Genomic DNA, 57,671 nt, shown 5'->3' with positions numbered 1-57,671 from the left:
AAATGAAGAAAAACAGTGTTGGCCATGACCCAGTCGATATCCCAAATGCCATTGCTGCGTGCTTGGTACAAACGACTGTATCTTGCATCAAAATTATAAATCTCGTCAGAAACAGCAAGGACACGATCGGCATAGAGACCATTCAAAACATCTTGATCGGGTAGAATCAGTTTGAGGCGGTTCTTAGCAATATAATCCAAGATATCTTGACGTTCAACCGTCCGCCGAATCTGGTCCAGATTCATCAAAAGGACTCCCGTATTGAAATAAGAAGAGTCCATCTCGTAGTTTTGCAGGCGCAACTTGTTGACCAGCTCCATAATAGAGCCATCAGCATTGTGGCTGGCAGCCGCATAAAGCTTGTCACCTAAGTCCTGCTGGTAAAAGTCCATAAAACCGTTGAGACAGAGGATATCAGCATCTAAGTAGAGGATTCTGTCCAAGTCTTGAGGCAGAAATTCGTGAGCCAAAAGGCGGTAGTAAATGGTATCAGGATAACGATCAGTCGTTGGTGCATCCTTAAATAAATCCTCACCGATTGTGATCGGATGATAGGTACAATCTAGCTTTTGGCAGAATTGCTCCAATTCATCACTCTTTTTCAGAACTGTCTTTTGCAGGAGATAAATATGAATAGACGACCCAGACATTTGCTGCCTAACCGAATACAGTGTAACCTTGAGCTGATCAACATAGCCATCGTCAACAACAAACATAAGATTAAGGGATTCCATGATAGCACAGTCACTTTCTAATGATTCTAGTTATTATAAATAATAGCAAAAGCTTATAAAAAAACCAAGCCTAGAACAATTTCTTCAGGCTTGGTTCTTGCTAAGGCAGTCACATCCTTAGTCTTATGGTTTTAATTTCTCAAATTTGGCCTTAACATTTGATTTAAATTGTTCAACTTTGGCCTTGCGTTCAGCCTTGCGCTCGGCTTTCATTTGTGCCCGCGCTTGATTATAGAGATCAGCTTCCACTTTAATAGCCGCTTCTACTTCAGCTGTAACAGTGTCAACATCCCAGCGCAAAACTTCTGTGTCATATTTTGTGAAATAGCCATTGATGACAGCTTCATTATCTTCTTGAACAAGGGCTACAATCGCAGTTTCACCAGCAACCAACTTTCTTGATACGACATCAATCAAACCAGTTTCAGTTGTATCGACTGTATCTCCAGCAGCAAGTCCATAAAGACCACCTGCTGCAGCTCCGTAAAGAACACCTACGGGACCGCCGATAAGACCGATAACACCGCCAAGCAGACCACCTGCTAAGCTAGCATTTGCTGTTGAATCTTCAAAATCAAAACGCTCCTGCTCCAGAATGTGACCATTTTCGTTTTTAACTAATACGATTTGCGCCACTTTTGTAGCGGTTGTTTGTTTGAAAGCCTTGAGCTCTGCAAAAGCTTGATAAGCTTGGCTTTCTGTCCTAAAAATTGATACAACTAGATTTTCCATAAAATGCACCTCTTTCATTTTCACATAAGGTAAACTGTAACTACTTACCTTTAGGATTTAGTATTGACTGGTAAGACAATACTAGTGAATATCAACTATCAACAAGTTTCTAATTTACTCATTGATTAAGGTCATTTTAACGTGTTATCTTTTGATGAGCAATAAAAATAAGGCGACAGATTTCTATTTGTGTCGCAAATGTGTGTTAAAATCATCGTGGATATGCTGGTAAATACAGGACATATCAGCTGAAAAAGAATCAATATCAAGACTAGAATTAGTAAAAAATAAATCGACCAAGCCAATAAAACCAGTAGTATAAAAATGAATAAGAATTTGATGTGAAAGAACATCCTCTTCCTCAAAGCTCTGCTTGATATAGGCTTGAACGAAATCAAGCTTAATATCCCGAATGATAGAATGGTATTTCGTTTCTTGGATATTCAAAGCAATTTCTTTCAAGTCATAGCATGACTTAAAAAATGATTTGAAACTGGACACCGAACCCTTATCATCAATAATATGATTGAGACTGTCTGATAACTCTTTTTTTAGACCGTATTCCAACAAGGCAAGGATATCGCTGAAATAGCGATAAAAAGTCGCGCGATGAATCTTAGCCTCTGTGCAAAGATTCTTTACGGTAACCCTATCTAGGTCAGTATCTTGCAAGAGTTTCTTAAGCATTAACCATAATTTATCGGGTAAAAAGTTGACCTGCTCAGACATTCCAGTTCTCCTTTTTTTCTATCTTTAACCTTTATCATTCCATTTTCAGGGTCATCGCATTAATCGCCACAATAACCGTGGATAATGACATGAGAATAGCATCAACAGCTGGATTTAAGTTAAATCCGATTGGGGCTAATATTCCAGCAGCTAGCGAAATAGCTAGAATATTATAGCCAGCTCCCCAAATCAAGTTTTGTACTACTTTTCTCTTTTTACTTATACATGAAAGACAAGTTAAGAATTGAGAATTCCGCTTCAATTCACTTATAAGTTTAGGGTACTGTGATAACACTCAAATAGTTATTTGGGAACCACCGAATACTGCCAAGCCTATAACTGCTTAGCAAAATCATCTTGGGTATAAAATTATGTTTAATTCATTTTTAGCCCAAGGATACTCCCTTACACTTGAAAACTTTCACCATCTTCAGGAATTTCAATACGATTTCTAAATCCTTTTTCACTGGCGTACTGATCCAAATCGTCGCGTGTCTGGGTATAGTGATTAACAGCACCATAATGGACTGCAATGATACGGGCCAACGGAGCCTTTAGAGCAACCTGCTCAATATCTGAAACAGTCATGGTTAGCGCATCGCCTTCAATCATACGAGCTGCACTCCCATTGACAATAATAACCTCTGGCTTGTAACTGGCAATGGTCTTGGCTAGGCCATCATACCAAACGGTATCTCCCGCTAGATATAATGTTTTCTCATCAGTGTGTTTGAAAATAACCCCCATGACCTGATCAATAGCTAGTTGTAACCCTAATTTTACACCCAACTCGCGTAAAACTTGATCCTGAGTTCCATGGTGACCTGGTGTTTTAAACATCGATAGATTCCCAAATGCTGCTGGCTCATTTTCTGAAAGGACCCGGACATCTTGAAATCCTTGACTTTGAATCAACTTTTGATCATCAGATGATTGGACGAAAATAGGAAGAGATTTATCGAGAGCTTGAGCAGCAAAGCGATCCCAATGATCTGGATGGGTGTGGGTAACGATAACTGCGTCTATACCAGCCATGATCTCCTCTACCGGCACAGGAAGATCTACTAGAGGGGTGATGTCAGTATTCCCTGTGAAGGCAGGTGCTGACAGCAGACCGTGTTTTGGGGCAAACATCGGATCAATTAAGAGGCGCTTATCGGCATAGTCTAGCAGAGCTGTGGCATTACGAATATGTTGAAATTTCATGATTTTCTCCTTTTATGTAAGAGATCAAGCCCTTAAACGACTCGAAGGAAACTTCATCATTTTCACAGAGCCGTAGGCAGTCCAGTTAGTGTTCTGCATTTAATTCTTTGGCAAGATGGATATAGTTATGGGCTTGGGGCTTTCTCAGATAATGGGCATCAAAATACTGCTCGCCCAGCCGGAAACGATCCAAACCGTCGGCATCTTTAAAAGTTTGAAACAAGAGTTTGCCATGCTCATCATTTGAAAAATGCTTTAACCCTTCATCATCCGCTAAATCATGATAGTAGATAATCCAGTAAATCAGCCTATCTGCTTCGGCTCCTCGCTCTTGACAGTGAGAGCGATAGGCCTCAGCCCCTCTTTGCCCGTGACCAGTATCAAAGCCATCATCATAGCGCTGACTGTCATGGAAAACGGCCGCTAAGGCTAGACGTTCTTTGTCTTGTAATTCTAAGCCCTGATCATCTGCCAGCAAGAGAGCGTAGAGCAAGACACGCTGACAATGTTGACGCCCATGAATCTGACTTTCACGATAAAAGTTGACATTTTTGTATAAGAAATCAGACCACTTGACCAATAGATCTTCAAGCCCTGCTTTTCTGTCTTCTAAATAAGAGTTTAACTCAAGCATACAGAACCATCCTAACACTTTTATAGAACTGCAAATCCTAGCAGACCTACTGCTTCATCGTTTATCTCATCATTGACTTTATTGATAAGATTCATTCAAAAACGGTAGTTGCAGTGATAAAACAAAACCTGTTATTTCTTATATAACAAGTGTTTGTGGTACAATAGTACCATGCCAAAAATTGATTGTCAAAGAGAAAGGATTTAAGATGAGAAAATCCACTAAGTTAGCAGATGCTATGCACATCCTAGCCTATATTCATATCATGCAGGGAGAAAAAATTACTAGTCAGTCCATTGCAACCAGCCTCATGACCCATCCTGCCTTTGTCAGACAGATTATGTCTAAACTTAAAAAAGCTGGGATTATTAGCTCTACTCAGGGAGCCGCCAAGCCTGAGATTGCCAAACCGCTAGATCAAATAAGCCTCTATGATATCTATCAAATTGTCGAGCCTAATAATCGCTTGATTCCGCTGGATGCCCAGACTAACATGACTTGTGAGATAGCTCCATCTATCCATAGTCATCTGCAAGACTACTACAACCAGATTCAAAAACAAGCTGAAGAAGAGATGAAGACCATTACTCTAGATCAGTTGATCCAACAAGTCAAGCAAGATAAGAAAACTATCTGAGACCCTACTTATAAAGTTAGGGCTTCTTTTTATGACTTATTGTGTGCAATCTTCCTTAATGGTAAAGCTTTTCAAGTCTTAAGCGAAAAAGTTGTTATCTCATAACTAACATTAGTTGACATTTAGAGTTGGTTTCGTTAGACTTGTTTTAGTTGTTATTTGTACAATAACAAATTACTTTATTATATTACTAGTTTAAAAGATGCAACCTTTACGATCTAAAGCAATGAGAGGTAGGATATGTCAACGATTACGACACTATTAGAGAAAATCCAACAAGCTGATGCTATTCTAGTCGGAACCGGCTCAGGGATGTCTGCTGCTACTGGTCTTAATTTTTGGTATGAGGACAGCGACCTCTACAACGCTACCATGCGTTACTATGCCGATAAATACGGCTTTAATGGGATGTTTGAAGGATTTTACACCCATTATCATACTGAGGAAGAACAATGGGGTTATTATCTAGGAGCCTTGGACATGATTCTCAACTTAAAGGCACCTAAGCCAACCTATGCTTATCTCAAACATCTCTTGGGGGATAAACCTTTCCATATTGTTACAACCAATCAGGATACCGTCGCCTTTCGCTATTTTCCTGAAGCAGTCATCAGCGAGATCCAAGGATCTTGGCACTATTTTCAGAGTCAGCATACGTACAGCGATGAGACCCTCTACAGCACAAAAATCCTTTTACAGGAACTTTTGCCCAAGCTAGAAGCCCACAAACTCCCTAGCCAATACATTCCAAAAAGTAAGGTGGATGGTAGTCCTTTGATTCCTTGGGCGCGTGGTCCTGAGTTTTTAGAAGGGGACCGCTATTTTAAAGAGCATCAAAAGATTAGTTGCTTTCTGGGTAAGCACCGCGGTCAGAAAATCTTATTTATCGAGCTGGGTGTTGGGCGTATGACCCCAATGTTTATCCAAGAACCCTTCTGGGAGATGACCAACTATATGCCAGACAGCTTTTATGTCAATATCAATCCCAAGGATGCCTTGACCCACCCACAGATTGCTGAACGCTCCCTCCTTATTCACGATGATATCAATACTATTTTAGAGGAAGCCGTAAGCCAAATGGAGGACAGCAAATGACCCAGACAGCCCTAGAACTAGCAAAAAAGTGGATAAAAGACAGTGATGCCCTGCTCATCACAGCCAGCAATGGTTTTGCCATTAGCGAAGGACTCAACCTCTTTACCGATAACCCAAATATGCGAAAAGCCCTAAAAGGTACTTTCGACCGTTATCATTTTCAAAACCTGTTGTCAGCTTTTGCCTACCCCTACGACAGTCCTTTAGAGCGCTGGTCTGTCTTGGCACCCGTTATCAACTACTTCTCCTATGGTTATCAGGATTCTGCCGTGATGAAGCAGTTAAAAGCACTGATTGCCGATAAAGATTACTACATCTGGACCTCGAATACTGATCATCATTTCGTTCAGGCTGGTTTGAAAAACGTTTTTGAAATCGAAGGAAATTGGCTAGAAGGGATTTGTTCTAACGGACATAGCCAAGACTTGAGTATAAAAATTCACGAATTAGCCAAAAAAACAAGAGCAGGCAGCCTCCAAGATCGGGATCTCCCCGTTTGTCAGGTTTGCGGTGAGTCACTAGAATTGAATCTACCAGGAGACCATTTTCAAATCAACCAGAAAAAATTAACCGAGATACAAGATTTTATCTCTAACTACCAAGGGAAAAGCCTTCTGGTGATTGAACTTGGTATTGGCGCCAGCAATCAGCTGATCAAGGCTCCCAGTATGGAACTCGTAGCCAGTCATCCCAACCACCGCTATATTACTATTAATAAGGGGGAAGTTTATATTGCACCATCGGTCACCGATCAAGCTATTGGTATCGATGGACTCCTAATCACTGCCCTAGAGGAACTCTTGACTGGTAAGGAAGCTGGCAGCCAATTTAGGGCTCCTAAAATTGATAAAAAGCAACAAACTCAGGAAACACAGCTCTTTAAGCAAGTTTATCCATCTATGACACAGACTCAGGGGAGTCGCTACGGCGGTGTCCCAAGATATGTCACACTTGATGCAGAACATGTGTCGCATTTTCACTCTGTCCAATATGGCCAGTCTCTCCTCTATGCTATCGGGGATACAGCTACTGTCCACTGTATCTCTCCTGGTGGAGAGTACAAACATATCCGCATTGGTTTGGATAAATCAAAGGGAGATGTCCACGGTGCCTACATTGAGGCAGGTAGCTTGATGGCTATTGAACATGATCCAGATGGTTTAGCTGGTTTCTCACAGATTTCGATCAACAGTCCATTTGCATCCAAAGGGATTATCCAAATCCCCAATAAAAGTGATCTGATAATTGCCTTTCCTGAGTATCAAGAGCTGATTGATAGGCTAGCGCTTGATGGGAATTGGTCGTAATACAAAGCATTAAACTGCACTCATAAATCAGGTATAAAAAAACACTTCTGCTACAATCTAGTAAACTAGAATCAGAAGTGTTTTTTAGTTTCCGTCTTTGCTATGTTCAATCCTGCAAGGATTTCTTCTGATGGCCGTTGGCATCGAAGTTATCAGGCGAAAGCCACCGCTCAAAGCTCATTTTCTGAGCAGGCCATTCCTTGTCGAGAATCGAAAACCAGCTAGTATCACGGCTGCGTCCCTTATAAACAGTGTGCTGACGAAATGTCCCCTCAAAGGTGAAACCCAAACGAAGGGCAGCTTGATGCGAACGCTGATTAAGGGCATCGCACTTCCATTCATAGCGGCGATACTGCAACTCTTCAAAGACATAGGACATAGCCAGATACTGGGCTTCTGTCGCTGCAATAGAATGCTGTAAAGTCGGAGAATAAATGACCCATCCCATTTCAATGGTTCGGCTGGCAGGATTGATACGCATCAGAGAAAAGAGGCCGACGACTCTATCTCTTGCTTTATCCCGAATAGCAAAGAAATAGGCATCTGTTTTGTGCGATAAACTCACTAACCAATCAGACACTTCCTGACGCGTTTCAAAGGGACCGACAGGTAGATAGGTCCAATCTTGCACTTGTCTATTGGTAACAGCAAAGTCGTAAATATCCTCCAAATGTTTCTCAACATCCAGATGCTCCAAGACAACTGTCCTTCCAGTAAGCACCGCAACATCTGGAAAGGCACCGGGAGTGAAGTCAGGAAGAGGTTCTCCAATTTTTTGCTGAAATTCATTATAGGGCATAGCAGTCCTCCTTATACTAAGATACAAAGAAGCGATTCGCTTAGCGAAAATCTCTGACCGAAAAATAGGCGACAGACGCCGTGTCCTTGGACACAAGGAAGTCGGTCTTTTTTCCGAAGAGATTAGCTTCATGTTCAGTTAATTAAGATACAAAGCCGTTAAGTACTCCAAAGAAAAATAGGGAACCTGACGATGAATCACTAAAGATTCAAGGAAGGTGAGTCTTTTTCGCAGAAGTGTAGGCATGTTCAATTAACAAGATACTAAGGGCGTCCGTGGACACAGCTAAAAATAGAAGATTCGACGCAGAGTCCAAAAGACTCTAGGAGAAGCTATCTTTTTAGCCAAGTCCACAGCCCGTGTTCAATTAACAAGATACAAAGAAGCGATTCGCTTAGCGAAAATCTCTGACCGAAAAATAGGCGACAGACGCCGTGTCCTTGGACACAAAAAAGTCGGTCTTTTTTCCGAAGAGATTATCTTTGTGTTCAATTAATAAGATACGGCAGAGGCTTGTTATCTAAGCGCTTCGCACTTGATACCAAACGAGTCTGGAACAAAAGTCCTTCCTCCTTTCATTATTTAAGATATAGCAGTTTGACGCAGTGGTTGATTGGAGGTCCTTATCCCTTGCTAGGCAAGTGATAGCGGCCATCCTAATCAACTGTGCGGAGGTGGGACAACAAAATCAAAATCGTGATTTTGCCACGATTTACTGATTTTTGTCCCACTCTCTACCTCTCCCACTAACTTCGTTTGGTTAGTAAAATCGACTAACCAAACGTCATGTCGCTAAGCCGTTAAGCGACTCAAAGAAAATAGGAAATCGGCAGAAAATCCTTAATTTTCTACGATTTATCTTTTTTACACAGCCTTTAGAGCGTATTCGATTTGCTCATCATTATAGCACCCGACAATAGAAAAAACAAGTGAGCCTGCTAAAAACGCTGCACTTGTCTTTTATTAAGCAAACCAAACTTTTAAGGCAGGCAATACAGATGAGATTGGGGAGGAAATGACTTTTAAGTTCTTAGTCGGTGAGGTACCTTTTAGCCGTTATCAAATGGTATTTTAGCCCTTTCCTACGACCACCGCTATAATAAGTTCTACAAAGGAAAAGCAACCTGAACGAGAACCGCTTCTTTCTATTCCCCAAAATTTGTCGAATGACTGGCTTTCCAGTCTTTAATAGAGTTCAGACGCCGCTTAATCCTACTTTCGTGCCCCTCATCTGTCGGCTTATAATAAATGTGATCATTGATGCTTTCAGGCCTAGTCGGCATGGTTGTCAATTTTTCATCGTAAAAATGTGCTAACTGGTAGCCCTTCCCATAGCCGAGCTCCTTCATGAGCTTGGTTGTTCCGTTTCGTAGATGAAGCGGAACTGGTTGGTCAATTGTCTGTTTGATGTCCTTTTGAACCGCTTGCCTTGCCTTATAGACTGCATTGGACTTTGGCGCGAGAGACAGATAAATGACACATTGGGTAAGATGCACGTCACATTCTGGAAGGCCAATATAACGACAAGCCTGAAAGGTATTGATAGCAAGATTAAGAGCTCCATTATCCGCTAAACCAATATCTTCGCTGGCGAATCGTATTAAGCGTCTGGCAATATAGATTGGATCTTCCCCTCCTTCGATCATCCGGCCCAGCCAGTAAATGGCCGAGTCGGCATCACTGTTACGCATGGATTTGTGGAGGGCAGAAATAATATTGTAGTGCTCTTCGCCATCCTTGTCATAATAAGCGGTCTTATTGCCCAGCAGGGTATCTAAAATCTCGTCAGAGACGGTCACTTTGTTCCCTTCTAAATCACTATTGAGGACAACCATCTCCAAGGTATTGAGCGCTGATCTGGCATCTCCATTGGCATAAATAGCCATCCGCCTGAGCGCTTCCTGAGAAACAGACACACTGATATTAGGAAAAGCCAAGGGAGAGGCCAACACTTTCTCAAGAAGCCCTAAGAGATCTTCTTGCCCTAGCTGATTGAGCACAAAAACCCGACAGCGAGACAAAAGCGCTGCATTAACCTCAAAAGAAGGATTTTCCGTTGTTGCTCCAATCAGGATAATACTTCCTCTTTCAACATAGGGCAGAAAAGCATCCTGCTGAGCCTTATTAAAACGATGAATCTCATCAATAAAAACGATGGTGCGCTCACCGAGCTGACGCAGTTCCTGCGCTTCAGCCATAATCTGCCGAATTTCTTTAATGCCATTCATGACTGCACTAAAGGTGATAAAACGTGATTTGGTACTCTTAGCAATGATTTCTGCCAAGGTTGTCTTACCAACACCAGGCGGCCCCCAGAAGATCATCGACGCAATCTGATCGCTATCGATCATCTGGCGTAAAAATTTACCTTCTCCTACCAAGTGTGTCTGGCCGATAAAATCATCTAAGGTCTTTGGGCGCACACGACTGGCTAAGGGGGCAGTCGCCTCCATATCTTGATCAAATAGAGAGGTTTGTGTCATTTTGGGCCTCCTCTAATAAAACAACATGTTTTCCAAGATTGCGGCTATCTTCCATTTGACGATGAACATCTGGTAATTCCTCAAATATATGAACCTTGGCTGGTTTAGCAGGAACTTGGTAAGTCTCAATAAAGTCAAAGAGCTCCTTGACTTCCGATTCTTCGACGACACCAGAATAGGCTGTCGAGAGATACTTGTGATGCTGGAGTTCCATGATTGGATCAAAGTCTTCCAAGAACCACTTGCCTCCTAGCTGACCCGCACTGCAGACAATTCCATAAGCCTTTAAGTGAGTTAGACTATCCTTAATGGTAGCTGGCCCAATTAATTCCAAAATCTTATCATACTGGTCAGTCGTGTGCAGCTGGCCGTCTGCTTCTTGGACAGCACTTGTGAAGCCAAGGTCCATTAGACTAGACGATTTTTTTAGATTCCTTGTCGTTCCCGCAATATTAAGCTGAGGAAATTTGGCTCTGGCGAGTTGCATGAAAGCAATACCTAGCCCACTCGTCGCTCCTCTGACTAGGACCTTATCACCATCTTTTAGCTGAAGATTCTTATAAGCTAAAAAAGCCGTATAATACGTCTCGGGGATCGTTGCCAAGGTTGCCCAATCAAGATGCGTCTCAATCGGATAGATCTGATGATTGGGAACTAGGACATACTCAGCATAGCTGCCATCAAAGTCACGTCCCATTTCTCCCATTAGAGAGACAACTGTCTGCCCAATGGGAAGCCGCTGATTATCTGTCGTTTCTTCAATAACACCGACAACTTCAATTCCCAGAATCCTAGGAAAATGGACACTGGGTGATAAACCTTGTCTGGTAAAGATTTCCGAGCGATTGACACCAAATCCCTTGACCTTAATCAGGGACCAGCCCTGTTTTAGTTCTGGCCTTGGGATTTCTTTTAATTCTAAAACTTCAGGTCCTCCAGGCCTACTCACAACAAATGCTTTCATAATAAGAGGAACCTCCTTTCACTTATCAATGACTGAATCGTCTAGTATAGACAACACGATCCCCCTGAGTATTGGTGGAATCCCTTTCTTGGCAGCTTCCTGACTCAGGGGCCTTCCCAAAACCACAGCAGGTATAGAGAGACCAGAATTTTCATAAAAGATCCTCTGCTATCATGCTGAGGCTTTCAATCTTTACAGGGCTCCCACGATTTTGTGCGGTTTATAGAGAGCATCCAGATAATCCATATCTTCCTGACTCAATTCAAAGCCAAAGGCACCCATGAAATCATCCAAGTACTTCTCCTTAGTCACACCGACAATCGGACTATGAATGCCTTTTTGCCAAAGCCAAGCTAGGGCTACTTGTGAGCGGGATTTGTCGTATTTATCAGCAATCTCAGCCACACGCTCAACAATCTTGATATCTTCTTTTTCTGTCGAATCGTATTTAGCCTTGGCGGTTTCATCGGTCTTGCTTCTAGCCGTATCTGCTGTCCAATCGCGAACCACTCGGCCTGCAGCTAGTGGACTGTACGGTGCTAAACCGACACCTGAATCCTGACAGAAAGGAATCATTTCACGTTCATCCTCACGATAGAGAAGATTATAGTGATTTTGCATCACGGAAAATTTAGTCCAACCATTCTTTTCAGCCGTATATTGCGCCTTTTGAAACTGCCAAGCATACATAGCAGAGGCTCCTAGATAGTGAATCTTACCTGCTCGAACCAGATCATTGAGGGCGGACATGGTTTCTTCGATTGGGGTATCATAGTCCCAACGGTGAATGTAAAGGATATCGATATAGTCAGTTCCCAAACGCTCCAGGCTGGCTTCTACCTGATGGAAAATCGCCTTGCGAGACAGTTTAGTTGTGTTCGGCGCATCGCTGCGACCATCCCCAAAGAAAACCTTAGTCGCAATCACAACCTCATCGCGCTTAGTAAAATCTTTGATAGCACGGCCTAGAATCTCTTCACTGGTTCCATGACCGTAAATATTAGCCGTATCAAAGAAATTAATGCCCTGATCTAGAGCTTTCTTAATGATAACACGGCTTTTATCCTCGTCTAAGACCCAGCCAGAGTGGAAGCCTGCTTTAGGATCCCCAAAACTCATGCAGCCTAAGCAGAGCTTTGAAACCTCAAGACCAGTATCGCCTAATTTGATGTATTCCATATAGATGCCTCTTTTCTAGAAAGATTATTCATTTGACACTGTTATTATACTACTTCAAATTCTAGTATTAAAATACCAATTGATGATCTGGGTATACATTTCAGAATCCTTAATCCAAAAGTTCCAAACCGATACGATAAGGCAAGAAAATCGCTACCATAAGTTAAAAACTACTGCTTCTTTGAATGAAGTCAGTAGTGCTTTCGTTATTCTTATTTCACAGCCTTAAAAATTACCGTCATCTTGGTTCCCTTGCCTTCATGGCTGTCAACTAAAATCTGGGCTTCATGAATTTGGACGGCGTGTTTGACGATGGAGAGACCTAGGCCTGTACCACCGACCTTCTTGGAGCGGCTTTTATCGATGCGGTAGAAGCGTTCAAAGATGCGAGACTTGTCCTGTTCTGACATACCAATACCGTTGTCTTCCACTTCTAGGATAACTTGATTGGCCTTGAGAGCGATACGGACGTCCACCTTACCGCCATCATGATTATAGGTAATAGCATTGTCACAGAGATTGTAAATAATAGATTCCAACAAGGCCGGATTCGCCTTAATCCTAGCTGACTGGCCGATGAGATTGAGAGAAATCCCATGCTTATCAGCCTTAGGCAGGAGAGTCTTGATAACATCTTCTGCTACTTCGTGAACATCAACTAAGGACATTTCCATTTGCTCCCGCTCATCTAAGTGGGAGAGATTGATGATGTCTTCAACCAGCTGAATCATTCGTTTAGATTCTTGATAGATTTTCTGAGCAAATTTTGGCACATCCTCTCCCGTGACCAGCCGATTCGCCATCATTTCAGAATAGCCCGAAATGACATGGAGTGGTGTTTTGAGCTCATGAGAGACATTAGCTGTAAATTCACGACGCATCCGCTCGATCTGCACCTGATCGGTAATATCAAAGAGCAAGAGGACTACGCCAGTCACCGCATCGTACTCACCAACCGGCCTAGCCAAGACACGAAAGACGGCCTGGTCCATCTCCAGATAGCCTTCCCCCTTATGGCCATTTAACCCTTTGTCAACTAAATCATTAAGCTGATAATCCCTGCTAACATCTATAATATCACGACCAATACTAGTCTCATCCGTTTCAAACAGATGCTGAGCTGCTCCATTGATACTGATAATCTGACGGTTGCTGTTGAGGAGGATCATCCCCTCTTTAATCCGCGAGGTAATGGTGTCAAACTCCTGCTGACGCTGAGCTAAAAGATTTTCACGCTGACTGATTTCTTGCTGATGATGGTCAATGCGGCGCAAGAGTGGTGATAACTCTTCATAAGCATCATTCTCAAGGGGTGCCTCAAGATTGAGCTGATTGATAGGTGCTACCAGACGATTGGCTGTCCTGCGGGCTAAAAAGACTGACAAGAATACGGCTACCAATACGACTAAAAAGATCGGTTGACTCATTCGTACCAAGAGTAAGAGGATTGTATGCTGGGTCACAGATAGACGAACCACTGTCCCATTCTCTAACCGCTTAGCTGTATAGAGAGAGCGCTGCGTTAGGGTTGATGAGTATCTGGAACTTTCTCCAGTCCCGTGCGCTAGAGCATCTTTGATTTCCTGACGGTTGGCATGATTTCCCATTTTTGCTGTATCCGTCTCGCTATCATAAAGAACTTGGCCTGACCGATCGATCCAAGTCACCCGAATCAAGGAAGTATCCAAGTGCTCAAAGTACTCCGGTCCAGATAAATCGATTCCTTGAGCTACTAAACGAGTCTCTGTACGCAATTGGTCAAACTGATTTTCAGTGAAATAGCGATAGAGCACACCTGAAATCATTAGTAAAGTCGCTAACAACACCCCTAGAGTGGCCAATAAAGTTGCGCTGAAAATCCTACGTGTCATCTTCTACCTCCATCCGATACCCGATACCTCGGACTGTCTGGATAGAGGAACCACTCTCACCCAACTTGGTACGCAGCGTTCCAATATGAACATCAACTGTCCGTGTCTCAAGAACCGCTTGCTCTCCCCAGACTGCATCTAATAGCTCCTGACGGGAAAAGACACGTTTTGGATAACGCATCATAATCTCTAGGAGGTCGAATTCCTTTCGAGTCAAGGTCAGACGCTGATCACCTACTGTTACCAAATGCTGCTCACTGTCAAGACTAATTATCCCTAGCTGGAGACTACTGTCCTTTGGTCGACTACGACGCAGCACCGCCTTGATGCGAGAAATCATTTCCATCATGCCAAAGGGTTTGACCAAGTAATCATCCGCTCCTAAATCCAGACCCTTAACTTTATCAAACTCCGTCCCTTTGGCTGTTGCCATGATAACTGGAATATCCTTGGTTGACGATTTTTCTTTTAGCTTCTTGAGAATACTAAGCCCATCCTCATCAGGCATCATGATATCTAGTAGAATGAGCTGGGGCTGCTGCAGTTTAAGAGCTGCCCAAAATGGAGCACTGCTCTCAAACCCCTTAGCATCAAATCCCGCTGTCTGCAAAGTATAAATAACCAGTTCACGAATGTCATCATCATCTTCCACGCAATAAATCATGCACTATCTCCATCTAACTGTCCTGTAATTGAGTAGAGCACCCACTTGGCAATATTCACCGTATGATCTCCGATACGCTCAACATACTTAGCCACCATTAAGAGATCTACAGCATACTCCCCATCGGCATTCGGCTGAGAAAAGTAGGTGATGAGTCTTTTCTTTATTGTATCAAATTGTTGGTTGACTTTCTCATCGTCTTGAATAACTTTTTGAGCTTTCGCCATATCCTCTTCGACAAAGGCATCGATACTAGTTGTCACCATCGTACTCACTCGCTTAGTCATATCTTCAAGGAGTTCGACTTCAGGTCCTGAAACAATGTGCTTTTGCGACATGATGGATGCCATCTCACCAGACTGAGCACCAATACGCTTCATATCGTAAACCATCTTAAGAGCAGCCGAGATACGGCGCAAGTCCTTAGCCACCGGTTGCTGCCGCAACAAGAGTTTCAGACACTGAGACTCAATATCTCGCTCTAAATGATCGATACGCCTAGCTGTCTCAGACACTTGCTCAGCTAAGTGAAACTCATCGTCTTTCAGGATGTCTAATGACAGGGTAATAGCTTCTTCACAGAGGGACCCCATGATACTAAGATCCTTATCTAAGTCATTCAACTGATGATCAAATTTACTACGCATTAACCAAACCTCCCTGTAATATAGTCTTCGGTGCGTTTATCTTTAGGGACTGAAAAAAGTTGACTGGTTTTGTCATATTCAACCAACTCACCAGATAAGAAGAAAGCTGTCTTATCTGACACCCGCACTGCCTGCTGCATATTATGAGTGACCATGACGATGGTGTAGCTCTTCTTCAACTCCAGAACCAATTCTTCAATTTTAGCAGTCGATACAGGGTCCAAAGCACTAGTCGGCTCATCCATGAGCAGAATTTCTGGTTTGATGGCAAGGGCTCTTGCAATACATAGACGTTGCTGTTGTCCACCAGAAAGGCCCAGAGCTGACTTATTAAGCCAGTCCTTGACTTCGTCCCAGATAGCTGCTTGGCGCAAAGAGCGTTCTACGATTTCATCTAACTTAGCTTTGTTATGAATCCTATGCGAACGAGGACCAAAAGCGATATTATCGTAGATGCTCTTTGGAAATGGATTCGGCTTTTGAAAGACCATACCGATCTTTTTGCGCAGAATATTCGTATCTACATCCTTATAGATATCTTGCCCATCCAAGGTTACCAAACCTTGAATCCGACAATTTCTGACTAAGTCATTCATACGGTTGAGGCTTTTGAGAAGAGTGGATTTTCCACAACCAGATGGTCCGATAAAAGCGGTAATCTCCTTCTCAGCGATAGCCAGATTAATCTCCTTAAGCGCATGATGCTCACCGTAGTAGAGGTTTAATTGGTTGATTTCTAATTTATTCCCCATTGATCTTTCTTTCTAGTTGCTTAGCAACAAATTCAGACAGCAGATTAATCACAATAACTAAAACCAGCAAAATCACAGCTGTAGCATAGGTTTGGTTGATATAAAGACCTTCCCCTGAGATAGCATACATGTGGACTGCTAAGGTACGGCTAGAACTAAAGAGGCTCTTGGCCACTTCTGCGACCGTACCGGCTGTGAAAATCAGAGCAGCTGATTCCCCGACAATACGACCAATAGCTAGGATAACGCCTGAAAAGATACCTGCCATTGCGCTAGGCAGAACAATCTGGAAAACGGTCCGAAGTTTTCCGACGCCAAGGGCAAAACTTCCCTCGCGATAGCCATCAGGTACAGATAAGAGCGCTTCTTCGGTCGTCCGCATCACTACGGGAAGAACCATGATGGCAAGTGTAACCGCTCCAGATAAGAGCGAGAGTCCCATGTGGGCATACTTAACAAAAAAGAGGGCACCGAACAAACCGTAAATAATAGATGGAATTCCCGCCAAAGTTTCCGTCGCAATTCGTATAACCGCTACAAAAGGATTGTCTCGTCTAGCATATTCTGCCAAGTAAATCGAAGCGCCAACAGCCACTGGTACGGCAAAAATGAGAGCCAAAAAAGTCATAAAGACTGTATTAATCATAGCCGGCATGAGACTGACATTTTTCGTTGTATAGGTCATGGAAAAGAGCTCGGGTGTGATATTAGGAATTCCTTTAATCAAAACATATCCTACAATGGTCAAAATAGAGAGTATCGTTAAAACGATTCCAAGATGGACCAAAACTGCTAGGATAAGAGAAATCGGATCGTCCTTATAACACAACCACTTCTCCTTCATCTTTTTTAATACTACTGGCTTCATACTCACTCCTCTTTACGCATCAGCGAGAAGCTGACATTGATCAACAATACAAACACGAACAATACCACAGCTGTCCCAATGAGAGCTTCACGATGAAGTCCAGTCGAATAGCCCATTTCCATGACGATATTAGTCGTCAATGTTCTGACCCCAGACGTGACAGAGGTCGGGATAACAGCCTGATTTCCCGCTACCATAATCACTGCCATAGTCTCACCAATAGCCCGTCCCAAACCTAAAATAATCGCAGCAAGGATACTGCGCTTAGCTGCCGGGACTACGATAAAGAAGATACTGCGCTCATGAGAAGCCCCAAGCGCTAAGCCCCCTTCATAATAGGACTCAGGTACCGCCCCTATCGCTGTCTCTGACACAGTGATAATGGTTGGTAATATCATCAATCCCAGCAAGACTGATGCTGTTAGCACGCCTGTTCCCATACTCAAGGTTTGTTCTCTGACGAAGGGAACCAAGACTACTAGGCCAAAGAAACCATAGACAACCGATGGAATCCCCGCCATGAGATTAACGGCCATCTTGAGTGGCTTATAGATCTTATCTGGACAAAACTTAGCCATATAAATAGCACTCAAGATCCCAATAGGGACTCCAAGGAGTAAGGCTCCAGCAGTCACATAGATAGAGCCGATAATCATAGGAAAAATACCATAGCTATTATTTGCTGGCTGCCAAACCTTGCCAAAGATAAAGTTTCCAAACCCAATTTTAGTGATAGCTGGAATTCCATTGGCAAAGAGGAAGATACAAATGAGTAAGACTGATAATACAGAAATGCAGGCAGTCAGAAAGAAGACCGCTTGCATCGCTTTTTCTTTTGTTTGGGCCATTTAAGACTCCTTATTTATCAAGTGCACCCCAAGTGTTTGTCTTACCTGTGTAGATAGCTTTAACTTGGTCACTTGTAATATTGTTAAGTTTGTTATTTTTATTGACGATAATAGCGATACCGTCAAGGGCAATAGCTTGTGATTTGACCCCCTTGTCAGTTTCAGACTTATCCAGTTCACGTGAGGCCATACCGATATCACAAGTTTCATCAATGGCACTGGTTACCCCTGTTGTTGAGTCGCTTTGCTGAATCTCGATGGTCACATCCGGATTTTTCTTGACATAGGCTTCCTTGAGTTTTTCCATAACTGGAGTGACCGAGCTTGAGCCAGCAATGACGATCTTACCACTCTGGGCCTGAGACTTGTAAGCACCTGTATTGGAATCCGAGATGTAGCCATTATCTTCGACAATCTTTTGCCCTTCTTCACTCAGAATATAATTGATAAAGTCCTTGGATTGGCTGCTGATATTATCTTTAGTGACGATATTAAATGGACGAGAAATCTTATAACTGCCATCTTTAACAGCCTTAGCACTAGCCTTGGTCCCATCGACTTTGAGAACCTTGACCTTGTTATTGACAGAACCAAGTGAAGCATAACCGATAGCGTTCTTATCATCGGCTACAGTGGTCAACATAACTGCTGTAGAGTTAGTAACCGTGGCTTGTTGGGTTGTATGGTCAACCTTTTTACCATCGCTGCTTTTTTCTTCAATACCGAAAAGTTCAATGAAGGCACCGCGTGTTCCTGAACCATCTTCACGGGTAATGATATTAATGGGTTGATTGCTAGAACCTGATTTAGAACCGCCACAAGCTGTCAGTATACTAAGACCAGTCAATCCAGCTAAGGCAATGAGTGAGAGACGAGTGATTTTTTTCATCTGTAAGATTCTCCTTATTTCTTATTTTGACAAGTCTTATTCTAAGTCCCAATTATCAAATCTATTCCCATAGTTTTGTAAAGTTTTTGTAAAATCAGCTGGAGTATAATTTTTCAATGATTTTACAGGAATTTGATAAGAACATTGAAATTGATTGATAGAATGTAGTCATCACAATTGAAACGAGGTTTGATATGTTTACCCTTAATCGTCACGACAAACGTTTGTTTGCCATAACTTATGTTAGTGCTATCTTTCTACTTATACTAGCTAGTCTTTTTGATCAGCAGATTTCCCAGAACTTTAGTAGCCAAGATTCCATCTTTGGAACACTTTTTCAAAACTTTGGGATGTTTCCTGAACCTTTAGTCCTCTTCTTATCAGCTAATATTTTAAGTTTTGCAGGCTACCAGCGAAGCCGATCCACAGGACTTAAACTCATCCTGACGCTGGCAGGATTACTCCTATCATTCTGGGCCATTTCCCACATGGTTGATGATTGGCTTTACTATGGCTACTCTACCATGACCAACATTGATAAAGGACTCCCAATCGCTACTGCTAACAATGATACTGGCAGTGCCATTAGCTACCCTATAAGTTTGAAATATAGTGTTAGTCTAGTCATTTGGGCATTAGGAACTTTCATTCAATTCAAATGGCTATCCAAAAAAGAGCCAAAAGCTCTTCAGTATTTAATTTCAGTCGCCATTATGGGAATTGCCTTTCATTTCCTATCTGAAAGTATCATCGATACCATGAAAGAAACGTGGGGACGCTTTCGCCCCTACGAAGTTTTCGGACAAGTTGACGGGGCTCACTTTACCAACTGGTGGCAAATCAATGGGGAAAACGGTCATCGTTCCTTCCCATCAGGGCATACCTTAGCAGGTATGAGCGCTATGTTTTTCCCATTCTTAGTAGACCGTGATAATATCAAGGGACAAAAAATCGCTACCTACACCTGCCTGACTTACGGCTTTCTCATGGCGATCTTACGTGTGCGTGTACAAGCACACTTCCTATCAGACGTCACTGTCAGCGCCATGATAACGTTCTTTGTCTGCTTTGCACTAGCTAAATTAGCGGGCTTCAGCTTTATCGAGGAGGATTAATGCTAAAAAAAGTTGGAGGTCCAAAAATCTCCAACTTTTTACATCTATAAATACACAAAATAACACCACCTCAAGCGAGATGGTGTTATTCTAGGTTTTAAACTGCACGGATACCAGACCAACGAGACAAATACAGCTGCGACAACTGCCCTAATGCATCGTGACTGGCAGAAAAACAGTCAGGCTCAGGATAAGGACGAACACTTTGACAACCACATCATGGATCATTCTCTTGTTGTATATAACAGCAAATTGTTGAGCCCGTTCAATGCTGAGGCCGGGAAAAAGTATTCCAGCCTTCTACTTTTGCAGTAATAACAGTTTACGCAGTGGTTGGGAGTAAGACTTGTTGGCTAAGCCAAGAAGTCTTACTCCTGCACAGTTCATTGGGTGCTTTAGTACCAATGAAACACTGCTGATTGAAGGTTCTGATCTGAGACGCTGTCCCACTCTCATGCATCAAGATCTTAGAAAAAATGGCTAATAACATAATAATGCATAAAAGACCTAAGCCGCGCTGCTGTTGACATTCGTGGTAACATTACTAGTCGCACACAAGAAAAGGAAAAGAAATCTAGCAAAATCAGAGCCTGCCAAAACTGTTTATTAAGACTCACCTGTCTGTTATTTTTAACTCAGGTATTTGGAATATTTTTCAAGTTAAATCGCACAGCTATAATTGCTATGAGACAAGTCACTATAGCAGCAATTACCATTAAGATAGAGCTGTTTGCTAGGAAAATATAACTTAAGACAAAGCCAACCGACCAAGTCGCTAAACAACGGATGACGAGCTTCCTAGTAAACCAATGCGTTGGTTTATTAAAGCTGTTAAACCGACTAATCCCCAATAATAACAAGAGGAATCCAAGATAAAATAACGTCATCGCATATCCATTATACGCTTCAGCATCTCCTAGAAAACCAAGGGCCACTGTTACAAAACTGAGGCCAAAGAAAATTGGATAATGCCAGTAGATCAGGCTGTTGCTTTTTTTCACTGGCTTATTGACATCAATCATGTGATCAATCTCAACGATATAGATCATAAAGAGATTGGCTACCACTGAAAAAATCAAAACGGAGTAGATAGATAAGGTCTCTGGGGTAAAATACTTAGCGATGCCAATAATCATCTCTCCAAATGTGATAATGACCAGCAAAGATAGGCGCTCTACTAGATGAGGAAAGTTAACCGGACGAATCTCTGGGCTGACCGCACTTCTGCTGGTCAAAAGGCCCGGCAAAATCCAGCTAATCAAGATACTGGCAGCCGCCACCCACAGACCAATAGACATAGGTAGGAGCACAGCCAGCAAGAGACCTGCCGTTCTTAGCCCTAAAATGTAAAAGAATTGTTTCATAAAGAGCCGATCGGCTTTCTCCTCAGCTCTTATGTACTCGACAAGGTACTGTAACAAAAGCACAAAAGAAATCCCAGCATAGGGTCCATAAAAATACTGGAAGTTTCGCTGAGTAAATTCTCCTGTCGATGAGGCTAGAGAGGTCATTAAAAGACACATCTGCACAAACATAAAAAGAATATTGGTCAACGAATTCTTCCCAAAACGATTAGTAAATACTGTCTGCACCATCCACGTATTAATCATGATGATCATCCCAATAGCAAACGAAGTAAAGTTCACCCAAGGAATCACCCCATGATGCACATGATGAATCATGGATGTCCCTTGACTCATCCCATAAACAAAGACCAAATCATAAAAGAGCTCAGTCAGCTCAACTTTTTTATGCTTAATAAGTGATGTCATAAATCCTCCAAATCATCCTATTCTACTGCAAAAAGAAAGGAGGCAGTTTCTCCTTTCTTTCTCATCTTTACTAACTAACCTGTCATATTGTGAAACGTGCTGACATGGGACCAACAACAAAGAAGGCTGCCAATACGACAGAATACATCATAGCTGGCGGGTAAATCGTCAGACTAACAGCTAAACCGATAATCTTGACAGCAATATCGTAAACCATGGCTCGATTGTGTCCGATGGCAAATAGTTTTGCTTTCGGACTGCTACTGATATGAGCCAAGCTATTATACATCCAAACGTTGGCAAAGCTGACTAAAAGCACAATCAGACCGTAAAACCCTTGGGCAACACTGCTCTCAAAATTAGTCGCAACGATACTGGTGGCATAAGGAAAGAAGGAAGCAAAAAAGAGAAGAAAAAGCGACTGCCAGACCTGCTTGTTGGTTATCTTCTCCACATCATGCCAAGACTGGTGCAGGTTGACCCACATAGCTCCCAGCCAGAAGAAAGAGACCGTATAGGCAAAAAAGTTCATCCGCAAATCCCAGAAGGCAGACCAGCTGAGAGCACTTGGCTTCTCCAATTCCAAAACCAAAATCGTCATGATAATAGCAAGAATAGCATCTGTAAAGGCGACTAACCGTTCCTTAGGCATCCTAATCCCTCTGTTCTAGTTCTAGTGTTATTAGTTAGATTGTATCACAAATCATTACCTGTCTCAACGAATATCGTCAATGGATAGAATGAGTTGATGTCACGCATAACTCATTCTACTGCTATCGTTTTTAAGATAAATAAGGACTGGAACCCATATGTTTCCAATCCTATCTTACTATTTATTAGTTAGTTAAGTTTTACAGTACCTAGTCCTTTAAAGACAAGCTGAGGGTCACTTTCCCTTGCCCCAATATCTGCTGTAACTCCTTGCCTGAGTAGCCGGAGATATGACCGAGTTTCGTATAAGACCAGCTGTTAGAACCATAGAAAATCACCAGCTTATCCCCCTGATAGAGCATGACATCACTAGCTTTCGCCGTTTGCTGGGTATCGCTCGTCGGCAGAGAAAAAGGTAAGTCTCCCACTTTTTCAAAACCGCCGTAATCTGACAGAGAGATTTTGATATCACCCTGCGATAATTTATCTACTAAGGTGCGGGTAGCTTGATTATCCTCTAATTCCAGAGAAATTGTCTGATTTTTGAGTTTCAGAGTAATGTGATTTGTCATCTTATCCCTTTTCTCTTCTTTTGCCATACGAGATTGATATCTTCTTGATTCAGGCCCTGCTTTTTTGGGCTGCTGACAGGCGCATAAGCTGACAGCTGCCAAAAAAATGAGACCTAAAATGAAAAGACGCTTGATCATAAGTTTTCCTTGACAAAATTTTCAATCTCATCAAACGGAATCTTGTCCTTTTGGTCATAGAGGTCAACATGGCTTGCCCCTTTGACAGTAATCATCTTCTTGTTATCACCTTTGAGTTTGGCAAAAGCATCTTTACCCATATAATAAGAATGGGCAGCATCCCCGTGAATAAGAAGGACGCTATTTCGGATTTCATCGCTGTAATAGAGAAAACGTGTGTTAGCAAAGCTGGTATTGGACTGCACAGCCCAGCCATCGTTTGAATTGACACTGCGGGCATGGTAACCGCGGGGTTGCTTGTAGTAGGCGTAATAGTCTTTGACAAACTGCGGTGCATCATCTGGCAAGGGATCCACAACCCCGCCGGCAAGGGCATAGCTGCCATTCTTATAATCAACTGTCCGCTGCTTAGCTAGGCTCAAACGTTGTTGGTAGCGAGCTTCTTCATTGTCACCTTGGTCAAAATAACCATTTCCAGCCACTCGCGACATATCATACATGGTAGAGACCACAGTGACTTTGATACGAGGATCAATAGCTGCTGCATTGAGGGCAATCCCGCCAAAACCACAGATCCCAATAATGCCAATCTTTTCAGCGTCAACAAGGTCACTGGTACTCAAATAGTCGACTGCTGCTTGAAAATCTTCTGTATTGATGTCCGGTGATTGCATGAAGCGCGGAAAACCACTGGATTCGCCAGTATAGGACGGATCGAAAGCCATTGTCACAAAGCCGCGCTCCGCCATTTCTTGAGCATAGAGGCCTGAAGACTGCTCTTTGACAGCCCCAAAAGGTCCAGCTACTGCAAGTCCCGGTAATTTACCATCAACATTTTTGGGAACATATAAATCCGCAGCCAGGGTGATACCAAAATGGTTTTGGAAGGTCACCTTTTGGTGAGTCACTCGATTGCTTTTTGGAAAAACCTTATCCCATTCCTGTGTCAGGTTAAAACGTTGTTCAGTCATAATCATTCTCCTTAAATTCTTTGTTGGTAACTATAGTATAAGTCAACATGTGCATCATTACAAATAATTATATTGTATTTATAAAATGCCTATTAAGCATATATTGTAGTTTCATGGTATACTTAGCTTAGAAAGGACTATGACTAACTATGGATATCCGTGTTTTACAATACTTTGTGAGCATTGCTGAAGAAAAATCGATTTCCAAAGCAGCTCAAAAGCGTCACATTACTCAGCCAACCCTCTCGCGTCAAATGAAGGATTTAGAGGAAGAACTTGGCACCCAGCTCCTCCATCGCGGGAGTCGTGAAATAAGCCTGACTGAGGATGGTCACTACCTCTACAACCGAGCCTTAGAAATCCTATCTCTAGTTGATAAAACCACCAACAATCTAGTCGATAAGGGCCCCATCTCAGGGCCGATCGCTATTGGTGCTGCTGAAGGGCGATCTATTAAAACGGTCATCGACCAAGCTAAAGCTTTCCAAGAGGAATTCCCCAATACTAGATTAGATGTGACCAGCGGCAATGCCGATGACATCATCGAAAAAATTAATGCCGGTATCCTCGATTTAGGGATTGTCGCTCGTGAGGTTAATCATGAACACTTCAAGAGCATGGCCTTGCCATCTCAGGAAGCTTGGGGGGTTCTCCTGCCAAAAGATCATCCATTGGCAAGTCAAAAGAGTCTTCAGCTGAAGGATCTTGAGCCCTACCCCCTTATTATCACCAATCAGAAGGAGGGCAGAAACTTATTTCTTGAAAGGGTTGGAAAAAAAGCAAAGCTGGCTGCTACATTTAACCTAGTCTATAATGCTAGTCTCATGGTTGAGTCCGGCATGGGAGTTGCGATTACTTGGCCAAATCTCATCAATACTGATAGTCCAACCGGCCCCCTTACCTTTATCCCATTGACTGATGATTTGCCAGATATTAACCTTCACCTGATCTGGAAGCGAAATAGCCAGCAGTCACGAGTTGTTCAAAGCTTTCTAAAATTCCTCAAAGAAAATCTTTAGATAATTGAAAAAAGGCAATCATATCTTAGTCACAGAAGATATGATTGCCTTTTGCTACACTTTTATAAATCTAACAACACAATATGCTGCACTTGGAACCGGCTCAGAAATTTTACTTGTTTCTAGAATTATGACACAATATCGAGCATTACATTATATCCATACCTTTCGACATGTGTTCTCCTTCTGACAGAAGATCTTATTTCTATGATAGATAATCAGTCTAATCAAATCATTAGGAATTTTAGATAATAGTTGGCACCGATAGCCCTTTTATTTTTTCTTTTTCTTACCAACTAATCGCTTGTATGAATCGGAACTTTTAATATCTTTTAACGTGTTGGGCGTTGGATCGCCTATGGACTCGGCCAGCTTGTCGTCAACATCCTTGAAGGCTGCTGCAACATCTCCTAGATACTTGTCAAAAGACTCCAGCATATTCTTAGTATTGGCAGCTGTCGCTTTAATAGCTGTATTGCCCGATTTAATAGCTGCAGCAGCCGTTGCATCTAAAGTGTCATCACCTATATCAGTGATTTGATCGCTCAGATCTTCGTAGGCGTTTTTTACACTAGCTAATGCATTGGTATTAATTTTTTTCGTACTGCTCATTAAGTTTTCTCCTTATATTATATTTAGTACAGTTAGCTACTGCCAAAGCCCAAGAGCTACACGTGATCTTACGGTCAAAAAACCTAAGACTCTATGGTATTGAGGGTTCCTCTCTCTTTGAATAGAACCATCACTCCATTCCTTCTGTTTTATAATACTTTTTGAATTCCTCGTAAGAGTGGACGGTATGCTCTTGCCCATCTATGGAATAGTTGGCTGGAATCTTAGTACCATCAAAGATATCTGTTCCTTTAGGCGCAAAGAGCTGCAAGATTTTAGCAGTATACTCCATATCCGTTTTGTCTTGCATGAGATATAGACTGCCACCATTTTTGAGAATCTTATAGACTTTAGGATACTTTTTAGCAATTTGCCACTGTTTGGAATTTTTCATACCCTTCTTGGTTAGATAGAGACCATTACCATGGAAAGTGACTCCTTGTTTTCGCAATTTATCTTGTAAATTAGTCTCATAGTAAAATGAACCAACTGGTGAAAAAGGTGATGGGGTACCAAGTTCTTGTTCACTTACTATTTTTTGAGTATCTAGGCTTATATTTATTTCTATTGAGTCGTAGGACCATTCCTTATCACTATTTGTTTTCTTATGTTTGTACGCAGAAATACCAAGATAGCTCTTCCCTCTTCTCTCAAATACCTGTACAAAATTAGGATAATAGTCTGGATAGTACTTTCTAACAGTTTTAGGGATATTAATTTCAACAGGATCATGAATCTGATTCTTCCCAATTTTATAAACCATAACAGACCAGTACTCTCCCTTTTCTAAAGTATTACGGGTATAATAATCATTTCCAATACCCCCAAACTGAACTTTATCACGTAAACGCTGTTTTTCCTTGACAATATAATTAGATGATGACTGATTTATTCCACTCTCATCAATCGAATCAGAAGGAATATAGTGGTCAGCCTTTGTATCTGTATTTTTCCAAGAAAGAGCTACAGTTTTAGCATCTAGAAAAGCAGAGCTATCTATTTTTTGTGGGGATATATAAGAAAGAAACTTAGAATAATAATCTTTAGTCTTATCTCTCTGATAGTCCTGGTACGCATTGTAGCCTTTATAAAGGCCAAAACTAAGAGTCACAAATAATAGTATTAATGTTAGCTTCCAGTGTCGTCTAATTATACGCATGATGATCACCTTTTTTCTCTAAATCACATACCGATTAGAGAGATCCTCTCTAAATCCACTCTCATCAATTTTATCCGAAGCATCTGGAATATCTCTATCATCTAAGAGTTCTAACGCCTGACTAACATCTTTCCAATCTAACTCTTCGTAAGTATACTGTGAGTCAGGATTAGTCAGATAATCAATTGTTTTATCATCTATTATGTTAGAGTCCCTTAACGTTTGTTCATATTTTTCGAGCTGTTGGCCATTTAGATATTCTGTCACTCCATGATCATCAAGGTATTTCTCACGCATAATGGCACCGAAGTCATTGAAGTGGTCTCTAGAGGTCGCCACAATATTAGGATCATCATCTTTGCCGTAAACATCCTTGCCATAGGCGTCCTTGCTAGAGGATTCTTCTAAGTACCAGCCTCCCTCGTTAAATAGGTTACTACTAGATTTCTCACGTAATTCTAGTTCCTTTTTATCGTACTGGGCCATCTGCTTGGTGTAATCCTTGTAGTATTCGGAAAACTCTGACTGATTGAGCAAGAGCTGGATTTCAGTAGGCGCCAGCCCCTTGACAGCCTCTGGCGTCCCCGCCAAGACAGCTGACATCAAGGGCACCATTTCAGGAGCTACAACCAAGGTCGTTGCCATAGCAGTCGTATCGACAGCCTGCTTCACAACTTTCTCAACATACTCAGCCTGAGCCTTAGCACGCTTCTGCTCGATATCATAGTAGGCCTTGCGGAGTTCCTTGTCCATCTGGGATTTATAATCACCCGTAATATCAGATCTATACTCATGCGTCTCCCAAGCGATGTCCACCTCTTTACTTCTCGGCGTATTGGGGATGTCATTGTGCCGCATAGTGGTATCTTTAATGTTAATCCCACCCGTATCGCTAAAGGAGATCTTGAACTCATGCCACTGCTCATCAACCAAATAAGGCGTCTCCTCGACGTCGTCAATACGCCAAGCTTTGTGGATATAGATGGTTTCAAAGAAACCGTTCATCTGGTTGATGGCGTTGAGATGGGACTGCATGGTGTTGAGGGTTCCCCTCTCTGCGAATCGACTCGACTCATCACTCCATTCCTTCTGTTTTATAGAATTTTTTGAATTCCTCATAAGATGTCACGGTGTGTTCCTGCCCATCTTTCGTATCGTAGGCTGGGATTTTAGTACCATCAAAGATATCTTTACCTTTCGGTGCAAAGAGCTGTAAAATCTTAACGGTATAATCCATGTCCGTTGGATTCTGCATGAGATACAATTCTCCACCATTTTTGAGAATCTTATAGGCTTCTGGATACTTTTTAGCAATTTGCCACTGTTTGGAGTTTTTAATGCCCTTTTTAGTCAGACTGATAGATCTATTATCATCGGAAAACGCAACGCCTTGCTTCGCCAATTTATTATCTAAATCAGACGTAACAAAATTGGACAATCTAAGCTCCCTTTTAGAAAATTCTATTTCACCATCAGAATCGACAGATGGTTCAGCTATGGTTTGTTTTTCTAAATCAAAATAAATAGTGGAATATTCCTTCTTATTCACTTTCAAGAATTTCTGTGTGTAGATCTCTAGATAGCTTTTACCATCTTTCTCCCTAACTTGGATGTCATAAGGAGAGTAATCTGGCTTGTATTCTCTGACAATTTTAGGAATATTGATTTCAGTCGGTGAGCTAAGCTTTTCCCCTCTTTTTTTATAAACCTTAACAGACCAGTACTCCCCTTTTTCCAAAGTGTTACGCACTCGGATGGTCGAACTTGTTTCTTTAGTCATACCAAAACTGAGTACTTTACCTTTCAAACGACGTTGCTCGGTAACGATATAGTCAGAAAGGGAGGCAGTTAGCCCATGAGAATCAATATTTTTAACTGGGATATAGCGATCTGCCTCTTTATCTGTATTTTCCCAGTCAATAGCCACTGACTGATCATCTAAAAATTCTGCACGTTTAATTTTTTGCGGAGGAACGTACGATAAAAATTTTCCATAATACTCTTTTGCCTCTTTCTCTTTATAGGCTTGATAACGTTCAGTCCCAAAATACAAACCAATAGCTAGGAGAACGATTGAGAGGGGAAGGACTACTTTCCAATAGCGTTTAAATTTGGCCATGTCACTATCCCCCAATATTGCTGGCAGGATTTTCTGGTTCAATCACATACCTACCCGATAAATCTTGTCTAAATCCTGTTTCAGATACCTTATCTCCAACCTTATCAAGATCAGTATTCTTGAGAAGTTCCAGGGCATCATCAAGTGCCTGCCAATCCAACTCTTCGTAAGTGTATTGAGAATTAGGGTTAGTCAGATAGTCCACAACTTTCGGATCAATATTATTCTTTGAAGATGTCAATACTTCTTTATATTCTTCCAGCTGCTGATCATTGAGATACTCAGTCACCCCATGATCATCCAGATATTTCTCCCGCATAATAGCACCGAAGTCATTGAAATGATCGCGTCCGGTTGCCACAACGTTAGGCGTATCACCTTTGCCATAACGGTCCTTGCCATAAGCGTCCTTGCTGGAGGATTCTTCCAAGTACCAACCTCCCTCATCAAAGAGGTTACTGCTGGATTGCTCACGCAGTTCTAGTTCCTTTTTATCATACTGGGCCATTTTCTTAGTGTAATCCTTGTAGTAATCGGAAAACTCTGACTGATTAAGTAAAAGCTGGATTTCGGTAGGCGCCAGCCCCTTGGCAGCCTCTGGTGTTCCCGCTAAGACAGCTGACATCAAGGGCACCATTTCTGGGGCCACAACCAAGGTCGTTGCCATCGCTACCGTATCTGTAGCCAATTTGAGAGTCTTCTCCACGTATTTAGCCTGAGCTTTAGCACGCTTCTGCTCGATATCATAGTAGGCCTTGCGGAGTTCCTTAGCTTCTTGTGATTTGACGTCACTCGTGATGTCAGATGTATATTCATGAACTTCCCACTCATAATCGACTTCCTTACTTCTAGGCGTATTAGGAATATCGTTGTGGCGCATAGTGGTATCTTTAATGTTAATACCACCCGTATCGCTAAAGGAGATCTTAAACTCATGCCACTGCTCATCCTGTAAATAAGGGGTATCCTTGACGTCATCAATACGCCAAGCCTTATGGATATAGATGGTTTCAAAGAGACCGTTCATCTGGTTGATGGCATTGAGATGGGACTGCATTTGTGACAAAGCTTCAGGAGAGGCGGTCTCGTACTGTGCCCCCATGATCAGGATCTGACCTGAAGCAAGGCGGTCACCCGCATATAACATCTGCTCGGTGAAGACTTTAGCCCACTCCTCGTCGGTGTCACCAATGCCATTAGCCAGTTTTTCCAAACGGCTGGCCTTTTGTTCCGCTACCATATCCGTCACTTCCGAGGCGACCACCGTATACATGCCCTCACTGATTTGATTCGGATCAACATCGGTGACCTTTCCGGGATCCTCACTCATGATAGCTTTGAGGGCTTTACCATCATCTTTGCTGGAGATGGCGTCGATGTAGTACATCTCATCGGCGGTGAAATCACCACGCTTAATTGCTGCATAAACCTCTTTAGGGCTCCACTGGCCCATGTAGCGAGCCGCGTTGATCACCTGCTCAAAAGATTGGATCGTCGCAGCCTGCGACGTCAGGTTGCTAGTGAAGCTGCTCCAGGCCGATTGGACATTACTGGCCATGGTCGTGCGCTTGTTACCGGCGCTTGAGAAATCCGAAACAGCTGTCTCCTTAACGGCACTAAGGTCAGGCGCTTCAAGGTCAGCCACCGAAGCCGCCTCCTCAAAAATCTTCTTGAGCTCATCCACCTTATCATTCAGCGCATTAATCTGACTGCCCCCTTCTGAATAGACTTTTTTCAAATCTTCTGCACCAGACTGCTTGGACCACATGCGGCTATGAAAGTCTAGACCGGTCAAGGCCTCTTCATAGGTCGCCACCGTCTGGGCATAGGCATCCAAAGCCACCGGAAACTGATCGAACAGCTGAGCCTGCATGGTGTTGAGAAGGCCTCTCTCTTTGAATAGAATCATCACTCCATTCCTTCTGTTTTATAATACTTCTTGAACTCCTCATAAGACTTCACGGTATGAGCCTGTCCATCTGTAGAGTATTCACTAGGGATTGCCACTCCGTCAAAGATATCTTTGCCTTTAGGTGCAAAAAGTTGTAAAATCTTAGCGGTATAATCCATGTCCGTTTCGTCTTGCATGAGATATAGATTGCCACCATTTTTGAGAATCTTATAGACTTTAGGATATTTTTTAGCAATTCGCCAGTGTCTAGACTGTTTGATACCTTCTTTTGTCAGACTAATATCATTATCACTAAAGTATAATCCTTGTTTTTCTACTTTCTTGTATAATTCAACACCAATAAATGGAGAAATCCTTTTTTCGGCTCTCTTTATTTCTCTTTCATCTAAAATCTCTTGTGTCTCTAAATCCATATAGATACGTGAATTATCTCCATAGTCACTCCCCCCTGCGGTAGAAATTTTGTCTATAAAAATAGTTAAGAAACTTTTACCGTCTTGTTTCAAGATATCTACCCCAGTAGGATAATAACTAGACTTATACTTTCTCACTACTTTAGGAATATCAATTTTAGTAGGCTGACCAAGTTTTTGTCCCGTTTTTTTATAAATATTAACAAACCAATATTCGCCTTTTTGTAATTTATTACGAGTAAAACTGCTGTTTACACTACCCGTTTCCCCTCGTAAACGACGCTGTTCTCTAATAATATAACAAGAAGTAGAGTCAGTCAGTCCATCAAAATCAAATATTTTTGGAATATAACGGTCTGCCTTTTTATCTGTATTTTCCCAGTCAATAGCTACAGACTGACCATCTAAAAACTCCGCCCTTTTGATTCTTTTTGGGGGTCTATATGATAAAAATTTTCCGTAGTAATTTTTCAATTGCTGCTCTTTGTAGTGCTCAATTCCTAGATATACACCAAGTGCTAACAAAATGGCCAATAAAGAAATGAGTAATTTCCAATAACGTTTAAGTTTTACCATGTCATTATCTCCCAGTTTGTTTTCTAGCTTAAAATGATCAGCTATTTTTTCCAATGCTTAATAAAATATGCTAAAACCGCAAAAACAAACCATATTTTTAAGGGAGTCCCCAACAATGAATATGGAGATTTTGGACTAGTTGGATAGGTTACATATATAAACCAAGCAAAAGTTAATAGTAAGGAAATGAAAAACAGAAATGTAATTAAAACACCCTTTTTTGTCAAAACTATTCCTCCTTTTTTCCTTCAAAACTGTCTTGATATTGATCGTCTACATAACTTATATAGCCTTCCTCGCCCATGTAAACAGTACCAGTATCTGTATCTGTATATTCATACCCATCTAATCTTTTCAAAGCCTGAGAAACTTGAGAAACCTCATCTGGGCTTAAATCAGACAGTTGAACCTCGGAATTTGGATTGGTGAGATAGTCAATGACGTCATTACTATAGGCTTTATTATTATTTTCATCTCTGGCTGTTACTAATTCATTCTTATAGTCACTCAATTCTTCTGAACTTAAAAACTCTGTGACACCATAATCATCAATATATTTTTCCTGAATCATTGATTCAAAATCATAAAAATGATCCCTTGAAAATTGTTGAGTCGTTTCACCTTTTGAGTAACTCCAACCACCTTTATTGACTAAATTTCCGACAATATTATCCCGAGAGCCTTGTTTCCCATCTTTAATCTCTATTTCTGACGTAATATAGCTTTTTACAAAATCTACCCCTTCTTTTATGGCACCAACACGATTTGCCGTTACTTCTCCTACTTGTGATTGCTCATCAGGTGAAATAAGCCCTACCGCTGTTAAAACATTAGCACCAGCCACTAACGAAAGAGATATTGTTACAAATGGAAAGGTAGCACTCCCTACTGCCAAACTTTTTACAAAGTCCTCTAATCTAGCATCTCTTTTCCTATTTAGCTCAGCTATAGCAGCTTCTTCCTGTCTGTTATTAGAAGTTGCTGCTGAATAACTTATGCCACTAGTATATTGACCGGTTTTAGATGACTCAGCATACGATATATACGGTGTAGCACCCTTTTCACCCGGAAGATCTTCCCATTGTTCAACGTTAATTACCACTGTCCCATTAAAATAACCTGCTGAACGATCAAGTTTTACATCAATAGTATAGGAAATGTGTTTATATTTACCAGAAGCGTACATGTCGCCTTGTTTTGCCCCAATTCCCAATTCTTCTAAGGTCATATAGACCCCATTTAAACTGTTGATATGGGTTAGATATTCTTGAAATTTTTCCAAGGTCTCTGGAGGATAAGAATTTGGATTCTCATATGCGTCATACATGAATGCTAATGTCGTTGCAGCTAACCTATCACCAGCATATAAAAATTGCTCCCTAAACTTTTTAGCCTTATCTAATTCTAAGCTTCCTTGACCATTTAAGAATCTACTAAGACGATTATCCTTTCCATCATAAATCCAGTCAATTTGCTCAGACATAATATTGTTATACATAGACTCGCTAATCTTGTCTGGATTAAGCTCATATAAAGTCTCTGGTGCTTCACTCATGATAGCTTTGAGGGCTTGGCCGTCCTCCTTGCTGGTGATAGCGTCGATATAGTACATCTCATCGGCGGTGAAGTCACCACGCTTGATGGCCGCATAGACCTCTTTAGGGCTCCACTGGCCCATGTAGCGAGCCGCGTTGATCACCTGCTCAAAGGCCTTAATGGCAGACGCCTGCGACGTCAGGTTGCTAGTGAAGCTGCTCCAGGCCGATTGGACATTACTGGCCATGGTCGTGCGCTTGTTACCGGCGCTTGAGAAATCCGAAACAGCTGTCTCCTTGATGGCACTGAGGTCAGGCGCTTCGAGGTCAGCCACCGAAGCCGCCTCCTCAAAAATCTTCTTGAGCTCATCCACCTTATCATTCAGCGCATTAATCTGACTGCCCCCTTCTGAATAGACTTTTTTCAAATCTTCTGCACCAGACTGCTTGGACCACATGCGGCTGTGAAAGCCTAGGCCGGTCAGGGCCTCTTCATAGGTCGCCACCGTCTGAGCATAGGCATCCAAAGCCACCGGAAACTGATCGAACAACTGAGCCTGCATGGTGTTGAGCTTGTCCATAAAAGCGGCAATCACCTGACCCTGCTGGTCGTTTTCCTCAAAGGTCGTCGTATAGGTGCGGTAAGTCTTATTAGCAGCTGACGTGTAGCTGTCTGTAAATCGATAAATTTGCTGGGCATAGTCACCCAAGCCACCGATATCTTCTACTTTTGGAAAGGTTTCCCCCATAATGTCCTCCTTTTCTTTGATATCTAACTAAAGCTGGGCCTTGAGGGAGGCGACGCGGGAGCGTGCCGCTGACGCCTTAGCGCTTGCCGCTGAATAGGCACTCTGCAAGTCCTCCAGCAGTTCCTCACGCTTCCCGTCCAAGTCCGTGCTGGCAGTATTAGCGATCTCTTCTTCATCGTCCGACATATCGGCATAGGGCTTACCGGCTAATTTATAGGTTTCTTTGATATTAGAGTGGCTCTTAGGTGTCCACTCCACCTTAGTCTCAGCACTCGCGACTAAGGCAATCGCTCGCTGAATAGCCTCTGCTTTTGCGGCAGCCATAGCCGATAACCCTTCTGCCTCACTGATTTGCGCTTTTAAAGCGGCTTTATCATGATCACTCATTATCTTCTCCTATATAAGTCACTTGTAATTTAGATGCTTTTTTGTCCTCTAAATACCATTGCTCTTGGAAACCTAGCGGCGGTTCTTGTTTGGGCTTGTTGCTTGGGGTCAAAAGACTTTGTTCCCCAAGCTTCATATCAAAGACCATTTGCTTGGTGGTCTTGACAAATTTACTAGCCACATCAATCCTAGTGGCCAGCCCCGTATCAGATAAGATCAGGCTGCTATAGCCAGCCTGACGGCCCTTATCCAAAATATAGGTCAAGTGGTGCTGGACCTTGCGATCCAGCTGGGAAATCAAATTGGCAAAATCATAAAAAACAAAGAGGTTCTCCTTTTGGGTATCTTGTGCCTTGAATTTTTCTTTTAAGCGGAACTCACTTGCCTCCAGCAGCTCGCTAATCTCTTTGATATCCGAAACCAGCTCATAGCGATCATCCTCTGGTAAAAGATGCAAAGGCGGAGCAAACACAAAAACCTGTTCATCCGCTAAGTCCAGATTATCCAAGGCATAATCCAAGAACAGTCCCTGATGTTCCTGATCATTGCTCAGATAGAGCAGATTAGACTGACGACGTTTCCAGCTGATCAGCTCTACTGTATCCTTATGCAAGCCCAAGGCCAAGTGGCCATCCTGCACGGCTTGCTGGTAGTCTTGACGTCGGCGGAATTCCTCAAGCACCAAGATATCAGGAACCATTGGAATAGCCTTGGGTAGGACACCTGACCAAGCCTGCCACATCTGCTCAGCCTCAGCCTTCAAAGTCTGCAAGAGAGCCATAGAGTTCGCCGCAGCTACAGGCAGGTAGAATTGCACCACATCGACAGCCTTTTCTCGAGCCATCAGCCCTCGACCTTTGATAGCGTCCATGTGGCGATAAGGCGTGCTGCCCACTACATTGGTCACGTCACTGGCATCATTTTGATGTAAGACTAACTGGGTGTTAATGTTGGAGTGCAAGGCAATCCGAACGTTGAGCTGGCGCCCTGCCGTCAGCATCAAATGCATCCCTAAAGCAATACCCTCACGGGCCAATACAATCAATTCATTAACCAGTGTTGTCTCAAAACTTTCATTTTTCATGGCATCATAATTATCTAACACCACCACGACATGGGACAGTTTTTCACCCGTCAGTTCCTCATAGAGGCTCAAGGTCGCAACACCCGCTCTGGCTAATAACCGTTTACGGTGACTTCGGATAGATTTCAGGCGTTGGATCAATTTCAGCAGTTTATCCGTCCGATCGAGAGAGAAACTGTCGGCAACTTGTGGGAAGCTTTGGAAGTTTGATAACCCATTGGTTCCAAAATCGACCAAATACAGTTCCAAATCCTCCGGCGAGTAATGCCGAATGAGATCAAGAATAGCGGTTTGTAAAAAGGTCGTCTTCCCCGTACTTGGGCCGCCAAAAAGGGCTACATGCCCATCACTGATAAGATCGATGCTGACCTCTTCTTGCTTTTGGGCGTAGGGCATATCCGCAAGGCCAATGGTAAATTGTAAAGCGCTCACTGCCTTTTTTGACCATGCCTTTTGGAAATCGACTTTCTCTAGGTAGATTTTTTCCTCCAACGGCGGCAGCCAAGGCTGAGATAGCTGTGCGATGTGCTTTTCTTGGGTCACCTGCTGGATATGCTGGACCACAGCCTCCAGCTCTGTCGGCACTTCACGGATATCACTCGCGTCATCAAGCCCTGAAAGGTCCTGATTGAGCGCCTCGTACTGCCCTAGCTCATTGATGGCAAAAATCGTATGATCTTCTATGCCCTGATCTTCCTTATCGGGCTGGTAATCCGCCCCTGACCAAGCACTTTGAAAGAGCTCATAAACCTCGTTATTTCCCACCTGCAAATAAGCCCGTCCCGCTTGAGTGATAGTAGCCGCATCCGGCGTGTGTAACATTTCCTGTGAGTCGGCCTTATCCGCCACCTTAAGGGCAATCCGAAAGTTGGAGTTGGACCAAATTTGGTCATTGACCACCCCGGCGGGTTTCTGGGTCGCCAGAATGAGATTGACACCCAAGGAACGCCCGACCCGAGCCGTTGATACTAACTGCGTGATGAAATCGGGCTGCTCACTTTTTAATTCCGCAAACTCATCACTGATGATGATGAGATGGGGCAGGGGTTCTGAGACGTCCCCCTGCTCGTACTTCTTCTGATAGGCGTGGATATGGTTGACCCCCGCTTCATTAAAGAGGCGCTGCCGGCGCTCATTCTCCGCTCGGATCGATGCCAAGGCCCGCATGGACTGGTTGCCATCCAAGTTGGTGATGGTTCCTAAGACATGAGGCAGGTCTTTAAAGAGATTGGCCATGCCCCCACCCTTATAGTCAATCAAGAGAAAGGCCACATCGTGCGGATGGAAATTAACCGCTAGAGAGAGGATATAGGACTGGATCAGCTCGGATTTCCCAGAACCAGTGGTCCCAGCAATCAAGCCATGCGGTCCGTGCGCCCGCTCATGCAAATCTAGCTTAACATAATCCTCACCTCCGCGCAAACCTAACGGAACAGCCAAGGAGTTGTGCGGAGAGTGAGATTGCCAGCGCTCGAAAATTCCTAACTCCTCAACCCTGTCGACTTGGTACATCTCCAGAAAAGTAACCGAGTTTGGAATAGCAGATTTAAGGGTTTCGAGGTGATTGAGGGGGGCCAGCCGGCGGCTGATCCGCTCTTTGTCGTACCCTTCTGGAAAATGATCCAGCGTAAAAGTCTGCTCCTTGACACGCCTCTCTGCCATGACCAGCTCGCCAGTCGCTTGGTCTTTCAGGTGGATGACCGTCTGGACATTCTCCGGCAGGGAACGGATGGTAGCCTGCACAAAGATCAAGCTGCAGCCCAAGGCGGTCGGGTCTTTGGCGAAGAACTCCATGATGACATGATCCCTGATTAAGCTGGCATCCGTCACCAGCACCACATAGTGGGGCAGGTGGAGCAACTCTTGATTGGCCCCAGCTTCTTTTTGTTGGAGCTCACGCTGCCTTAAGATCTCCATCAGCCGGTTGAGGATTTGATCGCGGGTGCGTTCATTATAGATAAAACCGCGGACGTTGATGTCCTGCAAGGTGGCGTGGGGCAGCCAACGCAGCCACTGCCACTGGTCTTTTTCGGCCTCAGGCATAATCGTGATAAACTGAACATCATGGTAAGACTGAAAGACAGCTAACTGGTAAACGAGGAGCTGGAGCTGCTCCAGTACGAGCGAACGCTCACCAACATAGCCGACTGGGCCGTTTTTGAGCGTGGCCAGAACCGGCATATCTGTCAAGGTTTTGTGGGCCTCATAGAGGGCAAACCCTTCTTCTTCCAGAGGATCCTTAACCCCCGATCGCTCTTGTTGAGAGTAGTCTAACCGATAGCTGGTCGGTACCTCTCCCAAGCCTAAACGGTAGGAGAGAAAGTCTTCGTCTTGGGGAATCTTTTCATAAATACGGCGGGAGAACTCCTGCACTAAGCTATCCAATTCCTGAATCGTCGGATAGTGATAAGACTGCCAGCGGCGCTGGGTATTTGAAAGCTGGGTCAGCTGAATGGACTTGTCAGAGAGGTAGGCCCGGTAAGCCGAGATCCGATCCGCCAAGCTCTGCTTGTACTCCCGCTTATTGCGAAAGTAGTTCTGAACAGAGAAGACAGCGGTCACGATGCTCATGGCCACGGACATGAGGATATAGAGCCCCCGCGGCTGAAAGACGGTAATCAGGATAACCACCCCGATCATGACCAGAGGCGGCACCAGCATCCGAAGCAGCTCATTGCGTGGTTTATGGGGCTCTTGTGGCGGCGCGGTGACCGTTAGCCGATCGTCATTAAAATGGTAGATTAAGCGTGGCGAGCGGTGGTAATCTGGGTAGCCATCGTAGTAGTGATAAGCAGAATCAGCGACCTCCAGTAAGGTCTCATTTTTGACAGCACCGGAAACCCAAATTTCCTTGGGAAAGACTTTGAGCAGGCTGTTGCCAAAGGCCACCTCTGCCCCGAAGGGCAGGGCTTGGTGTTGGCTAGTGAGATGGTTATTGAGGTAGATGGGCGCCCCGAAATTGCGAAGCTGCCAGCTGCCTTTATCAGCCTTGGTTAGCAGCAGGCTAATGACCTGACTTCCCGACGAAAGGTTACTGCCTGGCTGCATGCTTACAGCCACACGGGACAGGCCAACGATGCTGTAACGGCGTCGGTTATTCGGCTGGGGATAAACGACGAGATCCCCTAGACGAATGGCTGTCGTTAGGGGAGCCGTTTTTTCTTTCGTGTGATAGGCCACCCCCTCACTGGTCTGTGAGAGACTGAGCTGATCACTGAGGCGCAGGGCACCTGTTTTAGGGACCGTCAAGACCTGACGGTAGGTCTTACGAAGGACGATGATCTCCATGGTTGTTGGTACATTCCTTTTCTATTCAAAGATAGAGAGCGTTTCGCTGGCATGATAAAAGCAGGAAGGGGGACTGTCCCTTCCTGCTCCCTTCAAGCCCGCTATGATTTTGTTTCTGACTGACGAGGCCATACGACTTGGTACTCGTCAAGCTAATGAGTCGGCAGCCAATGCCGGTATCTCACCAGACTTCATTTTTTCTTTCCTAAAGACACTTATATAGTATCTTATTGAAAAAAAAAAATCAAGGGGTTTTTGATGACAAATAATTACAATTTTGTTTCAGAGGTTGACTGAAAAATGTCATTACCCCAAAAGACCGCTAGAACGCTGCGATGTATCATCACCATATTAGGATTTCAGGCATCATAAAAAGAAGATAATAACCTCTCACATAAAGTCAAAACGTGGATTGAATAAAGTGGCAGGGTAAAAACTCAAAGGAGTTAGACTCATTATCCACTACTGCTTTAAGAGTTTATTTGAATTTTGGTTTTAAGATTTAACTTTTATATCTTGACATCTAAGAAAGAAATTGCTAAGCTATAAATGTTCAACGTTGAATAAACAAAGGAGGTTATTGAGTGATTAAGCTTTTAGTTCTGGCTATTTTAAATGTAAAACCCATGTCTGGTTACGATATTAAATCACTATTAGAGATCAGCGATACACAGAGGTGGGCGGGGGTGTTACCTGGATCCATTTACAATGCCCTGCGGAAACTCGAAAGAGATGGCTACATTGAAATCGAGAGTCTCGAAGCTAACGGAAACAGACAAAAGGCCATTTACAAAATAACAGAATCAGGGAGAAAGTACCAAATCGAACTCGTCAAAGAATGTCTAACAGCTGACAAAATTCACTACCCTACGCAGCTTTACACCGGCCTCTCTTTTGTCGACCAGCTTCCTCTGCAAGAAGCAATGGACGACCTGAAAAAAAACAAGGAGCAGCTTGAAATGGAATATGATATGTTAAGTAAGGGGATGGACAGTAAGAAAAAATCAATGGGCAATCATATTCCAGAACTCACGCAAATTATTTTTGAACATATGTTTGAGACGGTCAGGTCTCAAATCGAGCTAATCGATAAAACTCTGACTATCTTGAGTCGGCAAAAAGACGAGTCTTAGACCGACTTTCTTTTTACCAATATAGTCAAAGTTGATTATACAAAGGAGAATACTATGAATCTAATTGAATTTCATCATGTTTACAAGCAGTTTAGAGATCGCAAAATCATCAAGGATATGAACTTTACCATCAAAGAAAATGAGATCCTTGCCCTACTAGGAAAAAACGGAGCTGGGAAAACAACCACCATTCGGCTCCTGCTTGGAATTATTAATCCTGACAAGGGGCAGATCAGCTCTGGAATGCCAGACTTTAATAAAAAGGTTGGCGCCCAGCTGCAGACAACACCCTTCTTTGAAGCGCTGAATATTATTGATAACCTCAAATTATTTGCAACCTTTTACGCTGTTTCTTTGTCTGAAGATGAGATTGAGCAGTTACTAAAAGAACACAATCTCTATGAAGCAAGGAAAACCAAGGCTGCCAAATTGTCACTGGGGCAGCAAAAAAGACTGGCAATTATCATTACCACGATTCACCAGCCAGACTTGGTGATACTGGATGAACCCTCGGCCGGTCTTGACCCAAGCGGACAAAGAGAGGTTCAGCAGATGATTCAACGGTTAAAACAAGATGGAAAGACTGTACTTTTTGCTTCCCATGATATGACTGAAATTAAGAATATAGCCGATCGCGTAATGTTTCTTCACGAAGGAACCATCTTAGAAAGCGGGGATCCCGATGAACTAATTAGAAACTATCAGGTCACGAACCTAGAAGAATTATTCTACGAATTAACAGCCAATAAGGAGGACACTCATGTTTAATGTATTCACCATTTCATTAAAAAACAGCTTAAAGGACATTGTCCTCTTATTCTGGTCGATTTGCCTGCCCTTGGCCTTTATTATCGGACTTCACTATTTTAAAGTCACGCTAGGCGCAGACACTCTCTTTGGTATCATAACCTTTAGTATTTTTTGTCAGGCCTGCATTACACAGTCCTTCTCCATCTTTTCGCAAAGAAAGCGGGGCGTATTTGAATTGCTGTCTGTCACCCCCTTTTCTATCTGGAAGTATCTAAGTGGCATTGTTCTCAGTCAGGCATTGCTGGCCAGTATCATTGCTCTGCTGCTCTTAAGCATTGAGGTTAAATTGTTTTCACTAGCAATAACCTTTGGGGGAATATTGTCCTTCGTTCCTCTATTTTTGACAGAAGCTGTCCTGTTTAGTTTATTTAGCTTTGTCTTGTCACGGTTTCCAAAAGACGAAGCGCACTTAAGTACCTTTACTAACTTAACCATGTTTGCTTTGCTTTTACCAAGTAGTATTTTCTGGTCCTTGGATCATGCTCCCCGATTCGTTCAGGCAATCTCATGGATTAACCCCTTTGAATGGCTCCAAAAAGGTTACCGAGCTATTTTCAGTCATGAAATTTCAGCTTATATGCTCGCCTTTGGTCTACTGGTCACATCTGTTCTCTTAGCGTCATGGCTTGCACAGAAGACATTTCGGTTAAAAGAAAGGTAAGGGGCATGACCATGACTGATTAGCAGAAAAAATTAGAGGCGATAGACGGCAAGGGATGGGGCGCATATAAGCAAATCAGTGGGATTTACGCCTATCATGAATTTACCTTCTGCATTGAGCTGGGGCAAATTATCCCTATGCTCAGCCCTCAACCATTGCTGAGGGCTGATTGTACGAGTCTCAGTGGCTATTTGCTGACTGTCATTTTTTAGATCCAAAAAAGCGCCATTCACTTTTTTCCAATGTCATTAAGTTAAGCTAAGACTAGTTTCTATTAACCAACTGAGAGTCTGCGATGTCACCGTTTCGGCCCTCGGCTGGTTATTTTTGTGTACACTAAAGAAGAGATTATCCCCTAAGTCGTTGAAATTATGGTACTCTATAGGTGAAGCTTACGGAAGATTGCGCTCGTAGTCGTCGGTCAAATGAGCGATTCGGTCGGATGACAGAAACATGCCGTCTCAGAAAAGCTTCCAACTGGAAGGAAGACAAGATTCCCCTAAAGAATTGGCGACAGCCATAAGCGGCATCAGAGAAACAGATCTTATAGCTGTATTGGCCGCGAGACGGTTTGATGGGGATAGCCGATACCAGCCATTGACAAAAATTATAGTTGATAACTCTGGTCAACAGTTCTTGGAGAATCCCTTCCTTCTTTTTAGCGTGAAAGTTAACCAGGCCGATACTGTATTTTAGGTCACAAAAACTGGTCTCTATGCCCCATCTGCTGGCATAGAGCTTTTTAAGTTGGTCAGGGGGATAGTCCGTATTGGTGAGTAATGTTTCATAATGACCAGAAGAAATCTTAAGCCGGACGACCCGAAACGCTAGCTCATAGACCTGTGCAGGATTCTTTTTTCGATTTTTAGCTGGTAAGAAATCAAAGGTTGCCGAATAAGGAATATAGCGATACTGATTGGGATAAGCTTTGTAATCATGTTTCCATTCTTTGGTTTGTTTCCGACAGAGTTTAAGCCGACAGTCTACATCAAAAGAAGACGACTGAGGCAAGTCTAGCCCTGACTTTATCCCCATTTTTCCATCTTTGATCCGCATGATGTAAAACCAGTTCTTTTCCTGACAATGAGCCATAAGGTTATGGCTCTCATAACCGCGATCCATGATCAAGAGGGCTGTCTGGAAAGGGAGAGGCCTGCATCATGTGAATCAAGCCAGACTTGCTCATAGCCTGTCGTTTATCCTGAGAGCAGACATCGACATAAATGCCGCGATGGAGATCAAATAGGGCATTAAGGTGGATGACATTATAGGATCGGCCAGATTTATGAGTCCGTATGATCGTTGAGCCATCATTGGGATTTCTGGGAATACAGACATCACTGCTATCTACAGCTAAAACCGGTATCGTATCGGCTTGAGGAATTTTAACTGTAAAGTCACGAAAGAGTTCATAGAAAGTCCTAGAGTTTATAGCATAGCGTCTCTGGACGAAGGCGGCATTAGAAACCGATAGATGAGTGTCGAGCAATTCTTTGGCCAATGACTGACCTCCCATACTTAGAATGGTGCGAAGAAACGTGTCGAAAGTTAAGGCTCTGTTGCGAGTAAGGGTCTTGTCAGGATGAGTGACAAATTGATGGCGTTGGTCACTGATGGTTTGAATACTGTCCAACAGGTTGTTTTTGATTGTGGTCAACATCATCCCCCCCTTTGACCTTAGTTTAGCACAGAAAAAAAAGGGACGCTATCCTTAAAACGAAATAGTGTCTCTTAACTTAATGACATTGGACTTTTGTCTCAGCCTCTTTTTGCTCCTTTATCCCCTTGTCACATCACAGGCCTTGTCATAGCCATTGCAGATAATCCGAATGCCACATTCTTGGCATCTATCTTTGAAAGTTGGTTTATGTAACTCTTCCTCTGCTAAAGGCAAGCCTAGACTGTCAAATAGCTTAAACTGAATCGGCTTTCCTTTATGACTGAGGTTGGACTTGAAAGCCATCTGACTTTGGAGGCGTTTATTTGGTAGGTGATAGGTTTTCCCATCTTTGACAAAGTTTGTCCCAGTTTCAACGAAAGCAAAGAGGACATCAAAAGCACGGCACTCCTCACTTAGTTGTTTGACCCATTCATAGTGACAGGGTCTGGCTCCTCCATAGTTTTCGCCTCCACAATTGACTTGTTCTAATTGCCCGGTGGCAAGATACTCCTTGATGTCTATGGGACCTAAGAGTGGGGCGCACATGATTCCCTTATGCTTGAAGGGTAAATCGAGTAAAAGAGGGATTCGTTCATCAGCCCGCTTTTGATTTTCACAGGAGACATTGAGCATGACATTTTCCCAACCATCTCCCCAATCTTTGGGTAAACAGTCACGTACGCGCTCAGGACGTTTGGTTAAAAGCCAAAATTTGACATCTGGTCGCTGCCAGATTATATTCCAAACTTCCTCTCTCCACTCATCTGCCTCTTCTAAGAAAAAGTCAGAGGTCATACAGACACGGAGCATCTCTCCCGACTTAACCTTATAGTTTCCCTGCCTATCTTTCTGCAAGGGATAGGTAAAATCCAGTTTGGTTCGGTAAATCTGTCTGCCGTCTTTCCCTCTTAGATGGTCCAAATAATACATGTAGCAATTGTTACAACCCTCACTGACTTTACGACAGCCGTGCCAAGGGTTCCAAGTGTCATGCATGGCATCCTCCTTATCTCATCTGAACTTCTATTCCTACTCTCCTGGGTCAAAATGGGTTGTATGACCGGCTTTCCAGTCTTTTATATACTGTAGTCTTGCTTTGATTTTGCTTTCATTGCCTTCTTCTGTTGGCTGATAATAAACATGGTCCGCTATGCTATCTGGTCGGGTTGGCATAGTGGTGAGTTTGTCTTCATAAAAGTGCGCCAACTGATACCCTTTGCCATAGCCAACTTCTTTCATGAGTTTGGTTGTCGCATTGCGTAAGTGCAAAGGAACAGGTTCATTGATGGTTTGTTTGATATCCCTTTGAACAGCTGTTCTCGCCTTATAAGTTGCATTGGACTTAGGTGCTAAGGATAAATAAATCACACATTGGGTTAGATGGACATCACATTCGGGCAAGCCGATATAGCGGCAGGCTTGAAAGACATTGATGGCTAAATTCAGAGCATTGTTGTCCGCCAAGCCAATATCCTCACTAGCAAATCGAATCAAACGTCTGGCAATATAGATGGGGTCTTCTCCACCATCAATCATCCGTCCCAACCAATAAATAGCTGAATCAACATCACTATTTCGCATGGATTTATGAAGAGCAGAGATAATATTATAGTGCTCTTCACCATCCTTGTCATAGTAGAGAGTCTTTTTGCCCAGCAAATCTTCCAGAAAGTCCTGCGTTAAGATGACCGTCTGGTCTTGGGCTTCACTATTGATAATCAGCATTTCCAAGGTATTGAGAGCCGAGCGGGCATCGCCATTGGCATAAATAGCAATTTGCTCTAAAATATCCCTTGAGGCTTGAACAGTTAAATCAGGAAAAGCTTGGGGACTGGCTAAGGTTTGCTGTAACAAATCAACCAAATCTTCCTTGGTTAATTGTTTCAAGACAAAAACTCTAGTCCGTGATAAGAGAGCAGAATTCACCTCAAAAGAAGGATTTTCGGTTGTGGCCCCAATGAGAATAATACTGCCCTTTTCAACATAAGGTAAAAAGGCATCTTGTTGTGCTTTATTGAAGCGATGGATTTCATCGATAAAAACAATGGTCCGCTCCCCCAATTTCCGGTTTTCTTCGGCTTGGTTCATAATGGTGCGGATTTCCTTAATTCCATTCATAACCGCAGAAAAGGTTACAAACTTAGAATGAGTTGTTTTCGCAATAATCTCAGCCAAGGTTGTCTTACCGACCCCGGGTGGTCCCCAGAAAATCATGGAGGAAATGGTATCCCGCTCAATCATGTCCCGCAGGAACTTCCCCTCCCCTACCAAGTGCTTTTGTCCAATAAAATGATCCAAATCAGTGGGACGCATGCGACTGGCAAGAGGGGCAGTTTGCTCCATAACTTGTTCAAAAAGCGATGCCTGTGTCATTTTTTCTCCTTTTTAGGTTCTCTGAACCCCCTCAAATAAATTTAAAATCTCAGGGATATAGGTATTGCTCTCAAAAGGACGTTGACCAATGTCTTTGACTTCTACCAGCTCCGTAACAGGTGTCCATAATTGATCAAATTGTCCTAACGCCATATTGAGAACAGTTTGGCTAACAAATTGATCGCGTTCCTTTTGTTCCTGACTGGCATTGGGAGCTTCTTGCCCAACGATTCCATACATTTCTGTTCCATGGACAGCTAGAGCCCCTTGAGCTGGACCAATATTTAATTGGTAAGCACGGCCTCCTGCCTTGGCATGGTTTAACAGACTACGTGTTGCTGGCAAAGTAAAACTGAAGCTCGTATAAATGAGAGCGCGCAATTCATCAAACGGCATACCTTCCTGATAGTGGAACTGAACAATCTTTTCCGCCTGCAAGCGTGGAACATGGAAGTACTCAACCAATTCATCGACCAAAGCGTCTAGGCCACCAATGGAAAGGTCTTTTCCACCATAAAGCACATACCAACCAACTTCGTAGGTGGTTGAACTAATCAAAATGTCAATATCACTGCGCTCACCTGAAGCGATCACTTCATAAGGATTCCTAGCGAAGACGCCATTTGGTAAATCCCAATCTGCCACCATACCAATATTGCGATTATCCAAAGCATGTAGCCGAATGGGATCCTTATCAAGACAGCTCATGGTTGCATTAAGCAAGGTTTCTGCATCAACACTCAATAACTCTTCTGGGTTATCTAGCTGCAATTTTTTCAGTGTCCTATCCGCTAATTCTTCCGCAAACCATCTTGGAACATAACGAGATGGGAAACCAGAAAAAGCGACAATCCGATGGAAAAGTCCCTGGGTTCCTTTGACACCTAGTAAAGCGAGAGAATTGTAAGCACCCGCACTATGCCCAGTTAAGGTGACTTGCTTGGGATCTCCACCAAATTGTGCAATATTTTCTTGGATCCATTGAAGGGCCACGACAATATCTTGCAAGCCTAAATTCGTTGCATCTTTCAAAGCTCCACCGTATTGGGAAAGGGAAAGCCAACCAAGAGCTCCTAAACGATAGTTGATGGCTACTCCAATGACTTTACCGCTGGAAACCAAACCAGATAAATCAGAGGTATCTTGGGTATTGGAACCAATGGTCCAGCCACCACCATGAGTGTAGACCACAACTGGTAGGGGTTCTGTCACCCTTTCCGGTGCCCAGATACTCAAATTCAGACAGTCTTCACTAAGCCCTTTATCTGTGGTAAGCCAGTTCACGCTAACCGTTTGCATGGCTGCTGGACCACTTTGATCATAAGCCTGTGAAGCATCATAAGGGAGAAGAGTTGGCTTTTTGAAACGCTCCGCACGCGCATAAGGCACTCCTAACCACTCTCTGACATTTGGAAATTTTTTATTTTGTTTAGACATTCTTTTTCCTTTCTACTTATAAAACAACCACATGTTTACCGATAAATTGATGGGATTCTAAATTGATATGGGCTTGTCCAACTTCCTCCAAACCGTGATAAACCTGAGCAATTGGCACTTTGATGGCTTGGTTCTCTACTTTTTGAAGAATGTCATTAAAGACGTGACTTGGTAAATCATGTACGCCTCCACCATAACTGGTCAAATAGGTACCTGATGGAATGACATAAGGAGAGAAATCTTGTAAGGTCCATTGGCCTCCTAATGCTCCTGTAAAGCAAGCATAACCTCCTTTGCGTAAAAAACTCATATCTTGGAAGAGGGTGGTGAAACCAACTAATTCCAGAACCTTATCGACTCCATTTGGCGCAATCTTTGCGATTTCATCAGATAAGGTTTCATTATCCAAAACAGGATAATCCGCTCCAAACTCACTCAACAAGGACAATTTATCCGCTTTCCGGCTGGTTGCAATAGCAGTTGCCCCCATTTCCTTGGCTAGACTAGCAGCCATCAAGCCAACAGTTGATGAACCTCCACGAATCAATAAGACATCACCTTCTTGGAGTTGCAAACCTTTGTTCAAGGAACCGTAGGCAGTTTGTAGCATTTCAGGCAAAGCCCCCACAAGATCCCAAGACAGGTCTGTATCTATGCCAATCAAGTTTTCTTCCTTGACCAGCATATACTCTGCATAAGAACCATCAATGGCACGGCCTAAGCCTTGCATCATGGTAGCGACCTTTTGCCCCACCTTTAGAGAGCTAGTAGGAGCTACTTCTTCAATGACTCCTACTCCTTCAATCCCTAAAATACGAGGGAAAGAAAATTCACTATCGGATTCTCCTTTGCGACTGGTCACTTCCGATTCATTAACGCCAAAGGCTTTGACACGAATCAAGGCATAACCTTCCTTGACCTGCGGTTTCTCAACTTCTACTGGTTTCATGTCATCCGGTTCACATTTTCCGGTTAATTTAATAGCTTTCATGATTTTTCCTCAACTTTCTTATTTTTATTAGTAACATAACACCTTATTTCGTTATCTGCTTTGCCAAGACTTCATAAACCTGTTGGGTTAACAAGCAATCATTAAGCGCGCGGTGCTTGTCTCGTTTGGCAAAACCATAATAATCAATCAAATCATCCAAACGATTTCGGCTTAAATCAAGATATTTCCGAGATAAACGCAAGGTGTCCACAAAATCATTGGTCAGATACTCCTTGCGATAATGGAGAAAATTGTCATACAAAAAATTTACATCAAAATGCACATTGTGTCCAACAATCACATCCTGACCGAGAAAATCTTTGAACTGTGCCAAGACCTCCTCTATCTCAGGTGCCCTATCAAGCATAGCATCGGTAATACCAGTCAGTTGCTTAATAAAATAGGTCAATTTTTGATGTGGATTAATGAGCATGGAAAATTCTGCGACCGGCTGATGCTGTCGAACCTGGATAGCTGAAATTTCAATGATTTTTGCCGCAGCTCCAGACATGCCCGTTGTCTCAATATCCACTACTGTATAATCAGCTAGACCAAGCAATAAACTCTGTCCCTTATGCGGTCGTTTCAGTTGCTTTACCAAGGTGATTCTCCCTACTTCTTTTTTCTAGGTCAAACTGAACTTACTTCCCAAGCACCAACCGCCGACTATAAACAGCTTGACCAGAATGCATGATAGTGTCATCAATGCTGGACACCAAACGGACGCCTCGGGTTACTGCAGGTGTCCAAGAGCGATCGATAATATCCTCTAAATCTGCTTCCTTGACACTTGCCAAATAAGTCTTGGCTCGCTCAACACTTTCTACTAAATAGTCCACTAGAACTTGCTTATCTTCCACAACAACTTTCTTAGCTTCTTCTGGAGTGTAATGCCAATCCTCTGTATTATCTGGCAAATCAAGGTTAAAGCGTTCCTTATAGCCTTTGGATTCATAAAGTTCTGGTAAACCAGCTAAAGGAGAAATCTGGTAATCCAACATACGACTACTATGCCAAATCAGCCAAGTCACCGACTTGATTAAATCGTTTGGCATGGCATTGGCTTCCTGAACAGTCATTATTTCCAATGTTTCCAAAAAACGCTCTTGTGCACGATCTAAGGTATCGATTGCTAGTTCAATTGTTTTCATGTTTTTCCTCTTTTCTATATAATAAGACAAGATAACCTACACAAGTTCCTATCGCACATTTCCCTCTTCTTATTCTACAATTTGATACTGCAAAACACCTTCTTTTGAACTCCCATTTTTAATCAACTGGGGATCCGTATTAATTTGCCAAAGTTTATCGGACAAAGTCAGTTGGTGTTCAATCGCATAGCCTTTCAACAGCTCCAGTCCCTTAGTGATACCTTCAAGTGTATTCTCCACTTTAACAGAAAGGTAATGCCCCGCTTTGCGTTCCAGTTTGGTCACAAAACCTTTGACTTGATACGAACTAGTCTCTTTGATAAAGCGGAAAGGAGCATCCATATAAGCTTCTGGAGTCTCGGACGATAGATAGGTCATAAAACCACTCCTTCCCGTTGCCATGGCAGATAAGTCTCCCAACTCATGAACAAAATCAGCATAAAGAATGGCAAGTTCCTCAGGAGTACAGTCCACCTCACGGTCCGTACACCAGAATTCTTCAGATTTTTGAATAAGCTTTTCTACGGAATATAAAGGCAGCGTTTCAAACGGATCATAGTTTTGTGTTTTTCGTTCCTCTAACAAATTATCCAATACCTGCAACTGTTTGATTTCCTGTTGCAATTTAAGTTGATAATCTGCCAAGTATACATTCAAGATGTCTTTATCTTTTTCAGACAAAACCTTTTTGATTTCTTCAATCGAAAGACCGAGTTGACGCAAACCGTTGATAAAATCAAACTCATAGAGCTGATCATAGTCATAATAACGATAGCCATTCTCCTTATCAATAAAGGCCGGCTTAAATAAACCCTCTCGGTCATAAAAAATAAGAGTCCTTCGAGTGGTTCCAGCTAGCTTGGCAAAATTGGTAATCTTAAGCATCCATTCTCCTTTCAACTATATGTTAAACCATACCCTTACGTTATAGTCAAGTGGTGAGTTAATTGAAAATGATACTAAAAATTTCCGTTTTGATTCTATCCATGGAAACTGGCGACTGTTATGCAGTATCTTCATCAGGCTGTTCATGATTTGAAAAATTTCAACTTAAGAAAACTCACTTTTTCAAACAACATCATCACCAAGTTTTTGTCCTCATCAAACCGATTGGTAGAAAACAAGATTATTTGCCATTGACAAGCAGAAATGAATATCTCTTCTATTTTTACACCTATAAACAAATCACTTGTCAAACTCCCAGTTGCTTTTTATAATTGAAGCAATAGTACTTTAAAAAGCTTCTTTTATATCATGACTAAAAAACTTTTTTGGAATTTATAAAGAAACAATTAAAGGAATTATTAAAAGAAGTGTAACCGCCCAATAATCAGGTATCTAGGCAGAAAGTGCTATTCTGTTTTGTTTATTTGGCTTTGCCTTGTCACAGTTTCCAAAAGACGAAGCGCATTTAAGTACCTTTTCCAATTTAATCATGTTTGCTTTGCTTTTACCCAGCAGTATTTTCTGGTCCTTGGATCATGCTCCCCGATTCGTTCAGGCAATCTCATGGATCAACTCCTTTGAATGGCTCCAAAAAGGTTACCGAGCTATTTTCAGTCATGAAATTTCAGCTTATATGCTCGCCTTTGGTCTACTGGTCATATCTATCCTGTTAACAGCATGGCTTGCACAGAAGACATTTCGGTTAAAAGAAAGGTAAGGGGCATGACCATGACTGATTAGCAGAAAAAATTAGAGGCGATAGACGGCAAGGGATGGGGCGCATATAAGCAAATCAGTGGGATTTACGCCTATCATGAATTTACCTTCTGCATTGAGCTGGGGCAAATTGATCCCTATGCTCAGCCCTCAACCGTTGGCTGAGCGTACGAGTCTTAGTGGCTATTTGCTGACTGTCATTTTTTAGATCCAAAAAAGCGCCATTCACTCTTTTCAATGGCGCTTTTTTCGTTTTATAGTTTTTTAAAATACCTTGCAACCGGCCAAGGTTCAAAGCCAAAAGCTTCGTAAGTTTGGCGGGCGGGTAAGTGTCCCGGATCTCCGCCAGTTTCCACCATAACCATCTTCATGCCAGCTTGAGTGATTTTCTGACAAGCAGTTTCCAGCAACCTTGTAGCAATGCCCCTACCTTGGTGTTTTGGTGAAACGGCCACAACATAGATTTCCCCCATCCTATCTTCTGGGTGTATGCGATAAGCAAGCCAGCCTGCTAGTTCGTCATCTGAAAAGGCCAGCAGAGTCTGACTGCTTGCTTCATCCAAGACCTGCGACAAATCTGCTGTTTGACGGGATTCCCACCCTTGAGGATAAAAATTATCATAGACAAAAGCCGGTACAGCAGAGCGCATTTGGTAAAAGACCGTTGCCCAGCTTTCAATTGACAGAGATAAGATTGCGTCTTTGTAGCGATGTTGGTAAGGCTTGATGGTAATGGTCATCATATCATCCTCCTCTTTTTTGACGTAAATATGTGCTGGTATTCTATAAAACTTAAGCCGATGAGTTATGAAAAAATGAGACTTTGTCTTCAAACTCAAAAGGCCTACTGGCCTTTTCTATTCTTCCCCCCAGATTTCCTTAGCCAAGTTGAAGACAGCCCAAGCTTTTGGCCAGCCGACATAGAAGGCTAGATGGGTGATGATGGCTGAGATTTCTTCCTGCGTGACACCATTTTTCTTGGCATTTTCCAGGTGATAAAGCAGTGAAGAATCTGTGATGCCCGAACTCATCAGAGCTGTCACTGTAATGATACAGCGGGTTTTCAGGTCGATGGACTCATTGTTCCAGTTTTCGCCAAAGAGAACATCGTCATTAAAATGGGCAAATTCGGGAGCGAATTCTCCCAGCTGGTCACGGCCAGCCGTTTGTTTGATAGTCATCCTAGTCTCCTTCCTGATTGGCATTGAGGTAGTCCTCATCGCTGACTGGTTCATAAAATTCACCGGGTCCGGCCGTAATAGCGATATGGCTGAACCAAGAATCCTTAGTAGCACCATGCCAGTGCCGAACACCCTTATCAGTCACTACGACATCACCGGCTTTTAAGTGACGCGCAGGCTTGCCTTCTTCTTGGTAAAGTCCTTCCCCACCTGTCACTAGTAGGATTTGATAGCCATCCAAGTGGACGTGCCAGTTGTTGCGGCAGCCCGGTTCAAAGGTTACATTTCCAACATTAGTATAACCATCTGGTGCTTGAGCTAACATAGCTAGGTAAGATTGTCCTGTAAAACTAGCACCATAAGGGTTTTCTTCACCAAAGGCAAACAAAGGATTTGTTTTCACGTCTTCATGTTTAACCATGACTCATCACTTCTTTCTCTAAATGTATATTTTTTCGCTATTAGTATAGCTCTGCAAGGAAAAATCTACAAATACCAATAATGACTAATTACTATGCTTAAAAGGCATATCTGTTAAAATTTAATGTCCCTACTCGATCAGAGGCTTGAACACTAGCCTCTATTAACCAGCATATCGGCTGTCAGGGGTTGCAGGCTCTTATCTAAAACAAAAGCGGAACTGCGATCGATATAGTCTTTAAAATGAGGAGTCTCATAATGCGTCTCATAGGCAGCCTCATCTTTATAGACCTCAAAGAAATACCAAGTATCTGGATTGTCGACATCAGTCCCTGCATACATGACAAGGACACCTGCTTCCTTGTCCATACTGGCCCTCATCTCTGGTAGGACGATAGCTGCAAAAGCCTGACTGTCACTCACTGTCACTCTTGCTAGACGCACTGAAAAATCGTTTGGCTCCAAAACTCTCAATGCTGTTGGTTTTTGGAGAAAAATCTCAGGCGTCAGTGTAACTACCTCACGACTGGTGATGGCCTTTTGCGCCAAACTGGCAAAGGCTTTAAAATGCGGCGAATCTACATGTCTCTGATAGGCCTCATCACTGGCATAACGCTCAAGGACAACCTGCTGACTCTTGTCACCGGGGACATGACTGCCATACATGGCCAAGGTTCCTGGCTCCAGCTCCATTGACTGGGTAAAGTTATTATAGCCGATTTGATTAAAGTCAGTCTCATAGGACAAATCAAGTCCCAATCTAAACAATCTAAAAATCTCTGTCATCTTAATCATCCAATCCGTATAATTTCTGGGCATTGCCTATGAAAATCTGCCCCTTCTCCTCATCACTGAGCGCAAGAGTTTCAATCGCTTGAGCAATGACCTCTGTCGCACCCGCCGGCAAAATCCCTAGTGGTGCATCTGTACCAAAGAGGACATGGTCAACACCATAATAGTCTACACAGAGCTCAAGGGCCTTTGGATTGCCCAAAAGAGCGGTATCCACATAAAACTTCTTAAAATCAGCCGCCTGCTCTTCCGGCAGAATCCGCTCAATACGACCGGCAAAGTAGGGAACCATGGCACCACCGTGGTGGACCAAAATTTTCAAATTTGGTATTGCCTGAAAATAACCAGCCTGCACAAGCTCAAGCATGGCTTGGGTCAGCTCATATTCCCAGCTGAAAATAATATTGTTGTCTGGTTTACGGGCATCAAAAACAGGATGAAGCCAGATGGGCACATGGTGCTTAGCCGCAGCTTCAAAGACCGGTTTAAATTCCTCATCAGCCACAGACTTTCCTAGATGACGGGTAAAGAGCTGAATGCCTAGTATCTCAGGATGAGCAGGGACAAATTCTTCCACCACGCGCACGGCCTCTGGGATATTATTCATAGCGACCATAGCAACACCGCCAGCAAAAATATCCTGATTGTCTTGTGCCGTTTTCAAGAGCTCTTTATTAGCCTGTTCCACAAGTTTAGCGGCCTCATTAGCTTCCAAGTAATCCTCTGGGTTGGCATTAACATAGCTGATAATCTGCTTGGTGTTCGCTGGCATGGTCGCACGGCGCTTGTCCATATCGCTCAAGACTGGATTTTGGATAAAGGGCATCTTCTGCACTAACACCTCATCCAGCGTGAGCATTTCTTTATAAAAATCAGGCAAAAGTACATGGGCAAAGGCATCAATTTTCAAAGTCATCCAAGCGCTCCTTCCAGCTGCCATTTTCGTCAAAGATGATTCCGTATTCCTCATAATAGGTGTCTTTATTGAGAATTTCCCCAGACTCGTAGAGTCCTATCTTATGGGTCAGACGATCAATCGAGCGCTGGAGATTCTTTTTCTTGGTCTCAAGGAGAGCTAACTGCTCACGAAGGAGCTCCTCACGCGCCTCGACGGTCTTATCCCCCTGCATGAGCAACTGGCAGTAATCAATTAACACCTCGATAGAAACACCTGAATGACGCAGACAAATGACCATCTCTAACCACTTGTTGAGATCATCTGTAAAATAGCGATTGCCATTCGCCTGACGGGGGATCTCAGGCAGGAGCCCAATGCGCTCGTAATAACGCAGGGTATTGGGTTTAATATCATACATTTGAGACACCTGAGTAATGGTGTAAGTTCCTTCTTTTGGCATATTCGATCACCTTTCAATACAGATATGTAAGTTTGATTCTCTCTTCAGTATACACAATTTTAAAGGCCTTGACTATGATTCTTGTAAACGGCTAGCATAATCAGCTGCCTCTTGAGCCAGCTCCTCATCTGACAGATTGAGTACGCCAGATACGACAAAGGGTTCTTCAAAGACGAGACCTGTATGGTACTGGATGGTCTCTATGGGTTTGAGCAATTCCTGTGTGGTCACATGGAATCGGCCATCAGCTGTGTAGTCATCCGCACCCGCACCTTGAGTGACAGCGAGAAGGACTTTCTTGCCTTGAAGGGCATTACCAGATGAACCGTAAGCCCAGCCATATTCTAGTACCTGGTCCAGCCACTCCTTCATCAAGGATGGCATGGAATACCAGTACATTGGAAACTGCAAGACAATGCGATCTGTAGCTGTAAGCGCAGCCTGTTCTTTTTTGACATCAACCTTACCGTCAGGATAAAGGGCATAGAGATTACGGACCTCAATCCCCGCACCTTGGGCAGCCTTAGCCAAGGCTTTATTAGCCCTAGAAGATGCTAAATTGGGATGGAATAGAAAAATGTTTGTTGTCATCTCAATCTCCTTCGATATCATCTGCTACCAGATTGGCTTTAAATTCTGCTACATCATAAGTCGCAAGATTTGGATAGTAGGCGTCTTTTGCAATCATAGCATCAAGTTCCTGACGGGAATCCGCCTTAGCAATGACAATCCCTGCCATACCACGATCTTTGAGAGGGCCGACAATCTTGAAGTTACCGGCATCAAATTCTGACTTGAACCAAGCTCGGTGCTTAGCCAAAAGCTCTTCTGCTTGATCTTTAGGCACTTGATCTGATTTGATGGTAATAGTGATTAAAAACATAAGAACCTCCTTAAGCTTGACCTTCCCAGCCACCACGTGTATCGACACCTGATTGAGTCGCTAGATTTTCAAGATTAGCCATTTCTCCATTTGTAAGATGCACATGACTAGCCTTAGCAGCATCGTCGACTTGCTCTACCTTTGTCACACCAAGGATTGGTGTTGTGCCGCGTCCAATAGCCCAGGCGGTCGCAATTTGAGCTGGACTGACCTTGTAATGGTCTGCCAAACGTTTCAGCTCAGCCAGTAAATCACTCAAAGCTGGGAACAGTGGATTATAGGTTTTACCACGGTTAGAGTCAGCAGGCATTGGATGTTGGCTATCATACTTACCAGACAAAGCCCCTTGTTCCAAGACCATATAGGAGAAGAATTGGATATGATTTTCTTTACAGTAGTCAAGAAGACCATCATCAATAGAGTTGCGGTAAAGCAGGCTAAAGTGATTTTGGACAGCTGAGATTTGAACACCAGCAGGTTTCAAAATGTCTTGGACACGTTTGACTTGTGCAAGACTGTGGTTAGATACCCCGATACGCTTAACACGGCCTGATTTGACCAAGTCAGCCAAGAATGGTGTCCAGCGTTCAACATCTGCTGAATTGTGAATCCAATAAATATCAATGTAATCAGTACCGAGACGTTTGAGGCTGCCTTCCAGCATATCTTCTACAGGATTGTCCTTCGTGTCATCCTGCATACCAGGGGTAAACTTGTCTGATAGGATCACTTTTGAGCGATCGTATTGACCAGCAAGTTCACCCAAGATACGTTCGGATTCACCATTAGCATAGGCGAAAGCCGTATCAAAGGTGTTGAGCCCTCCATCCATAGCTGTTTTGAAAACATCCTTGAGGTCTGCGGTGTCAAGATTATTTCCAAAGACCACGTTTCCACCGGCAAATCCGCCCGTTCCCCAAGACCATGTTCCAAGTACGATTGGTGCTGTATTTTCTGTCATCTTAATGACCTCCTTTTTGTGATATAAAGCCCTTAAGCAAGGCAAAGCAAAACAGATAAACTGATGAAGACGCTAAGCTAACATATTTAGAAAGGCTTCATCTTTTTGCAAAGCGTTGTAGGCCTATTCAAATAAAATGATATAAGTCCTCAATCATTATTGTTCCAACTTCTATCATTTATAAGGATACTTTATCACTTATAGTTCACTGTAAGTCAAGCCTTTTTTATTATTTTTTTGAAACAGATAAAGAAGCTAGGGACTTTATTAACCAGATCAAAGATAAACACCACCTATTTCTGTAAACAAGTGGCGTTTATTATGCCTTTAGTTGTTCATTTAGGATGCGCTTCTTCCTTATCCATTGATTCACATATTTCTTTACAACTTAGTGAAAGCTTCAGAAATAGGAAGCGTTCCCGGATGAATTTCAATCACTTTTAAGCTCATTGCCGGAGAATCCGCAAGGGTGGCTAAAACGGCACCGACATCAGCGATTGGAATACTGGTAAGTCCTTCATCTCCTAACGAGATTCGACCAGTCCCTTTTTCCTCTAACAGTCGCCCTGGTTGAACAATAGTATAGTCTAAGTCAGTCTGGTGAACCAAGTAATTATCCGCAAAATACTTGGCGATATAGTAATCTTTTAAACGGTCGCCCCATTTCTCTGGGGTCAGACTATAGAGCGCACTGAGCATGATGAAGCGCTTCAGACCTGCAGTTTCAGCCGCCTGCATGAGTTTAACCGCACCGTAAGCGTCGGTCTGCAAAAGATCCCTGCCCCGTGATCCTGCTGCAAAAATTACAGCATCACAACCCTTGACCAGTTCCACCAGAGATTCGACAGGGGCATGCAAATCCATAGTGACCGGCGTTACGCCATCCATAAGGGCAATCCTTCCAGACTGTCTGGCTCCTGCTATAACCTTATGCCCCTTTGCTACCAAAGCTTTAAGAGCTTCTGTAGCGACACGCCCAGTCGCTCCAGCTAAAAATACTTTCATTTTCTTTCTTCTCCTTTATTGTCCTTTTATGACCGCATACCCATCTCGTCAATTTTTTTATTGGGCTTTATTAAGCTAAGCTC

At 43.0% G+C, this 57,671-nt stretch carries 55 protein-coding genes and 3 pseudogenes (1 of these 58 cut by a window edge); 10 read left to right on the top strand and 48 right to left on the bottom strand.

The window, feature by feature from the left end:
- The 6 genes and pseudogenes from STRCR_RS07295 to STRCR_RS07275 form a co-directional block, all read right to left on the bottom strand.
- Positions 1-734, bottom strand: the 5' portion of a protein-coding gene (locus STRCR_RS07295) for a glycosyltransferase family 8 protein (protein ID WP_004228942.1). 91 nt of this gene lie to the left of the window's left edge; the window shows 734 of its 825 coding nt (coding positions 1-734); its start codon is at positions 732-734; the stop codon falls past the left edge of the window.
- Between the two features lie 123 nt (positions 735-857).
- On the bottom strand, positions 858-1,466 hold the full coding sequence (locus STRCR_RS07290; RefSeq protein ID WP_004229975.1) for a DUF1269 domain-containing protein: 609 nt from the start codon (positions 1,464-1,466) through the stop codon (positions 858-860).
- Between the two features lie 183 nt (positions 1,467-1,649).
- Complete coding sequence (locus STRCR_RS11375) at positions 1,650-2,195, bottom strand: TetR/AcrR family transcriptional regulator (protein ID WP_004228660.1); 546 nt, start codon at positions 2,193-2,195, stop codon at positions 1,650-1,652.
- A gap of 34 nt (positions 2,196-2,229) precedes the next feature.
- Positions 2,230-2,409 (bottom strand): annotated as a pseudogene (locus STRCR_RS11760) (copper-translocating P-type ATPase); the annotation flags it as partial.
- Between the two features lie 191 nt (positions 2,410-2,600).
- Positions 2,601-3,401 (bottom strand): MBL fold metallo-hydrolase, encoded by an 801-nt coding sequence (locus STRCR_RS07280; RefSeq protein WP_004226625.1) that lies wholly within the window; start codon positions 3,399-3,401, stop codon positions 2,601-2,603.
- Between the two features lie 85 nt (positions 3,402-3,486).
- A complete protein-coding gene (locus tag STRCR_RS07275; RefSeq protein ID WP_004229480.1) occupies positions 3,487-4,035 on the bottom strand; it encodes a hypothetical protein in 549 nt (182 codons plus the stop codon).
- Between the two features lie 208 nt (positions 4,036-4,243).
- Between STRCR_RS07275 and STRCR_RS07270 the strand changes: the two genes are divergently transcribed.
- The 3 genes from STRCR_RS07270 to STRCR_RS07260 all read left to right on the top strand — a co-directional run bounded on the left by STRCR_RS07270 (position 4,244) and on the right by STRCR_RS07260 (position 7,074).
- Positions 4,244-4,672 (top strand): RrF2 family transcriptional regulator, encoded by a 429-nt coding sequence (locus STRCR_RS07270; RefSeq protein ID WP_004228060.1) that lies wholly within the window; start codon positions 4,244-4,246, stop codon positions 4,670-4,672.
- Between the two features lie 240 nt (positions 4,673-4,912).
- Positions 4,913-5,767, top strand: coding sequence for an SIR2 family NAD-dependent protein deacylase (locus STRCR_RS07265; protein WP_004229500.1), 855 nt, complete (start codon positions 4,913-4,915; stop codon positions 5,765-5,767).
- Positions 5,764-7,074: a cupin domain-containing protein gene (locus STRCR_RS07260; RefSeq protein ID WP_004225796.1), complete on the top strand. Its 1,311-nt coding sequence runs from the start codon at positions 5,764-5,766 to the stop codon at positions 7,072-7,074. Before STRCR_RS07265 ends, STRCR_RS07260 begins: the two co-directional genes overlap by 4 nt.
- A 106-nt stretch (positions 7,075-7,180) precedes the next feature.
- On the opposite strand, the gene STRCR_RS07255 is transcribed toward STRCR_RS07260, so the two are convergent.
- The 11 genes from STRCR_RS07255 to STRCR_RS07205 form a co-directional block, all read right to left on the bottom strand.
- Positions 7,181-7,873, bottom strand: coding sequence for a GNAT family N-acetyltransferase (locus tag STRCR_RS07255; RefSeq protein ID WP_004227108.1), 693 nt, complete (start codon positions 7,871-7,873; stop codon positions 7,181-7,183).
- A gap of 1,145 nt (positions 7,874-9,018) precedes the next feature.
- Positions 9,019-10,356 carry a replication-associated recombination protein A gene (locus STRCR_RS07250; RefSeq protein WP_004228711.1) on the bottom strand — a complete coding sequence of 446 codons (1,338 nt, stop codon included), beginning with the start codon at positions 10,354-10,356 and terminating at the stop codon, positions 9,019-9,021.
- A complete protein-coding gene (locus tag STRCR_RS07245) occupies positions 10,334-11,320 on the bottom strand; it encodes an alcohol dehydrogenase catalytic domain-containing protein (protein WP_004230055.1) in 987 nt (328 codons plus the stop codon). The genes STRCR_RS07250 and STRCR_RS07245 overlap by 23 nt, the downstream gene beginning before the upstream one ends.
- Positions 11,321-11,512: 192 nt before the next feature.
- A complete protein-coding gene (locus STRCR_RS07240; RefSeq protein ID WP_004229205.1) occupies positions 11,513-12,499 on the bottom strand; it encodes an aldo/keto reductase in 987 nt (328 codons plus the stop codon).
- A gap of 212 nt (positions 12,500-12,711) precedes the next feature.
- Positions 12,712-14,370, bottom strand: coding sequence for a sensor histidine kinase (locus tag STRCR_RS07235; protein ID WP_004225416.1), 1,659 nt, complete (start codon positions 14,368-14,370; stop codon positions 12,712-12,714).
- A complete protein-coding gene (locus tag STRCR_RS07230) occupies positions 14,360-15,034 on the bottom strand; it encodes a winged helix-turn-helix domain-containing protein (protein WP_004229647.1) in 675 nt (224 codons plus the stop codon). Before STRCR_RS07230 ends, STRCR_RS07235 begins: the two co-directional genes overlap by 11 nt.
- Positions 15,031-15,681 (bottom strand): phosphate signaling complex protein PhoU, encoded by a 651-nt coding sequence (gene phoU, locus STRCR_RS07225; protein WP_004226231.1) that lies wholly within the window; start codon positions 15,679-15,681, stop codon positions 15,031-15,033. Before phoU ends, STRCR_RS07230 begins: the two co-directional genes overlap by 4 nt.
- Entirely contained in the window at positions 15,681-16,433 is a 753-nt protein-coding gene (gene pstB / locus STRCR_RS07220; RefSeq protein WP_004229259.1) for a phosphate ABC transporter ATP-binding protein PstB, read from the bottom strand. Before pstB ends, phoU begins: the two co-directional genes overlap by 1 nt.
- On the bottom strand, positions 16,423-17,301 hold the full coding sequence (gene pstA, locus STRCR_RS07215) for a phosphate ABC transporter permease PstA (protein WP_004228077.1): 879 nt from the start codon (positions 17,299-17,301) through the stop codon (positions 16,423-16,425). The genes pstB and pstA overlap by 11 nt, the downstream gene beginning before the upstream one ends.
- Before the next feature lie 2 nt (positions 17,302-17,303).
- Positions 17,304-18,149: a phosphate ABC transporter permease subunit PstC gene (gene pstC / locus STRCR_RS07210; protein ID WP_004229353.1), complete on the bottom strand. Its 846-nt coding sequence runs from the start codon at positions 18,147-18,149 to the stop codon at positions 17,304-17,306.
- Positions 18,150-18,159: 10 nt separating this feature from the next.
- Positions 18,160-19,038: a substrate-binding domain-containing protein gene (locus tag STRCR_RS07205; protein ID WP_004228158.1), complete on the bottom strand. Its 879-nt coding sequence runs from the start codon at positions 19,036-19,038 to the stop codon at positions 18,160-18,162.
- Between the two features lie 194 nt (positions 19,039-19,232).
- Here STRCR_RS07205 and STRCR_RS07200 point away from each other — a divergent pair, with 194 nt between their 5' ends.
- The gene (locus tag STRCR_RS07200) at positions 19,233-20,153 is read left to right on the top strand and encodes a phosphatase PAP2 family protein (RefSeq protein ID WP_004226412.1); all 921 of its coding nucleotides are present in this window, start codon (positions 19,233-19,235) and stop codon (positions 20,151-20,153) included.
- A gap of 635 nt (positions 20,154-20,788) precedes the next feature.
- Here the strand turns inward: STRCR_RS07200 and STRCR_RS07195 are convergent.
- The 4 genes from STRCR_RS07195 to STRCR_RS07180 form a co-directional block, all read right to left on the bottom strand.
- Positions 20,789-21,925: a low temperature requirement protein A gene (locus tag STRCR_RS07195; protein ID WP_004225924.1), complete on the bottom strand. Its 1,137-nt coding sequence runs from the start codon at positions 21,923-21,925 to the stop codon at positions 20,789-20,791.
- 82 nt (positions 21,926-22,007) lie between these two features.
- The gene (locus tag STRCR_RS07190) at positions 22,008-22,577 is read right to left on the bottom strand and encodes a TMEM175 family protein (protein WP_004230135.1); all 570 of its coding nucleotides are present in this window, start codon (positions 22,575-22,577) and stop codon (positions 22,008-22,010) included.
- Positions 22,578-22,785: 208 nt separating this feature from the next.
- Positions 22,786-23,148, bottom strand: a complete 363-nt coding sequence (locus STRCR_RS07185) for a cyclophilin-like fold protein (protein WP_040804963.1) — start codon at positions 23,146-23,148, stop codon at positions 22,786-22,788.
- Between the two features lie 134 nt (positions 23,149-23,282).
- The gene (locus STRCR_RS07180) at positions 23,283-24,257 is read right to left on the bottom strand and encodes an alpha/beta hydrolase (protein ID WP_004229553.1); all 975 of its coding nucleotides are present in this window, start codon (positions 24,255-24,257) and stop codon (positions 23,283-23,285) included.
- A 149-nt stretch (positions 24,258-24,406) separates the two neighbouring features.
- Between STRCR_RS07180 and STRCR_RS07175 the strand changes: the two genes are divergently transcribed.
- A complete protein-coding gene (locus STRCR_RS07175) occupies positions 24,407-25,276 on the top strand; it encodes a LysR family transcriptional regulator (RefSeq protein ID WP_004225770.1) in 870 nt (289 codons plus the stop codon).
- A gap of 273 nt (positions 25,277-25,549) precedes the next feature.
- Here the strand turns inward: STRCR_RS07175 and STRCR_RS07170 are convergent, their stop codons facing one another.
- The 9 genes from STRCR_RS07170 to essC all read right to left on the bottom strand — a co-directional run bounded on the left by STRCR_RS07170 (position 25,550) and on the right by essC (position 39,110).
- The gene (locus STRCR_RS07170; protein ID WP_004227323.1) at positions 25,550-25,888 is read right to left on the bottom strand and encodes a hypothetical protein; all 339 of its coding nucleotides are present in this window, start codon (positions 25,886-25,888) and stop codon (positions 25,550-25,552) included.
- 130 nt (positions 25,889-26,018) lie between these two features.
- Positions 26,019-27,047 carry a hypothetical protein gene (locus STRCR_RS07165; protein WP_004227973.1) on the bottom strand — a complete coding sequence of 343 codons (1,029 nt, stop codon included), beginning with the start codon at positions 27,045-27,047 and terminating at the stop codon, positions 26,019-26,021.
- A gap of 18 nt (positions 27,048-27,065) precedes the next feature.
- A complete protein-coding gene (locus STRCR_RS07160) occupies positions 27,066-28,166 on the bottom strand; it encodes a hypothetical protein (RefSeq protein ID WP_142743710.1) in 1,101 nt (366 codons plus the stop codon).
- A complete protein-coding gene (locus tag STRCR_RS07155) occupies positions 28,123-29,166 on the bottom strand; it encodes a hypothetical protein (protein WP_004226760.1) in 1,044 nt (347 codons plus the stop codon). Before STRCR_RS07155 ends, STRCR_RS07160 begins: the two co-directional genes overlap by 44 nt.
- 4 nt (positions 29,167-29,170) lie before the next feature.
- Positions 29,171-31,075 carry a hypothetical protein gene (locus tag STRCR_RS07150; protein ID WP_004228289.1) on the bottom strand — a complete coding sequence of 635 codons (1,905 nt, stop codon included), beginning with the start codon at positions 31,073-31,075 and terminating at the stop codon, positions 29,171-29,173.
- Entirely contained in the window at positions 31,075-32,067 is a 993-nt protein-coding gene (locus tag STRCR_RS07145; protein ID WP_004225772.1) for a hypothetical protein, read from the bottom strand. The genes STRCR_RS07150 and STRCR_RS07145 overlap by 1 nt, the downstream gene beginning before the upstream one ends.
- A gap of 229 nt (positions 32,068-32,296) precedes the next feature.
- Positions 32,297-34,351: a hypothetical protein gene (locus STRCR_RS07135; protein ID WP_004227140.1), complete on the bottom strand. Its 2,055-nt coding sequence runs from the start codon at positions 34,349-34,351 to the stop codon at positions 32,297-32,299.
- A 27-nt stretch (positions 34,352-34,378) separates the two neighbouring features.
- Complete coding sequence (locus STRCR_RS07130) at positions 34,379-34,738, bottom strand: hypothetical protein (protein ID WP_004227068.1); 360 nt, start codon at positions 34,736-34,738, stop codon at positions 34,379-34,381.
- Positions 34,731-39,110 carry a type VII secretion protein EssC gene (gene essC, locus STRCR_RS07125; protein ID WP_004230063.1) on the bottom strand — a complete coding sequence of 1,460 codons (4,380 nt, stop codon included), beginning with the start codon at positions 39,108-39,110 and terminating at the stop codon, positions 34,731-34,733. The genes STRCR_RS07130 and essC overlap by 8 nt, the downstream gene beginning before the upstream one ends.
- Positions 39,111-39,694: 584 nt before the next feature.
- Here essC and STRCR_RS07120 point away from each other — a divergent pair.
- Genes STRCR_RS07120 through STRCR_RS07110 form a run of 3 tightly spaced genes read left to right on the top strand, consistent with a single transcriptional unit; the run spans position 39,695 to position 41,714 of the window.
- Positions 39,695-40,243: a PadR family transcriptional regulator gene (locus tag STRCR_RS07120; RefSeq protein WP_004225856.1), complete on the top strand. Its 549-nt coding sequence runs from the start codon at positions 39,695-39,697 to the stop codon at positions 40,241-40,243.
- 54 nt (positions 40,244-40,297) lie between these two features.
- The gene (locus STRCR_RS07115; protein WP_004227132.1) at positions 40,298-41,011 is read left to right on the top strand and encodes an ABC transporter ATP-binding protein; all 714 of its coding nucleotides are present in this window, start codon (positions 40,298-40,300) and stop codon (positions 41,009-41,011) included.
- A complete protein-coding gene (locus STRCR_RS07110; RefSeq protein WP_004228172.1) occupies positions 41,004-41,714 on the top strand; it encodes an ABC transporter permease in 711 nt (236 codons plus the stop codon). Before STRCR_RS07115 ends, STRCR_RS07110 begins: the two co-directional genes overlap by 8 nt.
- Before the next feature lie 369 nt (positions 41,715-42,083).
- Here STRCR_RS07110 and STRCR_RS11750 read toward each other — a convergent pair.
- The 8 genes and pseudogenes from STRCR_RS11750 to STRCR_RS07060 form a co-directional block, all read right to left on the bottom strand.
- Positions 42,084-43,374 (bottom strand): annotated as a pseudogene (locus STRCR_RS11750) (IS4 family transposase).
- A gap of 117 nt (positions 43,375-43,491) precedes the next feature.
- Positions 43,492-44,370, bottom strand: coding sequence for a DUF5131 family protein (locus STRCR_RS07090; protein ID WP_004226432.1), 879 nt, complete (start codon positions 44,368-44,370; stop codon positions 43,492-43,494).
- A gap of 33 nt (positions 44,371-44,403) precedes the next feature.
- Positions 44,404-45,747, bottom strand: a complete 1,344-nt coding sequence (locus STRCR_RS07085) for a replication-associated recombination protein A (RefSeq protein WP_004229342.1) — start codon at positions 45,745-45,747, stop codon at positions 44,404-44,406.
- Positions 45,748-45,759: 12 nt separating this feature from the next.
- The gene (locus STRCR_RS07080; RefSeq protein WP_004225718.1) at positions 45,760-47,184 is read right to left on the bottom strand and encodes a carboxylesterase family protein; all 1,425 of its coding nucleotides are present in this window, start codon (positions 47,182-47,184) and stop codon (positions 45,760-45,762) included.
- 16 nt (positions 47,185-47,200) lie between these two features.
- Complete coding sequence (locus tag STRCR_RS07075) at positions 47,201-48,175, bottom strand: zinc-binding dehydrogenase (RefSeq protein WP_004227081.1); 975 nt, start codon at positions 48,173-48,175, stop codon at positions 47,201-47,203.
- Positions 48,176-48,218: 43 nt separating this feature from the next.
- Positions 48,219-48,776 carry a 3'-5' exonuclease gene (locus STRCR_RS07070; RefSeq protein ID WP_004226405.1) on the bottom strand — a complete coding sequence of 186 codons (558 nt, stop codon included), beginning with the start codon at positions 48,774-48,776 and terminating at the stop codon, positions 48,219-48,221.
- Positions 48,777-48,816: 40 nt separating this feature from the next.
- Entirely contained in the window at positions 48,817-49,326 is a 510-nt protein-coding gene (locus STRCR_RS07065; RefSeq protein ID WP_004228926.1) for a DinB family protein, read from the bottom strand.
- 69 nt (positions 49,327-49,395) lie between these two features.
- Positions 49,396-50,211, bottom strand: a complete 816-nt coding sequence (locus STRCR_RS07060; protein ID WP_004229947.1) for a MerR family transcriptional regulator — start codon at positions 50,209-50,211, stop codon at positions 49,396-49,398.
- A gap of 469 nt (positions 50,212-50,680) precedes the next feature.
- On the opposite strand from STRCR_RS07060, the gene STRCR_RS11745 reads away from it, so the two are divergent.
- On the top strand, positions 50,681-50,989 hold the full coding sequence (locus tag STRCR_RS11745; protein ID WP_338062896.1) for an ABC transporter permease: 309 nt from the start codon (positions 50,681-50,683) through the stop codon (positions 50,987-50,989).
- 38 nt (positions 50,990-51,027) lie between these two features.
- Positions 51,028-51,153: pseudogene (locus STRCR_RS12425) on the top strand (ABC-ATPase domain-containing protein); the annotation flags it as partial.
- Between the two features lie 89 nt (positions 51,154-51,242).
- Here STRCR_RS12425 and STRCR_RS07055 read toward each other — a convergent pair.
- The 10 genes from STRCR_RS07055 to STRCR_RS07010 form a co-directional block, all read right to left on the bottom strand.
- Positions 51,243-51,731 carry a GNAT family N-acetyltransferase gene (locus STRCR_RS07055; RefSeq protein ID WP_004225781.1) on the bottom strand — a complete coding sequence of 163 codons (489 nt, stop codon included), beginning with the start codon at positions 51,729-51,731 and terminating at the stop codon, positions 51,243-51,245.
- 114 nt (positions 51,732-51,845) lie between these two features.
- Positions 51,846-52,169 carry a carboxymuconolactone decarboxylase family protein gene (locus STRCR_RS07050; protein ID WP_004227130.1) on the bottom strand — a complete coding sequence of 108 codons (324 nt, stop codon included), beginning with the start codon at positions 52,167-52,169 and terminating at the stop codon, positions 51,846-51,848.
- Position 52,170: 1 nt separating this feature from the next.
- Positions 52,171-52,590 carry a cupin domain-containing protein gene (locus tag STRCR_RS07045; RefSeq protein ID WP_004229244.1) on the bottom strand — a complete coding sequence of 140 codons (420 nt, stop codon included), beginning with the start codon at positions 52,588-52,590 and terminating at the stop codon, positions 52,171-52,173.
- A gap of 152 nt (positions 52,591-52,742) precedes the next feature.
- Positions 52,743-53,375: a putative quinol monooxygenase gene (locus STRCR_RS07040; protein ID WP_040804955.1), complete on the bottom strand. Its 633-nt coding sequence runs from the start codon at positions 53,373-53,375 to the stop codon at positions 52,743-52,745.
- Position 53,376: 1 nt separating this feature from the next.
- Positions 53,377-54,297, bottom strand: coding sequence for an amidohydrolase family protein (locus STRCR_RS07035; protein ID WP_004227278.1), 921 nt, complete (start codon positions 54,295-54,297; stop codon positions 53,377-53,379).
- The gene (locus STRCR_RS07030; RefSeq protein WP_004227800.1) at positions 54,281-54,739 is read right to left on the bottom strand and encodes a MerR family transcriptional regulator; all 459 of its coding nucleotides are present in this window, start codon (positions 54,737-54,739) and stop codon (positions 54,281-54,283) included. The genes STRCR_RS07035 and STRCR_RS07030 overlap by 17 nt, the downstream gene beginning before the upstream one ends.
- Before the next feature lie 72 nt (positions 54,740-54,811).
- Positions 54,812-55,330: an NAD(P)H-dependent oxidoreductase gene (locus STRCR_RS07025; RefSeq protein WP_004229785.1), complete on the bottom strand. Its 519-nt coding sequence runs from the start codon at positions 55,328-55,330 to the stop codon at positions 54,812-54,814.
- A gap of 1 nt (position 55,331) precedes the next feature.
- Positions 55,332-55,622: a YciI family protein gene (locus tag STRCR_RS07020; RefSeq protein WP_004226190.1), complete on the bottom strand. Its 291-nt coding sequence runs from the start codon at positions 55,620-55,622 to the stop codon at positions 55,332-55,334.
- 10 nt (positions 55,623-55,632) lie between these two features.
- Entirely contained in the window at positions 55,633-56,583 is a 951-nt protein-coding gene (locus tag STRCR_RS07015; protein WP_004229630.1) for an aldo/keto reductase, read from the bottom strand.
- Positions 56,584-56,964: 381 nt separating this feature from the next.
- A complete protein-coding gene (locus tag STRCR_RS07010; RefSeq protein ID WP_004228552.1) occupies positions 56,965-57,588 on the bottom strand; it encodes an SDR family oxidoreductase in 624 nt (207 codons plus the stop codon).
- Positions 57,589-57,671: the final 83 nt, after the last annotated feature.

Source organism: Streptococcus criceti HS-6 (assembly GCF_000187975.2).
GTDB lineage: Bacteria > Bacillota > Bacilli > Lactobacillales > Streptococcaceae > Streptococcus > Streptococcus criceti.
This window is presented reverse-complemented; position numbering and strand designations above follow the sequence as displayed.

Bases quoted from the DNA above. Each gene is read 5' to 3' on its own strand.
- STRCR_RS07290 (WP_004229975.1), bottom strand. From the start codon at position 1,466: ATGGAAAATCTAGTTGTATCAATTTTTAGGACAGAAAGCCAAGCTTAT.
- STRCR_RS11375 (WP_004228660.1), bottom strand. From the start codon at position 2,195: ATGTCTGAGCAGGTCAACTTTTTACCCGATAAATTATGGTTAATGCTT.
- STRCR_RS07280 (WP_004226625.1), bottom strand. From the start codon at position 3,401: ATGAAATTTCAACATATTCGTAATGCCACAGCTCTGCTAGACTATGCC.
- STRCR_RS07275 (WP_004229480.1), bottom strand. From the start codon at position 4,035: ATGCTTGAGTTAAACTCTTATTTAGAAGACAGAAAAGCAGGGCTTGAA.
- STRCR_RS07270 (WP_004228060.1), top strand. From the start codon at position 4,244: ATGAGAAAATCCACTAAGTTAGCAGATGCTATGCACATCCTAGCCTAT.
- STRCR_RS07265 (WP_004229500.1), top strand. From the start codon at position 4,913: ATGTCAACGATTACGACACTATTAGAGAAAATCCAACAAGCTGATGCT.
- STRCR_RS07260 (WP_004225796.1), top strand. From the start codon at position 5,764: ATGACCCAGACAGCCCTAGAACTAGCAAAAAAGTGGATAAAAGACAGT.
- STRCR_RS07255 (WP_004227108.1), bottom strand. From the start codon at position 7,873: ATGCCCTATAATGAATTTCAGCAAAAAATTGGAGAACCTCTTCCTGAC.
- STRCR_RS07250 (WP_004228711.1), bottom strand. From the start codon at position 10,356: ATGACACAAACCTCTCTATTTGATCAAGATATGGAGGCGACTGCCCCC.
- STRCR_RS07245 (WP_004230055.1), bottom strand. From the start codon at position 11,320: ATGAAAGCATTTGTTGTGAGTAGGCCTGGAGGACCTGAAGTTTTAGAA.
- STRCR_RS07240 (WP_004229205.1), bottom strand. From the start codon at position 12,499: ATGGAATACATCAAATTAGGCGATACTGGTCTTGAGGTTTCAAAGCTC.
- STRCR_RS07235 (WP_004225416.1), bottom strand. From the start codon at position 14,370: ATGACACGTAGGATTTTCAGCGCAACTTTATTGGCCACTCTAGGGGTG.
- STRCR_RS07230 (WP_004229647.1), bottom strand. From the start codon at position 15,034: ATGATTTATTGCGTGGAAGATGATGATGACATTCGTGAACTGGTTATT.
- phoU (WP_004226231.1), bottom strand. From the start codon at position 15,681: ATGCGTAGTAAATTTGATCATCAGTTGAATGACTTAGATAAGGATCTT.
- pstB (WP_004229259.1), bottom strand. From the start codon at position 16,433: ATGGGGAATAAATTAGAAATCAACCAATTAAACCTCTACTACGGTGAG.
- pstA (WP_004228077.1), bottom strand. From the start codon at position 17,301: ATGAAGCCAGTAGTATTAAAAAAGATGAAGGAGAAGTGGTTGTGTTAT.
- pstC (WP_004229353.1), bottom strand. From the start codon at position 18,149: ATGGCCCAAACAAAAGAAAAAGCGATGCAAGCGGTCTTCTTTCTGACT.
- STRCR_RS07205 (WP_004228158.1), bottom strand. From the start codon at position 19,038: ATGAAAAAAATCACTCGTCTCTCACTCATTGCCTTAGCTGGATTGACT.
- STRCR_RS07200 (WP_004226412.1), top strand. From the start codon at position 19,233: ATGTTTACCCTTAATCGTCACGACAAACGTTTGTTTGCCATAACTTAT.
- STRCR_RS07195 (WP_004225924.1), bottom strand. From the start codon at position 21,925: ATGACATCACTTATTAAGCATAAAAAAGTTGAGCTGACTGAGCTCTTT.
- STRCR_RS07190 (WP_004230135.1), bottom strand. From the start codon at position 22,577: ATGCCTAAGGAACGGTTAGTCGCCTTTACAGATGCTATTCTTGCTATT.
- STRCR_RS07185 (WP_040804963.1), bottom strand. From the start codon at position 23,148: ATGACAAATCACATTACTCTGAAACTCAAAAATCAGACAATTTCTCTG.
- STRCR_RS07180 (WP_004229553.1), bottom strand. From the start codon at position 24,257: ATGACTGAACAACGTTTTAACCTGACACAGGAATGGGATAAGGTTTTT.
- STRCR_RS07175 (WP_004225770.1), top strand. From the start codon at position 24,407: ATGGATATCCGTGTTTTACAATACTTTGTGAGCATTGCTGAAGAAAAA.
- STRCR_RS07170 (WP_004227323.1), bottom strand. From the start codon at position 25,888: ATGAGCAGTACGAAAAAAATTAATACCAATGCATTAGCTAGTGTAAAA.
- STRCR_RS07165 (WP_004227973.1), bottom strand. From the start codon at position 27,047: ATGCGTATAATTAGACGACACTGGAAGCTAACATTAATACTATTATTT.
- STRCR_RS07160 (WP_142743710.1), bottom strand. From the start codon at position 28,166: ATGAGGAATTCAAAAAATTCTATAAAACAGAAGGAATGGAGTGATGAG.
- STRCR_RS07155 (WP_004226760.1), bottom strand. From the start codon at position 29,166: ATGGCCAAATTTAAACGCTATTGGAAAGTAGTCCTTCCCCTCTCAATC.
- STRCR_RS07150 (WP_004228289.1), bottom strand. From the start codon at position 31,075: ATGATTCTATTCAAAGAGAGAGGCCTTCTCAACACCATGCAGGCTCAG.
- STRCR_RS07145 (WP_004225772.1), bottom strand. From the start codon at position 32,067: ATGGTAAAACTTAAACGTTATTGGAAATTACTCATTTCTTTATTGGCC.
- STRCR_RS07135 (WP_004227140.1), bottom strand. From the start codon at position 34,351: ATGGGGGAAACCTTTCCAAAAGTAGAAGATATCGGTGGCTTGGGTGAC.
- STRCR_RS07130 (WP_004227068.1), bottom strand. From the start codon at position 34,738: ATGAGTGATCATGATAAAGCCGCTTTAAAAGCGCAAATCAGTGAGGCA.
- essC (WP_004230063.1), bottom strand. From the start codon at position 39,110: ATGGAGATCATCGTCCTTCGTAAGACCTACCGTCAGGTCTTGACGGTC.
- STRCR_RS07115 (WP_004227132.1), top strand. From the start codon at position 40,298: ATGAATCTAATTGAATTTCATCATGTTTACAAGCAGTTTAGAGATCGC.
- STRCR_RS07110 (WP_004228172.1), top strand. From the start codon at position 41,004: ATGTTTAATGTATTCACCATTTCATTAAAAAACAGCTTAAAGGACATT.
- STRCR_RS07090 (WP_004226432.1), bottom strand. From the start codon at position 44,370: ATGCATGACACTTGGAACCCTTGGCACGGCTGTCGTAAAGTCAGTGAG.
- STRCR_RS07085 (WP_004229342.1), bottom strand. From the start codon at position 45,747: ATGACACAGGCATCGCTTTTTGAACAAGTTATGGAGCAAACTGCCCCT.
- STRCR_RS07080 (WP_004225718.1), bottom strand. From the start codon at position 47,184: ATGTCTAAACAAAATAAAAAATTTCCAAATGTCAGAGAGTGGTTAGGA.
- STRCR_RS07075 (WP_004227081.1), bottom strand. From the start codon at position 48,175: ATGAAAGCTATTAAATTAACCGGAAAATGTGAACCGGATGACATGAAA.
- STRCR_RS07065 (WP_004228926.1), bottom strand. From the start codon at position 49,326: ATGAAAACAATTGAACTAGCAATCGATACCTTAGATCGTGCACAAGAG.
- STRCR_RS07060 (WP_004229947.1), bottom strand. From the start codon at position 50,211: ATGCTTAAGATTACCAATTTTGCCAAGCTAGCTGGAACCACTCGAAGG.
- STRCR_RS07055 (WP_004225781.1), bottom strand. From the start codon at position 51,731: ATGATGACCATTACCATCAAGCCTTACCAACATCGCTACAAAGACGCA.
- STRCR_RS07050 (WP_004227130.1), bottom strand. From the start codon at position 52,169: ATGACTATCAAACAAACGGCTGGCCGTGACCAGCTGGGAGAATTCGCT.
- STRCR_RS07045 (WP_004229244.1), bottom strand. From the start codon at position 52,590: ATGGTTAAACATGAAGACGTGAAAACAAATCCTTTGTTTGCCTTTGGT.
- STRCR_RS07040 (WP_040804955.1), bottom strand. From the start codon at position 53,375: ATGACAGAGATTTTTAGATTGTTTAGATTGGGACTTGATTTGTCCTAT.
- STRCR_RS07035 (WP_004227278.1), bottom strand. From the start codon at position 54,297: ATGACTTTGAAAATTGATGCCTTTGCCCATGTACTTTTGCCTGATTTT.
- STRCR_RS07030 (WP_004227800.1), bottom strand. From the start codon at position 54,739: ATGCCAAAAGAAGGAACTTACACCATTACTCAGGTGTCTCAAATGTAT.
- STRCR_RS07025 (WP_004229785.1), bottom strand. From the start codon at position 55,330: ATGACAACAAACATTTTTCTATTCCATCCCAATTTAGCATCTTCTAGG.
- STRCR_RS07020 (WP_004226190.1), bottom strand. From the start codon at position 55,622: ATGTTTTTAATCACTATTACCATCAAATCAGATCAAGTGCCTAAAGAT.
- STRCR_RS07015 (WP_004229630.1), bottom strand. From the start codon at position 56,583: ATGACAGAAAATACAGCACCAATCGTACTTGGAACATGGTCTTGGGGA.
- STRCR_RS07010 (WP_004228552.1), bottom strand. From the start codon at position 57,588: ATGAAAGTATTTTTAGCTGGAGCGACTGGGCGTGTCGCTACAGAAGCT.